This is a genomic window from Actinoallomurus sp. CA-150999, from assembly GCF_050942425.1.
GTDB lineage: Bacteria > Actinomycetota > Actinomycetes > Streptosporangiales > Streptosporangiaceae > Actinoallomurus.
Map to the genome: position 1 here is coordinate 4,399,440 of NZ_CP192063.1, position 57,671 is coordinate 4,457,110.

Annotated in this window: 45 protein-coding genes (2 of these 45 cut by a window edge); 23 read left to right on the forward strand and 22 right to left on the reverse strand. The window is 70.8% G+C overall.

The annotated features are described in order from the left end of the window. Positions 1-552 carry the 5' portion of a beta-galactosidase gene (locus tag ACQP2O_RS20590; RefSeq protein ID WP_433187428.1) on the reverse strand. The gene continues 483 nt to the left of window position 1, outside the view, so only the first 552 of its 1,035 coding nucleotides appear in the window; its start codon is at positions 550-552; its stop codon lies off the left edge, out of view. 202 nt (positions 553-754) lie between these two features. Next, positions 755-1,603: a helix-turn-helix domain-containing protein gene (locus ACQP2O_RS20595; protein WP_433187431.1), complete on the reverse strand. Its 849-nt coding sequence runs from the start codon at positions 1,601-1,603 to the stop codon at positions 755-757. A 437-nt stretch (positions 1,604-2,040) separates the two neighbouring features. On the opposite strand from ACQP2O_RS20595, the gene ACQP2O_RS20600 reads away from it, so the two are divergent. Together ACQP2O_RS20600 and ACQP2O_RS20605 are read left to right on the forward strand one after the other, a co-directional pair. Then, entirely contained in the window at positions 2,041-2,487 is a 447-nt protein-coding gene (locus ACQP2O_RS20600; protein WP_433187433.1) for a hypothetical protein, read from the forward strand. A 156-nt stretch (positions 2,488-2,643) separates the two neighbouring features. After that, the gene (locus ACQP2O_RS20605; RefSeq protein WP_433187436.1) at positions 2,644-3,384 is read left to right on the forward strand and encodes a PIG-L deacetylase family protein; all 741 of its coding nucleotides are present in this window, start codon (positions 2,644-2,646) and stop codon (positions 3,382-3,384) included. Between the two features lie 37 nt (positions 3,385-3,421). On the opposite strand, the gene ACQP2O_RS20610 is transcribed toward ACQP2O_RS20605, so the two are convergent. Beyond that, positions 3,422-4,405: an aldo/keto reductase gene (locus ACQP2O_RS20610; RefSeq protein WP_433187439.1), complete on the reverse strand. Its 984-nt coding sequence runs from the start codon at positions 4,403-4,405 to the stop codon at positions 3,422-3,424. Between the two features lie 91 nt (positions 4,406-4,496). Between ACQP2O_RS20610 and ACQP2O_RS20615 the strand changes: the two genes are divergently transcribed. The 3 genes from ACQP2O_RS20615 (at position 4,497) to ACQP2O_RS20625 (ending at position 10,071) form a co-directional block, all read left to right on the forward strand. After that, on the forward strand, positions 4,497-5,108 hold the full coding sequence (locus tag ACQP2O_RS20615; RefSeq protein ID WP_433187441.1) for a TetR family transcriptional regulator: 612 nt from the start codon (positions 4,497-4,499) through the stop codon (positions 5,106-5,108). Between the two features lie 155 nt (positions 5,109-5,263). Beyond that, on the forward strand, positions 5,264-5,590 hold the full coding sequence (locus ACQP2O_RS20620) for an effector-associated constant component EACC1 (protein WP_433187444.1): 327 nt from the start codon (positions 5,264-5,266) through the stop codon (positions 5,588-5,590). Beyond that, positions 5,587-10,071 (forward strand): caspase, EACC1-associated type, encoded by a 4,485-nt coding sequence (locus ACQP2O_RS20625; RefSeq protein ID WP_433187447.1) that lies wholly within the window; start codon positions 5,587-5,589, stop codon positions 10,069-10,071. Before ACQP2O_RS20620 ends, ACQP2O_RS20625 begins: the two co-directional genes overlap by 4 nt. Before the next feature lie 55 nt (positions 10,072-10,126). Here ACQP2O_RS20625 and pruA read toward each other — a convergent pair whose 3' ends face one another. Both pruA and ACQP2O_RS20635 read right to left on the reverse strand, forming a co-directional pair. Beyond that, positions 10,127-11,752, reverse strand: coding sequence for an L-glutamate gamma-semialdehyde dehydrogenase (pruA, locus tag ACQP2O_RS20630; protein ID WP_433187450.1), 1,626 nt, complete (start codon positions 11,750-11,752; stop codon positions 10,127-10,129). A 16-nt stretch (positions 11,753-11,768) separates the two neighbouring features. Beyond that, positions 11,769-12,695, reverse strand: coding sequence for a proline dehydrogenase family protein (locus ACQP2O_RS20635; protein ID WP_433187452.1), 927 nt, complete (start codon positions 12,693-12,695; stop codon positions 11,769-11,771). A 120-nt stretch (positions 12,696-12,815) separates the two neighbouring features. Here ACQP2O_RS20635 and ACQP2O_RS20640 point away from each other — a divergent pair, with 120 nt between their 5' ends. From ACQP2O_RS20640 to ACQP2O_RS20665, 6 genes are all read left to right on the forward strand, one after another. Continuing rightward, positions 12,816-13,964, forward strand: a complete 1,149-nt coding sequence (locus ACQP2O_RS20640; protein WP_433187458.1) for a PucR family transcriptional regulator — start codon at positions 12,816-12,818, stop codon at positions 13,962-13,964. Positions 13,965-14,182: 218 nt separating this feature from the next. Next, positions 14,183-15,415: a hypothetical protein gene (locus ACQP2O_RS20645; RefSeq protein ID WP_433187461.1), complete on the forward strand. Its 1,233-nt coding sequence runs from the start codon at positions 14,183-14,185 to the stop codon at positions 15,413-15,415. 107 nt (positions 15,416-15,522) lie between these two features. Continuing rightward, on the forward strand, positions 15,523-16,710 hold the full coding sequence (locus ACQP2O_RS20650) for a S53 family peptidase (protein ID WP_433187464.1): 1,188 nt from the start codon (positions 15,523-15,525) through the stop codon (positions 16,708-16,710). Between the two features lie 173 nt (positions 16,711-16,883). Beyond that, on the forward strand, positions 16,884-19,775 hold the full coding sequence (locus ACQP2O_RS20655) for a helix-turn-helix transcriptional regulator (protein ID WP_433187467.1): 2,892 nt from the start codon (positions 16,884-16,886) through the stop codon (positions 19,773-19,775). 254 nt (positions 19,776-20,029) lie between these two features. Further along, positions 20,030-20,470: a cupin domain-containing protein gene (locus ACQP2O_RS20660; RefSeq protein WP_433187470.1), complete on the forward strand. Its 441-nt coding sequence runs from the start codon at positions 20,030-20,032 to the stop codon at positions 20,468-20,470. 130 nt (positions 20,471-20,600) lie between these two features. Beyond that, positions 20,601-21,569 carry an RNA polymerase sigma-70 factor gene (locus ACQP2O_RS20665; RefSeq protein ID WP_433187473.1) on the forward strand — a complete coding sequence of 323 codons (969 nt, stop codon included), beginning with the start codon at positions 20,601-20,603 and terminating at the stop codon, positions 21,567-21,569. 42 nt (positions 21,570-21,611) lie between these two features. Here the strand turns inward: ACQP2O_RS20665 and ACQP2O_RS20670 are convergent, their stop codons facing one another. Next, entirely contained in the window at positions 21,612-22,802 is a 1,191-nt protein-coding gene (locus tag ACQP2O_RS20670; RefSeq protein ID WP_433187475.1) for a low temperature requirement protein A, read from the reverse strand. Positions 22,803-22,958: 156 nt separating this feature from the next. Here ACQP2O_RS20670 and ACQP2O_RS20675 point away from each other — a divergent pair, with 156 nt between their 5' ends. Then, positions 22,959-23,861: a carbamate kinase gene (locus ACQP2O_RS20675; RefSeq protein WP_433191088.1), complete on the forward strand. Its 903-nt coding sequence runs from the start codon at positions 22,959-22,961 to the stop codon at positions 23,859-23,861. A 204-nt stretch (positions 23,862-24,065) separates the two neighbouring features. On the opposite strand, the gene ACQP2O_RS20680 is transcribed toward ACQP2O_RS20675, so the two are convergent. Further along, a complete protein-coding gene (locus tag ACQP2O_RS20680) occupies positions 24,066-24,917 on the reverse strand; it encodes a sigma-70 family RNA polymerase sigma factor (RefSeq protein ID WP_433187478.1) in 852 nt (283 codons plus the stop codon). Between the two features lie 344 nt (positions 24,918-25,261). On the opposite strand from ACQP2O_RS20680, the gene ACQP2O_RS20685 reads away from it, so the two are divergent. Then, entirely contained in the window at positions 25,262-28,024 is a 2,763-nt protein-coding gene (locus ACQP2O_RS20685) for a helix-turn-helix transcriptional regulator (protein WP_433187481.1), read from the forward strand. Positions 28,025-28,045: 21 nt separating this feature from the next. Here the strand turns inward: ACQP2O_RS20685 and ACQP2O_RS20690 are convergent, their stop codons facing one another. Together ACQP2O_RS20690 and ACQP2O_RS20695 are read right to left on the reverse strand one after the other, a co-directional pair. After that, complete coding sequence (locus ACQP2O_RS20690) at positions 28,046-28,564, reverse strand: hypothetical protein (protein ID WP_433187484.1); 519 nt, start codon at positions 28,562-28,564, stop codon at positions 28,046-28,048. Beyond that, on the reverse strand, positions 28,561-28,725 hold the full coding sequence (locus ACQP2O_RS20695) for a hypothetical protein (RefSeq protein WP_433187487.1): 165 nt from the start codon (positions 28,723-28,725) through the stop codon (positions 28,561-28,563). The genes ACQP2O_RS20690 and ACQP2O_RS20695 overlap by 4 nt, the downstream gene beginning before the upstream one ends. 201 nt (positions 28,726-28,926) lie before the next feature. Between ACQP2O_RS20695 and ACQP2O_RS20700 the strand changes: the two genes are divergently transcribed. The 3 genes from ACQP2O_RS20700 to ACQP2O_RS20710 all read left to right on the forward strand — a co-directional run bounded on the left by ACQP2O_RS20700 (position 28,927) and on the right by ACQP2O_RS20710 (position 32,665). After that, positions 28,927-31,749 (forward strand): ATP-binding protein, encoded by a 2,823-nt coding sequence (locus ACQP2O_RS20700; protein ID WP_433187490.1) that lies wholly within the window; start codon positions 28,927-28,929, stop codon positions 31,747-31,749. Positions 31,750-31,940: 191 nt separating this feature from the next. Further along, positions 31,941-32,318 carry an STAS domain-containing protein gene (locus ACQP2O_RS20705; RefSeq protein WP_433187493.1) on the forward strand — a complete coding sequence of 126 codons (378 nt, stop codon included), beginning with the start codon at positions 31,941-31,943 and terminating at the stop codon, positions 32,316-32,318. A 38-nt stretch (positions 32,319-32,356) separates the two neighbouring features. Then, on the forward strand, positions 32,357-32,665 hold the full coding sequence (locus ACQP2O_RS20710; RefSeq protein ID WP_433191090.1) for a WhiB family transcriptional regulator: 309 nt from the start codon (positions 32,357-32,359) through the stop codon (positions 32,663-32,665). 61 nt (positions 32,666-32,726) lie between these two features. Here ACQP2O_RS20710 and ACQP2O_RS20715 read toward each other — a convergent pair whose 3' ends face one another. Further along, on the reverse strand, positions 32,727-33,320 hold the full coding sequence (locus ACQP2O_RS20715) for a TetR/AcrR family transcriptional regulator (RefSeq protein ID WP_433187496.1): 594 nt from the start codon (positions 33,318-33,320) through the stop codon (positions 32,727-32,729). 112 nt (positions 33,321-33,432) lie between these two features. Here ACQP2O_RS20715 and ACQP2O_RS20720 point away from each other — a divergent pair, with 112 nt between their 5' ends. Both ACQP2O_RS20720 and ACQP2O_RS20725 read left to right on the forward strand, forming a co-directional pair. Continuing rightward, a complete protein-coding gene (locus ACQP2O_RS20720; protein WP_433187499.1) occupies positions 33,433-34,185 on the forward strand; it encodes an NADPH-dependent F420 reductase in 753 nt (250 codons plus the stop codon). Between the two features lie 8 nt (positions 34,186-34,193). Beyond that, complete coding sequence (locus ACQP2O_RS20725; RefSeq protein ID WP_433187502.1) at positions 34,194-34,952, forward strand: dienelactone hydrolase family protein; 759 nt, start codon at positions 34,194-34,196, stop codon at positions 34,950-34,952. Positions 34,953-34,992: 40 nt separating this feature from the next. On the opposite strand, the gene ACQP2O_RS20730 is transcribed toward ACQP2O_RS20725, so the two are convergent. Continuing rightward, on the reverse strand, positions 34,993-37,698 hold the full coding sequence (locus ACQP2O_RS20730) for a bifunctional 3-(3-hydroxy-phenyl)propionate/3-hydroxycinnamic acid hydroxylase (protein ID WP_433187505.1): 2,706 nt from the start codon (positions 37,696-37,698) through the stop codon (positions 34,993-34,995). Between the two features lie 90 nt (positions 37,699-37,788). Continuing rightward, positions 37,789-38,460 (reverse strand): TetR/AcrR family transcriptional regulator, encoded by a 672-nt coding sequence (locus ACQP2O_RS20735; protein WP_433187508.1) that lies wholly within the window; start codon positions 38,458-38,460, stop codon positions 37,789-37,791. A 109-nt stretch (positions 38,461-38,569) separates the two neighbouring features. Here ACQP2O_RS20735 and ACQP2O_RS20740 point away from each other — a divergent pair, with 109 nt between their 5' ends. Together ACQP2O_RS20740 and ACQP2O_RS20745 are read left to right on the forward strand one after the other, a co-directional pair. Then, entirely contained in the window at positions 38,570-39,625 is a 1,056-nt protein-coding gene (locus tag ACQP2O_RS20740) for a dioxygenase (RefSeq protein WP_433187511.1), read from the forward strand. After that, entirely contained in the window at positions 39,622-40,695 is a 1,074-nt protein-coding gene (locus tag ACQP2O_RS20745; RefSeq protein WP_433187514.1) for a maleylacetate reductase, read from the forward strand. Before ACQP2O_RS20740 ends, ACQP2O_RS20745 begins: the two co-directional genes overlap by 4 nt. Before the next feature lie 31 nt (positions 40,696-40,726). Here the strand turns inward: ACQP2O_RS20745 and ACQP2O_RS20750 are convergent, their stop codons facing one another. The 4 genes from ACQP2O_RS20750 to ACQP2O_RS20765 form a co-directional block, all read right to left on the reverse strand. Then, on the reverse strand, positions 40,727-43,054 hold the full coding sequence (locus ACQP2O_RS20750) for a beta-glucosidase family protein (RefSeq protein WP_433187517.1): 2,328 nt from the start codon (positions 43,052-43,054) through the stop codon (positions 40,727-40,729). 101 nt (positions 43,055-43,155) lie between these two features. After that, entirely contained in the window at positions 43,156-43,974 is an 819-nt protein-coding gene (locus ACQP2O_RS20755) for a carbohydrate ABC transporter permease (protein WP_433187520.1), read from the reverse strand. Then, a complete protein-coding gene (locus ACQP2O_RS20760; protein WP_433187522.1) occupies positions 43,971-44,903 on the reverse strand; it encodes a carbohydrate ABC transporter permease in 933 nt (310 codons plus the stop codon). The genes ACQP2O_RS20755 and ACQP2O_RS20760 overlap by 4 nt, the downstream gene beginning before the upstream one ends. Positions 44,904-44,916: 13 nt before the next feature. Beyond that, positions 44,917-46,164, reverse strand: coding sequence for an ABC transporter substrate-binding protein (locus tag ACQP2O_RS20765; RefSeq protein WP_433191092.1), 1,248 nt, complete (start codon positions 46,162-46,164; stop codon positions 44,917-44,919). A 410-nt stretch (positions 46,165-46,574) separates the two neighbouring features. On the opposite strand from ACQP2O_RS20765, the gene ACQP2O_RS20770 reads away from it, so the two are divergent. Then, positions 46,575-48,863: a glycosyl hydrolase family 95 catalytic domain-containing protein gene (locus tag ACQP2O_RS20770; protein ID WP_433187525.1), complete on the forward strand. Its 2,289-nt coding sequence runs from the start codon at positions 46,575-46,577 to the stop codon at positions 48,861-48,863. 40 nt (positions 48,864-48,903) lie between these two features. Here ACQP2O_RS20770 and ACQP2O_RS20775 read toward each other — a convergent pair whose 3' ends face one another. Next, the gene (locus ACQP2O_RS20775) at positions 48,904-49,941 is read right to left on the reverse strand and encodes a LacI family DNA-binding transcriptional regulator (protein ID WP_433187527.1); all 1,038 of its coding nucleotides are present in this window, start codon (positions 49,939-49,941) and stop codon (positions 48,904-48,906) included. 240 nt (positions 49,942-50,181) lie between these two features. On the opposite strand from ACQP2O_RS20775, the gene ACQP2O_RS20780 reads away from it, so the two are divergent. Continuing rightward, entirely contained in the window at positions 50,182-50,799 is a 618-nt protein-coding gene (locus ACQP2O_RS20780; RefSeq protein ID WP_433187530.1) for a DUF4126 domain-containing protein, read from the forward strand. 184 nt (positions 50,800-50,983) lie between these two features. Here ACQP2O_RS20780 and ACQP2O_RS20785 read toward each other — a convergent pair whose 3' ends face one another. Together ACQP2O_RS20785 and ACQP2O_RS20790 are read right to left on the reverse strand one after the other, a co-directional pair. Then, positions 50,984-52,375 carry a cytochrome P450 gene (locus ACQP2O_RS20785; protein ID WP_433187533.1) on the reverse strand — a complete coding sequence of 464 codons (1,392 nt, stop codon included), beginning with the start codon at positions 52,373-52,375 and terminating at the stop codon, positions 50,984-50,986. 418 nt (positions 52,376-52,793) lie between these two features. Further along, positions 52,794-53,786 (reverse strand): helix-turn-helix transcriptional regulator, encoded by a 993-nt coding sequence (locus tag ACQP2O_RS20790; RefSeq protein ID WP_433187536.1) that lies wholly within the window; start codon positions 53,784-53,786, stop codon positions 52,794-52,796. 158 nt (positions 53,787-53,944) lie between these two features. On the opposite strand from ACQP2O_RS20790, the gene ACQP2O_RS20795 reads away from it, so the two are divergent. Further along, a complete protein-coding gene (locus tag ACQP2O_RS20795; protein WP_433187539.1) occupies positions 53,945-54,367 on the forward strand; it encodes a VOC family protein in 423 nt (140 codons plus the stop codon). A 187-nt stretch (positions 54,368-54,554) separates the two neighbouring features. On the opposite strand, the gene gap is transcribed toward ACQP2O_RS20795, so the two are convergent. The 3 genes from gap to ACQP2O_RS20810 form a co-directional block, all read right to left on the reverse strand. Then, entirely contained in the window at positions 54,555-55,553 is a 999-nt protein-coding gene (gene gap / locus ACQP2O_RS20800; protein ID WP_433187542.1) for a type I glyceraldehyde-3-phosphate dehydrogenase, read from the reverse strand. A 100-nt stretch (positions 55,554-55,653) separates the two neighbouring features. After that, positions 55,654-56,625: a GlxA family transcriptional regulator gene (locus tag ACQP2O_RS20805; protein WP_433187545.1), complete on the reverse strand. Its 972-nt coding sequence runs from the start codon at positions 56,623-56,625 to the stop codon at positions 55,654-55,656. 94 nt (positions 56,626-56,719) lie between these two features. Next, positions 56,720-57,671, reverse strand: partial view of a helix-turn-helix domain-containing protein gene (locus ACQP2O_RS20810; protein ID WP_433187548.1) — the 3' portion only. 17 nt of this gene lie beyond the right edge of the window; only the last 952 of its 969 coding nucleotides appear in the window; the start codon falls outside the window, past its right edge; the stop codon is at positions 56,720-56,722.

The window sequence follows — 57,671 nt, forward strand, 5'->3', positions numbered from 1 at the left end:
ACCGCCGACACCGACGCCCGCGTCGATGAACGCGACGCTCGCATTCCCGTCGTAGCGGGCCGCGAACGCCTTGATGAAGTCGTCGTAGTCCTTTTCGAAGGTGGAGCTCCAGTACTGCGGGAACACCGCCTTGTCCTGCTCGGTGACTGATTTGACGCCCTCGTCGTAGACCCACTGCGGGGTGCCGTGCGCGGAGTCGGCGTCCTTGTCCCACTTGGCCCAGCCGGCCGCGGAGACGCGCAGGACGACCTTCTTGCCCGCGTCGACCCAGGGCTTCATGTCGTTGTCGATGACGCTCCAGTTGTACTGCCCCTTCTTGGGCTCCAGCTGGGCCCAGTAGTAAGCGAGCGAGCGGCCCGCGATGTCCGGGTTGCTCGCCAGGTCGGAGGTATGGCCTCCGCTGAACGCGATGATGCCCTTGAAGGCGGCGTCCTGGCTGCTCGTCGCGAGTCTCTTGGGCCTGGCGGAGACCGCCGCGTCGGCGGCTGATGCGCCGCCGGCGGTGAGCACTACCGCGGTCAGCGCTGCCAGCAGTTTCCTTGGTCTGTTCACTGCCCTGCCTCGGGGTGGGGCGGGCGGCCGGAGCGTACCGGCCGGGGCCGCCGGGATCCCGCGTCACCGCCGAGCCGGCCGGGGTGACGCCTTGCGGTTCCAGGGAAGATGACCTTGGAATTGATGACCAGCCGTGCCCCCGGTTAACAATCAATCCGGTACATCGGTCCCGGCGCCTCTTGCCGCCCCGTGCGGGGTCGGTTCACGTCTTGTGCAGCGGTACCCACACGGTGACGTCGAAGGTGACGCGGTTCGGCAGGCCGGACGGGTCGTGCTGGACACCGGTCACGCGGAGCTGGGCGACCCGGTTCGCGGCGGTGATGCCGCACAGGATCCGTCCGGGACGGATGTCGGGCGCGGCCACGGTCACGCCGTAGTTCTGTTCGAGCGCGCACGGCCAAAAGCCCCCGCCGTTGCCCGCGGGGAGTACGGCGATGTCGTTGTCGTCCACACCGTGCAGCGCATGGTCGTGGGCGTCGAACCAGATGTTCGCGCCGCTCGGTCCGGGATCGGGTTGTTCGTCCCAGCCGGCGGACTCGGAGTCCAGGTCGGCGACGCGGCCCGGGATCATCACCAGCGTGTCGTGGCGGCGTACGGGGACCGGGGCGTCCCGGCCGGCCGCGGCCGCCGACCGCGACGTGACGCGCGAGCCGGGCACCGCATGCGCCTTCGTGGACCGGCCCGGGCCGAAGGACACCGCCCCGATGGTGGCCAGGAGTACGGAGCCGACGCCGACCGCCCAGGCCAGCCGGCGAACGCGCCGCTGCCCGCCCTCCGGAGGAGCGGCGCCGTCTTCGGCGGGTGCGTCGTGGCGTACGGCGGAAGACGCTTCGACGGAACGCTCTGGGGAGAGCGCGGTATTGATCGCCTCCCAGCGGCGCGTCCACTCCTCTTGCTCGGCCTCGTCCGCTCCGCACGCACGAACGTAGGCCAAGGTGGCCGCGAGGGTCGGCAGTTTTCTGCCGGACGAGGCCGTGGACAGCGTGCTCGGTGCGCATCCGACGCGCCGGGCCATCGAGCGGTAATCCGGGTTTCCGGCATGGGTCCGCAACAGCAGAAGGTCAAAGGCGAATTGCTGGATCGGGCCTTGACTCGGGTCGGGATGATGGCGTTTACCCGGCAATTTCGCACCCCTTGTAGGCGGTATCGACTACGTGCGCGGCTCGTACGGGAGCATGGCACGCGGCCGTGCGATGGGGCAAGGTGGCGGCACCGGTGGGCGGACGACTCGTTCGACGGACGCTCCGGCACTGCGAAATGTTCGACCACGCGTTTGTTCGCCCAGTTCAGGCGGGTGATGACGGTCGAACAACGTTCGATGTTCGCCGGCGCTGACGAACACCGTCCGAGCTGATCTAATCACTCCGGGTCTCTGGTCCCGACCGACAATTAGCGGGAGAACATGCCGGGCCCGAATCCCGAAAGCTGAAGAACCGGAGGAGACGACACATGGCACGGAAATCCCGGGCGGCCCTGGAAGGCGATCGAATGAGGATATCGATCTCGAAGGCCACCGCGAAGGTGGCGGTCGCGGCGCTGGCGGCGGCCGGTGCGTCCTTCGCCATCACCCCCGCCGCGAACGCCGCCGGGAGCTGCACGAACTACGGGTTCAACAAGACCACGATCGGAGTCTGCGTCAACGATCACAACACCCAGGCCTACGCTTATTCAGACTTCTACGTGAACGGCCCGTTCCCCGGCAACTGCCTCATCAACATGGAGCTGTGGGACACCAGCGGTACGAAATACAACGAGGTCGACAACCTTCCGTGTCACACCGGCCACTCCGACGTGGTCATGGAGACCGCCGCCAACTGGAAGCACTACTCGGGTGTCTGCGACTACGTTCACACCTACGTCCGGATATTCGTGAACGGCAAGCAGGCCAACTCCAACAGCTTCAACAGCCCGGACATCCGCGTCTGCCCCACCTGATCAGGCCCGGGCCGGAGGCCTGACCCCGAGCGCTGATGGCCGGAGGGGCCGACCGCGACCCCTCCGGCCCTGGCTACGGAGCTCACCAGCGCGGCTCCGTAGCCATGGGAATCAGGGTCGTAGGCTGCCTTCATACCGGGAACGAAGGAGACTGAGATGGCTGGCGCGCCCGCGCACCTGGCCGAGATGCCCGCCGACTGGCAGCGCGCCCTCGCGATCGTCGCCCACCCCGACGACCTCGAATACGGGGCGTCGGCCGCCATCGCCACCTGGACCGACGCGGGTCGCGACGTCGTCTACGTGCTCGCCACCCTCGGCGAAGCCGGCATCGACGGCATCGAGCCCGCCGAGGCCGGCCCCCTGCGCGAGCAGGAGCAGCGGGCCAGTGCCGCCGCCGTGGGCGTGTCCACCGTCGAGTTCCTTCGCCACCCCGACGGCGTCATCGAGTACGGCACGGCGCTGCGCCGCGACTTCGCCGCCTCCATCCGGCTCCACCGCCCCGAACTCGTGCTGACCCTCAACCACCACGACACCTGGGGCGGCACCGCCTGGAACACGCCTGACCACCGGGCCGTCGGCCGCGCCGTCCTCGACGCCGTCGCCGACGCCGGCAACCGCTGGATCTTCCCCGAGCTCGCCGAGGACGGCCTCGAACCGTGGAACGGCGTGCGGTACGTGGCCGTGGCCGGCTCGCCACAGGCCACGCACGCCGTCGACGCGAGCGCCGGATTCGAGCGGGCCGTCCGGTCGCTGCTGGCCCACCGCACCTACATCGAGGCGCTCACCGACCAGGATCCCGAGCAGTACTCCCGGTCGTTCCTGGAGAGCGAGATGAAGGCCGCGTCCGCCCGGTTCGGTGGCCGTCCCGCCGTGTCCTTCGAGCTGTTCACCCGCTGACGCCGCGTACGGAGGCGGATCCCGGCCGCTGACAGCCTCAGACCCAGGTTGGCACGTAACCCTCGGCGTAGCGGGCCCCGAAGCCGCCGTGGGGCAGGATCTCGCGGACGGCGGCGAGGTCGGCCTCGGTCAGGGTGACGTCGGCGGCGGCGGTGTTCTCCTCGATCCGGGCGGCGCTGCGGGTCCCGGGGATGGGCACGAGGTGCTCGCCGCGGCTGAGCAGCCAGGCCAGGGCCAGCTGGGAGATGGTGATGCCCTTGGCCTTGGCGAGGTCGCCGAGCCGGTCGACGGCCTCGACGTTCTTCTCGAAGTTGCCGGGCTGCCAGCGCGGGTCGATGTTGCGCATGTCGGTGGCGTCGTACTGGCCGGCGGGCTTGGCGGTGCCGGTGATGAAGCCGCGGCCCAGCGGCGAGTAGGCGACCAAGCCGATGGCGAGTTCCTCCAGGATGGGGAAGAGCTGCTCGACATCGCGCTCGAACAGGGAGTACTCGGTCTGCAGGACGGAGACCGGCTGCACGGCATGCGCGCGACGGATGGTCTGCGGCCCGGCCTCGCTCAGGCCGAAGTATTTCACCTTGCCCGCATCGGTCAGCTCCTTGACGGCGCCGGCCACCTCCTCGATCGGCACGTCCGGGTCGACGCGGTGCTGATACAGGACGTCGATGTGGTCGACGCCGAGGTAGCGCAGGCTGTTGTCGGCGACCTTGCGGATGTTCTCGGGCCGGCTGTTCAGGACGCTGCCGCGCGGTTCGGCGGTCATGTCGAAGCCGAACTTGGTGGCCAGGACCACCTCGTCGCGGAAGTCCCTGACCGCCTTGCCGAGAAGGGTCTCGTTGGAGCCGGTGCCCCAGCCGTAGAGCTCGGCGGTATCGAAGAAGGTGACCCCGAGGTCGTGAGCGCGCCGGATGGCGGCGACGCCCTCCCGCTCGTCGGTGGGGCCGTAGGCCATCGTGAGGCCCATCGCGCCGTAGCCGATCGCCGAGACGGTCAGGCCCTGGCTGCCGAGTGTCCTGTGCTGCATGAGGTCTCCCATGATCAAACCAAACCGTTTGGTTTGAGACTACGATGGTCCATCTCAACGGTCAAACCGAACGGTTTGGTACGCTCGCGGCGTGACTCCTCAGCCCGGTGCCGACTCCACCCGCGACCGCATCGTCACCGCGGCCACGGTCGAGTTCTCCCGGTACGGGATCGCCGGCGCGCGGATCGACCGCATCGCCAAAGCGGCGAAGACCAGCAAGGAGCGCGTCTACGCCTACTTCGGCGGCAAGGAGGACCTGTACCGGTTCGTCTCCGCCCGGGAGCTCGCCGCCGTCGCCGAGGCGACCCGAATGGACCCCACCGACCTGCCCGGCTACGCGGGCCGCATCCACGACTACTTCGCCGCCCACCCCGAACGCTTCCGGCTGATGGCCTGGGGTCGGCTGGAGCTGGGCGACACCGGCTGGTCGGCCGACGACCCGATCCGGCAGACCATCGCCCACAAGGCCGAGCAACTGCGCAAGGCGCAGGAGGCCGGGCACCTCGACGCCGCCTGGGACCCGCTCGACGTCCTCGTCCTGATCAACCAGATCGCCGTCGCCTGGGCCGACCAGCCCGACCTTGCCGCCGCGGTCCCCGCACACGAGCGGGCCGAGTACCTGGCCGCTCGCCGCGCGGCCATCGTCGCCGCCGTCCAGCGCCTCTTTCCCCCGGTTCAGGCACCATCCGACAAGGCACGCTGACCCATGACGGCAGCGCCGAACCACTTCGGCAGTCGGCTGAGCAGATCCGTCTGATCTTCGCCGACACAGGCCACTTTGTGGATATGTGTTGACATGATCGCGCACAGTGGCGAACGCTTTGTACGGTGCTCTCGGCGCGAAGGGGCGGGGTGGGAATGCCGGGTACTCATGGCGTCGAACTCGCATTTTCCGATCCAGCGGAATTCCTGGCATTACGCAGGTGGCTGGAGCGGGCTCCGGGGGTCCGAGTCGAGCAGCGGGCGGGGACGCCTCTTCTCGGCGAGCAAGGGGCCTGGGACGTCCTCATCGTGCTGGCCAGTGGGAGTGGCGTGCTGGCGGCGGCGTTGCAGACTCTTCCCGAGTTCATCCGGTCCCGCAGGGCCAATCTGATCGTCACCCTCAAGACCGAGGGCAAGGAGCTGACGCTCGAAGCGACCAACATCGCCCAGGCGGAGTCTCTCATCGAGAGTTTCCTGAAGTGACCGATCTGGCGCGGTCTCGGGCCGTCCTTGTCGGCACTGGAACCTATCGGTATCTGCCCGAGATTCGGCCTGCGGGCAACAGCCTGGCCCGGATGAAGTCGCTGCTCACCGGAGACCTCTGCGGCTGGCCGCCCACACGGGTGACGCCCCTGCTGGACCGGCGGCTGCCGGAGCAACTGCCCGACCAGCTCGTCGAGCTCTTCCAGGAGGCCGATGACGTCGCGTTGTTCTACTACGTCGGGCACGGGCAGGTCGATCCATCAGGCATGCTCTGCCTGGGCTTGACGGAGTCGCGGGGAGAGGCGGCACGGAGGCGGACCACGAGTCTGCCGTTCGACGCGGTACGCAACGCGCTGACGCTCAGCCCGGCGGCCACGAAGATCGTGATCCTGGACTGCTGCTACGCCGGGTTAGCGGCAACGGGCCTGCAGGCCGCCGACGACATAATGGACCGCATCCGCGGAACCGGCGCCTACACGATCGCGGCGGCCGGGGAGTTCTCGCCCGCCTGGTTCGAGACGGATCCGGGTCTGGCCGCACCGCAGACCTACTTCACCAGGTATCTCGCCGACGTCGTCGAGAACGGCATCCCCGGACAGGGCACCGACCTGCGCCTGGACGCGATCTTCCACGAGGTCGTGGAGGCTTTGGCCCGGGACGGCAAACCGATCCCGACCAGCGCTTCCACCGGCCATGTCACCCGGCTGGCATTCGCCCGCAACGCCGCCGCCCGCCCGGAGGACGAGACCGCCGACGCCGCCCGGTGGGAACGCGTGGGGCCCTATCGGGGCCTGGCGGTGTTCGAGCCCGACCAGGCCGAGGTCTTCTACGGCCGCGAGCAACTGACCGCGCGGCTCGTGCAGTCCCTGGCGGGCCGCCTGAATCATCCGGGCGTGCAGATCGTCGCCGGTCCGTCCGGTGCCGGTAAGTCCTCCCTTGTCAGAGCCGGCCTGCTGCCCGCGCTCGCGTCGGGAGCGCTGGCCGCCAGGGCCGCCGACTGGCCGGTGCGGGTGATGGTGCCGGGCGCCGACCCCTGCCGCGACCTGGCCGGCGCGCTCGGCGACCCGGACGGCGACCTCGCCGAAGCGCCGCTGCTCGCCCGCCGGCTGGCCGGGCCCGACCGGCGGCTGGTTCTCGTCGTGGACCAGTTCGAGCGCGTCTTCACTCTTCCCGAGGACGCGGGCGACCTGCGGCAGGCGTTCGTCACCGCGCTGCACTCGATCGCGACCGTCCCCTGCGGACCGTCCGCCGAGCCCGCGGCGCTCGTCGTGATCGTCGTACGCAGTGACTTCCTGACCGCGTGCTCGGCCCATCCGGAGCTCACCGAGGCGGCGGACGACGGACTGGTCCTGGTGGGGCCGATGAGCGAATCGGACCTGCGCCGTACCATCACGGGCCCGGCGCAGAAGGCCGGCTTGCGCCTGGAACCCGGTCTGGTGGACGCCATCCTCGCCGAACTTCCCCGCGCACCCGACGGCGGTTTCGAGGCAGGGGCCCTGCCGCTGCTCTCCCAGGCGATGCGAATCACCTGGGAGAACCGTGAGGGCATCTGGCTGACCAGCCGCGGATACGGTCTGTCGGGCGGGGTCCGGAAGGCCGTGCAGACCACCGCCGAGGCGACCTTCCAGTCCCTCTCCGAGGAGCAGCGGGCCACGGTCCGGCAGGTCTTCTACGCGATGACGAAGATCACCAGGGACGGGCAGGTGGTGCGGCGCCCGATGCCGTACCCCCATGGCGATTCCGGTCAGGAGCGGATGGCGGAGGTCGTGGAGGCGTTCGCCGCGCAGCGGCTCGTCGTCGTCCAACGCGAGACGGCCGAGATCGCCCATGACTTCCTGCTGACGGGCTGGTCCCGGCTCCACGACTGGCTCGCGGACGACCAGGTCAACCAGGCCCGGTACACCGAACTGACGGATGCCGCGCAGGAGTGGGCCGACCATGACCGCGATCCGTCATTCCTCGTCGGCGGGACCAGGCTCACCGCCCTGCGCACCGCCGAAGAACACGCGCGGCAGAACCCGGACCGTTACCCCGAGCTCGGCGACACCGCGCGAGCCTTCCTGGACAGCGGTATCCGCGCGCAGACCCGCAGCACCCGGGTGCGGCAGGCCGCCATCGGCGCCCTCGCGACCCTGATGCTCCTCGTCCTCGTCGCCGGCACTCTGGCGGTCATCTCGGCCAGGAACGCAGACCGGCAACGAACCCTCGCCGTCTCACGCGCCCTCGTCGCCCAGACCGACGCGGTCCGCGGCAGCGATCCGCAGCTGGCCCTGAAACTGGGGATCGCCGCCGCGCGGATCCACAGCAGTGACCAGACCTCCTCCAGCCTCGTCAACACCCTGCTCACCGACCGGTACGCGGGAATCATCACCGGGTTCCCGTACACCGTGCACTCGCTGGCGTTCTCACCGGTCCACCGGATTCTGGCCACCGCGGGTACCACGGGAGCCGGCGAAGGCCACGTCACTCTGTGGGACCTCAAAGAGCCCGGCAGGCCCCGCCGGCTCTCGACGATTGCGGGCAGGCCGCAGGTCTCCGGGAGCACCATCGTGCTCTCCCCGGACGGCCGCATGCTGGCCACGGAATCCGGCTCGGGCTACACGGTCGGCCTGTGGGACGTCCCGACGCTGAAACGCGTCGCGGAGACCCCGGCGACCGGTCCCTTCTTCGGTCGCGTCGGCTCGACGCTCGCATCATCGGTGACATCCTTCGCCTTCGCCCCGGACGGCCGGACGCTGGCCGCCGCGTACGAGAACGGCAGCATCGTCCTGTGGGACCTGTCGGGTCAGGCTCCGGCCAAACTCGCGAGCACACCGCAGGGCCACGGCGGCAGCGCGAATTCGGTCGCCTTCTCGCCCGACGGACAGGTGCTCGCCACGGGCAACGACGGCACTCCGGGAAACGGCTGGGTCCGGCTGTGGAACGTCACCGATCGCAGGCATCCCGCCCTCCTCGGAAGGGAACTGGCCGGCAGGTCCCCGGTCGCGTTCTCCGCCCGCGGCCACCTGATGGCCACACACGACAAGGCCAAGACGAACAACAACGAGTTCGTCCTGTGGGACGTCTCCAATCCGGCCCGCCCGGTCAGGATCGGTTCGCCACTGACGGGCAACGACACCTCAATCGCCTTCTCGCCCGACGCCGACACGGCGGTCACCGCGAACTTTGACGGAACCGCCGTCGTATGGGATCTCACCGACCCGTCCCATCCGACCCAGGTGGGCGCACCGCTGACCGGCCACACCGGGTGGGTGTTCTCGGTATCCGTTTCGGCGGACGGCGGGCTCCTGGCCACCGGCGGCGATGACCGTACGGTCAGGCTGTGGGACGTCCCCGGCACCGCGCAGCCGGTCAAGCGCGCACCGCCCCTCACCGGCGCGGCCTCCGCGGTGTTCCCACGCGCCGGCCGGATCCTGACCACCGGTGAGAAGGCCGGAGCGATATCGCTGTGGGATGCCTCGAACCCCGCCCGGCCCGTCCGGCACGGGCCGTCCCTGCCGGGCTCTTACTCGAAACTGTCGCCCGACGGCCGGACGATGGCCGTGTACGCGGCCGACAACAGCATCACCCTGTGGGACGTCTCCGACGTCGACCACCCAGGGCGGCGCGGACCACCGCTGAAGGACAGCGGTCTGCCCGTCGCTTTCTCCTCGGACACGCGGGTGCTCTTCACGGCCGACCCCACGTCCCGGACCACCAACTCCAAGGCCACGGTCTGGGACATCTCCCGGCCCACCGCCCCGATCCAGCGCCGACCCACCATGACGCCCCTGACCTTCGGCTCCATGGCCTCGGCCTTGGCACCCGACGGACGTACGCTGCTGACCACCGACGTGTTCGGCGTCGGTGCGACCGTCACGCAGTGGGACCTCACTCCGGTGGCCCCGCGTCCGCTCGGTAAGCGGGCGGCCATCGCCACGAAGGACTCCACTTTCATCGCCTCCATGGCCTTCTCCGCCGACAGCCGCATGCTGGCCGTCGGCCGTGGTGACGGCTCGATCGTGCTGTGGGACTTCAGCGACCCGCGCCGGCCCGTTCGGCTGGACCAGACCCTGATCGGTCCCTCAGAGCCGGGCGGCATTCCCGGAAGCTGGATGGACAGCACCGTGGCCGTGCTCGCAGTGGCGTTCTCCGCCGACAGGCGCACCCTCGCCGCCGCGTACAAGAATCAGACGGTCCTCCTATGGGACCTCACCGACCTTTCCGCGCCACACCGCCTCGGCCAGCCTCTGATCACCCAAGGCCATGTGGCCCTCGAGGCGGCGTTCTCCCCTGACGGGAACACACTGGAGGCCAACGGCTACAGCGTCACCAAGGCCAACGACACGATCGTCACGATGTGGAACCTCGCCGACCTGAACGCACTCCGCCGGCGGCCGCTGGACCGGGCGTGCGCCGTCACCGGCCGAGGGCTCGATCGCGCCGAATGGGCCAGGTACGTCCCAGGGCTCGCCTACCGGGACACCTGCGGACATCGATGAGAGCCCCGAACAGGCCCCGCACGCCTTTGTGCGGGACCTGTGGCTGATGGGGCGGTCAGCCCATGTGCGGGTAGCGGTGGCCGGTCGGCGGGACGAAGGTCTCCTTGATGGTCCGGGTGGACGTCCAGCGCAGGAGGTTCTGGGCGGAGCCGGCCTTGTCGTTGGTGCCCGAGGCGCGTCCACCGCCGAAGGGCTGCTGGCCGACGACCGCGCCGGTGGGCTTGTCGTTGATGTAGAAGTTGCCGGCGGCGAACCGCAGCACCTCGGTGGCGCGGGCGATGGCGGCCCGGTCACGGGCGAAGATCGCTCCGGTCAGCGCGTACGGGCTGACCGACTCCATCTGGGCGAGCATCGGCTCGTAGTCGGCGTCGTCGTAGACGTGGACGGCCAGGATGGGGCCGAAGAACTCGCTGCGGAACACCTCGTGCCCCGGCTCGTCGCAGGCCAGGACCGTCGGGCGGACGAAGTAGCCCTCACCGTCATCGCAGGCGCCGCCCGCCAGGACGTCGATGGCCGGATCCTTGGCGGCGCGCTCCAGGACGTCCCGGAGCCGGCCGAAGGACCTGTCGTCGATCACCGCACCGCCGAAGTTGCGCAGGTCGCGCACGTCCCCCATGGTCAGCGCCTCGGTCTCGGCGACCAGTTCGTCCTTGATCCGCCCCCACAGGGATCGCGGCACGTAGGCGCGGGAGGCGGCCGAGCACTTCTGCCCCTGGTACTCGAACGCGCCGCGGATCATCGCGGTGACCAGCGACGCCGGGTCCGCCGAGGAGTGCGCGACGATGAAGTCCTTGCCGCCGGTCTCGCCGACCAGGCGCGGGTAGGAGCGGTAGCCGGTGAGGTTCTCCCCGACGGTGCGCCACAGGTGCTGGAAGGTCGCGGTCGAGCCGGTGAAGTGCACGCCCGCCAGGTCGGGGTCGGCGAGCACGACGTCGGATACGGCGCGGCCGTCCCCGGTGACCATGTTGATCACGCCGGGCGGCAGCCCGGCCTCCTCCAGCAGCCGCATGGTGAAGTGCGCGGCGAACTGCTGGGTGGGTGACGGCTTCCAGATCACCGTGTTGCCCATGAGGGCGGGCGCGGTCGGCAGGTTCGCGGCGATCGCGGTGAAGTTGAACGGGGTGACCGCGTAGACGAAGCCCTCCAGGGGCCGGTGGTCGGCGCGGTTCCACACGCCGGGCGACGAGACGGGCTGCTCGGCCAGGATCTCGCGGGCGAACCGCACATTGAACCGCCAGAAGTCGGCCAGCTCGCAGGGTGCGTCGATCTCGGCCTGCTGGGCGGTCTTGGACTGGCCCAGCATGGTGGCGGCGGCGATCGTCTCCCGCCAGGGCCCCGACAGCAGGTCGGCGGCGCGCAGCAGGATCGCCGCCCGGTCGTCGAAGCCGAGGGCCCGCCAGCCGGGGGCCGCGCGGTGGGCGGCGTCCAGGGCGGCCCGCGCGTCGGCGTGGTCGGCGTTGGCGGTGGTGCCCAGCACCTCCCGGTGACTGTGCGGCTGGACGACCGGGATCCGCTCGCCGCCGCCCATCCGCTCCTGGCCGTCGATCGTGCAGGTCAGCTCGGTGCCGCCGGCCGACAGCGCGGCCAGCTCGGCCTCCAGCCGGGCGCGCTCGGGGCTGCCGGGCCGGTAGTCGTGCACCGGCTCGTTGGCCGGTGCGGGCACGCGGGTGATGGCGTCCATGGGAACCTCCTCGGGGTCAGTGGCGAGTGGTGAACGAGCGCAGGAAGAAGGCGAGGTTCGCCGGCCGCTCGGCCAGGCGGCGCATGAAGTAGCCGTACCAGTCGGCGCCGTACGGAACGTACGCGCGGATCCGTTGTCCCCCGGCGGCCAGCCGGCGCTGCTCGGCGTCGCGGATGCCGTAGAGCATCTGGAACTCGTAGCCGCCGGGGGAGCGGCCGTACCTCTCGGCGAGCCGGACGGCCAGTTCGATCACCCGGGGGTCGTGCGAGCCGATCATCGGGTAGCCGTCTCCGGCCATGAGGATCCGCAGGCAGCGCGCGTAGGCCAGGTCCACGTCCCGTTTGCTCTGGTAGGCCACGGAGGCGGGTTCCTTGTAGGCGCCCTTGACCAGGCGCACCCGCGACCCTTCGACGGCCAGTCCCCGTACGTCGTCCTCGGTGCGCAGCAGGTACGCCTGCAGGACGGCGCCCGTCCGCGGGAAGTCGCGGCGCAGCTCGGTGAGGATCGCCAGGGTGGAGTCGACGGTGGTGTGGTCCTCCATGTCGAGCGTGACGGTGGTGCCGATCGCCGCGGCGGCCTCGCAGACCCGGCGGGCGCCCGCCAGGGCGAGGTCGTGGCCGCCGGGCAGGCTCTGGCCGAACGCCGACAGCTTCACCGAGACCTCGGCGCGCCCGCCCAGCCCCTTGGGGCCGAGCGCTTCCAGCAGCGTGAGGTAGGCGTCACGGTTGCGGCGGGCCTGGTCGGCGTCGGTGATGTCCTCGCCCAGGTGGTCGAGGGTGACCTCGATGCCGCGGGCGGCGAGCGCGTCGACGGCCTTCAGCGCCTCGGGCAGCGTGTCCCCGGCGATGAAACGGTCGACGACGGGCCGGGTCACGGGGGTCCGGCTGACGAGCCGGTGTATCCGGTCACTGCGCGAGGCGGCGAGCAAGACAGGGCCGAGCACTGGCAATCTCCCAGGTCAAGCAGGGGATCTTCGATGTCCTCGAAGGTACGAGCCGGGCGGTGCGGCCGCCATCGACAGCGGTCACGACCCTGGTGACCTCGCCTTGTACATTTGTATGAAATGAGTGACTACCAGAGCCTGGTGGACGAGGTGTCGGCGCTTCTCCAAGCGCCGGTGACCCTGGAGGACCGGGAGTTCACGCTCATCGCCTTCAGCTCCCACGACGACGACCTCGACCCGGTACGCACCCGCTCGATCCTGCGCCGCCGCTCCTCTCCGGAGGTACGCGCCTGGTTCGAGGGCTTCGGGATCGCCCACGCGACCGGTCCGACCCGAACCCCCGCCGACCCCGCGGCGGGGATCCGCGCCCGGCTGTGCCTGCCCGCCCGGTACGAGGGCGCCGTCTACGGCTACCTGTGGCTGCTGGACGACGGCACCATCGACCCCGCCGATCCCCGGATGACCCGGGTGATGACCCTGGCGACCCGGGCCGGACGGCTGCTGGCCGCCGACACCTGGCAGGGCGAGGCGGCGCCGCGGGCATTCGAGCAACTGCTGTCGAGCTCGGCCGCCGACCGCGCCGAGGCCGCCCGGACCCTGGGCGCGCTGCAGCATCCGGCATCGGCGTCCGCGTCCGTCATCGTCGTCTGGGTGAGCCCCGCCCCGCGATTCGCTCCCGCCCGGCTCCCGCACGGCGTGCTGGCCCATCGGAGTACGGGTGGCCTGGCGCTTCTCGTGCCGCTGCCGGACCCCGCCGACGCCGCTCCCGCTGCGGCGATCGCCGCCGGACTGCTCGATTCGGTCACCGGCTCCCCTCGGACGGTCGCGGGCGTGGGCGGCGCCAGGACGGACCTGCTCGACGTGCCTCACTCATGGCGGGAGGCCCGGCTGGCCGCACGGGCGGCGCGCGCCGAACCCCGGCTGGGACCGGTGGCCCGATGGGACGAGCTGGGCGCCTACCGGCTGATCGCCGCGCCTCCGATGGCGACACCCGCGGCGCCGCCCGCCGACCCGGCCCTGCTCCCGCTCCTGGACCCCGCACGCGCCGACCTCCTGCGTACGGTCGAGACCTACCTGGACCACGCCGGTCATGCCCAGCGCACCGCCGAGGCCCTGTCGGTGCACCGGCAGACCCTGTACTACCGGCTGTCGAGGATCAAGGCACTGACCGGCCTCGACCTGGACTCCGGAGCAGACCGCCTCCTGCTGCACCTGGCCATCAAGACCTTCCGCCTGGCCACCACGCCCGAAGGCCCGACCAGCGCCTGATGGCCGTCCCCGCGTCCCGGTGTCGGCTGCGGGGCCGAAAGTCCTGTCCACGACGAGACCGGACCGGTCGTCGGGCAGGTAATTAATTCACCCCTGATCGCCTGATCATTCACCCGGCGGCCGTGTCCCACGGCGCGGTGGGCGCTGCGAAGCTTGCGGCGCATCCCCGAGACGAAGGGTCATGTGCAATGCGAACAAGACCGGTACACCGTACCGCCGTGCTCGCGATCAGCGCGGTGATGACGCTGGGTTTCGGCGGCGTAGCCCACGCCGGAACCGCCACACCTCCGCCGGCCGCGGCGGCCGGGGCCAAGGCGTCGACGCTCTGGAACCGCAGCGTTTACCGCGGCATCCTCACCCCCGAGGACAAGACCCCCGGTCAGACGCTCGGTTACTCGACCGCGCTGTCGGCCGACGGCTCCACGGCCGTGCTCGGCACGCCGAGCGCGAAAGGCTACTACGGTGTCGCCTACGTCTTCGAGAAGGCCGGATCCACGTGGCGGCAGTCCGCCGTGCTCGCGCCCGCTACGGATTACGAGGAAGTCGGATTCGCGGTGGCCGTGTCCGGCGACGGAAGGACCATCGCGGCCGCGGCTCCCATGCGCGCCGGCGGCAAGGTGTACGTCTTCGGCAAGTCTGGTGCGAAGTGGCGACAGTCCACCGTGCTCACGGCGCCCAACGCGGACAAATTCGACGACTTCGGGGAGTCGGTCGCGTTGTCCGGCGACGGCTCGACCCTGGTCGCCGGCAACAATTTCCACAACGGGTTCGAGGGCTCCGCGTACGTCTTCACCAGGACCGGCGGCGGCTGGTCGAATCCCCGTGAGCTGACGGCCACCGATGCGGTCGCTCGCGACCAGTTCGGAAACGCCGTGGCCGTGTCGAAGAACGGCACGAAAATCGCCGTCGGTGCCCGCGGCAAGAACGGAGAGAAGGGCGCGGTCTACACCTTCGCCGTGAAGAACGGCGCATGGGTTCAGGAGGCGGAACTCGCCGCGTCCGACGGTGCCGCCGGGGAACGGCTGGGCGAGAGCGTGGCGCTCTCCGGGAGCGGCGACGTCGTCGCGGCCGGTGCGCCTTACCACAAGACGGGTGTCGCCTACACCTTCGGCAGGTCGCAGAAGTGGTCGCAGACCGCGGAGCTGGTTCCGGGCGGACTGCCCACATACCCCTCGGACGCCTACTCGGTGAGCGTCTCCGGTGACGGAACGGTCGTCGGCGTCGGCCTGCCGCCCCGCAACGGCCTCTCAGGCGCCGCGGCGATCTTCGTACGCGGCGGCTCCGGCTACACGCAGAAGGCGACGCTCGTGCCGTCGGAGTTCGTCGGACCGACCGGAGGGGCCGGCAGCTCCCTCTCCGTCTCCGCGGACGGGCACACCGCGCTGATCGCGGCTCCGTACACGTCGTCATCGTTCGATTCGGGCACGGCCTTCATCTACCGCGATCGCTGATCGCCACGCCACCGCACCGCCTCCTCAGTTCCCGGTCGCTCCGCTCCGCTCCCCGCCGGCGCGGCGTCGGCGACCGGTTCGCCCCCGAAAGCACGGACAGGAGTGCAATGTTTCCCCGATTCCCCCGCCGGGCCGCGCGGATCCTCGCCGCTGTCTCCGCCGTCGCGTCCATCGGAGCGACCGCAGCCCCCGCTTCAGCCCAGAGCGCCGGTGGTGAGCACCGTATTCTCGGCAAGGCTCACCGCAGCGTCGCGCTGTGCAAGGCTCCCAGCGCCCACCGGGCGAGCTGCCTTGCCGAGGTAGTGACAGACCTCAAAATGCACCGGTTCACCACCGGCGACTACGCCGACGGGTACACACCCGGCCAGTTGCAGACCGCGTACGGCCTCACGGGTTCGTCCGCGAACACCCTCGTCGCGGTCGTCGACGCCTACGCCAACCCGACCGCGCTGGAGTCCCTCAACACCTATCGCAGCCGGTTCGGACTGAGCCGCGCCGACCTGACGCAGGTCAACGAGGACGGCGGAACCGACCTGCCCGGAGCGGACGCCGGATGGGGAACGGAGGAGATGCTCGACCTGGAGATGGTCTCCGCCGCCTGCCCGCAGTGCCGCATCCTCTACGTCGCCGCGAACTCGCCCACCTTCGACGACCTGGGCAAGGCCGTCAACACGGCGGTGCGGCTGGGCGCCAAGGTCGTCTCCAACTCCTACGGGGGATCCGAGTCCGCGGACGAAGCCGGCATCCAGTCCAAGTACTACGAGCACCCCGGTGTCGCGATCACCGCCAGCAGCGGTGACTCGGGTTACGGCGTCTCGGTCCCCGCGGCGTTCGGCTCCGTGGTGGCCGTGGGCGGTACCCGGCTCGACCTGACGGCATCGGGCACCCGCCGGTCCGAGACCGTATGGACCGATGCCGGCAGCGGATGCTCCCGCTTCGTCGCGAAGCCGAAGTGGCAGCGGGACAAGGGCTGCACGCACCGTACGGTCGCGGACGTGTCCGCGGTCGCCGACCCCGACACCGGTGTCGCCGTCTACGACGGCTTCCAGTCGGCCGGCTGGCTCGTCGTCGGCGGGACGAGTGTCAGCGCGCCGATCATCGCCGGGATCTACGGCCGGACCGGCCACACCTCGGGCACGCCCGCCAAGCGGCTGTACTCGGCGCCCAAGGGTTCGCTGTACGACATCACGTCCGGCATGAACGGCACCTGCTCCTCGCCCTACCTGTGCGCCGGAACGGCGGGTTACGACGGACCGACGGGCATGGGCTCGCCCATCGGCGAGGCGGCGTTCTAACACGGCGTCGCGCGCAGTGCGGCCGGTGGCGGGCTCACCGGCGGCGCGGACGGCGACCCCGGTGCCGGGGTCGCCGTCCGCGCTGATCGAAGTCCCGGGCTATGGCCAGACGAGGGGTGAGGAGCGAAGATGATCTCGAATCCCTGGTCGGCGGAAGCGCTCGGGAGCACGCCTTGGAACTACTGGACTCTCCCGTCCTGGTCGGACGAGGCGAGGAACTCGGTCGGCTCGTGGCGGCCCTCAGGCGAGCGGACCGGCGGGTGGTCATCATCGAAGGGGACGCGGGGATCGGCAAGACCCGGCTGATCACCGAGGCGTTGAACGCACCCGACGTGGACGCCGGCCGAGTGCTGTGCACCAGGTGCCCGCCCGTACATACTCCGTTCACGCTGGGCGCGCTCGTGGAGGGGATCAGCCGGCGAGGCATCGACGGCGTCGCCCTGGGGGCTCTCTCGGGGGCACTGCGTCCCCTTTTCCCTGAATGGGGCGACCGGCTGCCGCCCGCGCCGGGTCCGGCGGAGCACAGCGCCATGGACCGCCACCGGCTGTTCCGGGCACTCGCCGACCTCCTTCTGCGCCTGGATCTCACGACCGTCGTCGTCGACGACCTGCACTGGGCGGACGAGACGACGTTCGACTTCCTGATCCATCTCGCGACGATGGACGATCCCGGGATCGGCGTCGTGGTGGGCTGGCGTCCGGACGAGATACCCGATCGCGACCTGGCGGCCCGGCTCTCCCGGATCGCGGCGGGCGGCGGCGGATACCGGTTGCGCCTCGGACCGCTCGACGCCGGCGCCACCGACGAGTTCATCACGTCCATGCTCCGACGCCGCGACGTGCCCCGCTCGCTGGCCGTCCACCTGCACTCGCGTACTCAGGGGGTGCCACTGCTGATCGAGGAGATGGTGCAGACGCTGTACGACCGGGCGGGCGCGGCCGGCTTCGCCGGTGAGTGGACCGCCGCACGCGTACGAGCACTCGCGCCACCGCCGAGCCTGCGCGACTCCGTGCTGGCTCGGCTGGACGGGATATCGGACGCCGCCGTCCTCGCCGTCCAGGCACTCGCCATTGTCGCCGTGCCGACGGAGGAGGCGCTGGTCGCACGGGTCACCGACCTCGGATTCGAGACGGCCCGCGCGGCGCTCTCCGAGGCGACGGCCGCGAATCTCCTGGTGGTCGGTCCGGACCGCGCCCTTTCGTTCCGGCACGCCCTCGTGCTCGACGCCGTCGACGAACAGATCTCCCCGCTGCTGCGGCCCCTGCTCCACGAACGTGTCGCGGCGGCGCTGGCCGAGTCGGCGCAGCCGCCGATCGGACGCCTGGCGCGGCATCTGAAGGAGGCCGGAGACACCGCCGGCTGGGCCCGGTACGCCGAGCGGATCGCCGACCTCGCGCTGGCCCAGGGAGACGACGTCACAGCCAAGGACGTCCTGTTCGAACTCGTCACCAGGACCGAGCAGTCTCCGCGAGCGCTGACGCGGCTCGCGGCGAAGATCCCGCTGCCGGCGCTGAACCGTGCCAGCGACTACGAGCGGCTCGCCGAGGTCCTGCGCGCGGCGGCCGACCGTGGCGAACTCGCCGCCCTCGAGGAGGGAAAGGCGCGGTGGCACCGGGCACGCGTTCTCATGTACGCGGATGACGTCGCCGGCGCACGCGAGGAGACGGAGCGGGCGATCCCGCTGCTCGCCGAAGACCCCTCCCTCGCCGGGGAAGCGATGATCAGTCTGGTTCACCTCTCGTGGTCGAACTGGTCGCCTGGGACACGACGAGACTGGCTGCGGCGGGCCGCGCGACCGGTGGCACGCCGCAACTCCCACGGGGGACTGGTCCTGGTCGTCGACCTCACGACGGTCCTGCTCCGGTTCGGATCGGCGGACGGCTGGGCCGAGGCCGCGAAGATCCCGATGCGCGACGTGGACGTGTCGGACCGGCTGCTGGCGGCACGGGGCCTGGCCAATGTCGGCTGCTGCGCCATGATCTGGGGACGGCACGAGCAGGCGGAGACGTACCTGTCGGCGGCGCTCGACCTCGCGCGCACGTACGAGTACCCGCATCTGCAGATGGGTCTCGCGGTCATCCACGGGCATCTCGACTACTTCCGGGGACGGTGGGCGGGGCTCGCGGACCGTCTTCGCGATCTCTCCGCGTGTGAGTCCCTGCAGGCGGGCCGGCGGCTGGAGGCCGACCTGGTGATCAGCCGGCTGCTCACCGCCGAGGGCCGGACACGGGAGGCCCGCGACATTCTGCGATCCGTGCTGGCCCACCCGTCGGGCCAGTTCGTACCGGAACTCGTCATGGAGGCCTCGGCGGCGCTCGCCGAGGCCGCCCTGGTCGAGGGCCGTGTCGAGGAGGCCCTGGAGGCGACCGAGCGGCCGTTCCGGCTGCTGCGCAGGACCGAGGTGTGGATCTGGGGCGTCGACCTCGTGCCCGTCCGCGTCCGGACCCTGCTGGCCGCCGGCCGGCCGGAGGAGGCGAGCGACGCCGTGTCATGCCTCGCCGGCGGACTCGTCGGCCAGGACGCGCCGGCGTGCCACGCGTCGCTGCTCTCGTGCCAGGCGGTGGTGGCGGAGGCGAGGTCGGACTTCGCGACGGCGGCCACTCTCTTCGAGCAGGCCGCCGCTGCCTGGGACACGCTGCCCCGTCCGTACGAGTCCCTCCGGGCGCAGGAGGGCGCGGCGAGGTGCGAGGTCCGGCGGGCCCGGCCGGACCTCGCGGCAGGCCGATTCGTCACCGTGCTGCGTGAGTACTCCCGGCTGGGGGCGTTCGCCGACGGCGAGCGGATCGTCCTCCAGCTGCGCGACCTCGGCGTCCGGTCCCGCCGGCCGGGCCGGCGCGGCGGCCGGACCGGCTACGGCGAGCAGTTGTCACCACGGGAGCGAGAGGTGATCGAACTGGTCGCCGCGGGACGCACCGACACGGAGATAGCGTCGATCCTGTTCAAGTCGGTCAACACCATCAGGTCCCAGGTGAAGTCCGCCAAGCGCAAGCTCGGCGTGTCCTCACGCATGGACCTCGCCGGATACGCCGCCGCGGGGCGCGGCCGGTCCAACGACGGGCGGTAGCGGCCCGTGGTGGTAGCGCCGGGACAGACCACGCCCGGTGCGCGGCGGTCGCGTACCGGCATGGGCGGTCTCCGGACTCTCTGCGCGAGGCACGTACGGCGCACGGCCTGTCACAGATGCGGGCCGTACTCGGTCTTCACTGCAAAGCAAGTGTGAGCCCGGACGAACATGGTCACCGCCGTACGAGAGGTCGGTACAGCGCGGTGGCCGATGCGTGATCGTCGGTTCCGGGCGGACCTACGGAGGTGTGTTCAGTGTCGGAGAAGGACTCAGCGGGCGGGATCGCCGGGCAGGAGAGCCAGGAGAAGTTCGGGCCCAAAATGCTGGCGGATGTCAAGCCGCCCTTCATCCCCGAGGGCGCTTCGGGGATGACCGTCCTCGTCGAGTGGCCTCCCGGTGACCCCGGGACTCCTCCGCATCGCCACTCGGGCCCGTGCTTCGGCTACGTGATCGAGGGCGCGATCCGGTTCGAGCTCGAAGGTGAGCCGGAGCGCGTGATCAAGGCCGGTGAGACGTTGTACGAGCCGGGCGGTGATGTGATCCATTACCAGAACGGCAACGCCCTGTCGGACGCGCCGTCCACGTTCGTCGTGACCATGCTGTGCGCGCCGGGCCAGCCGATGCTCACGCTGGTCGAGGAGGAGGAACTGGAGAAGCGGGCCCACCTGCGCGCCCCGCGTCCCTCCGCAGGCTGACTCGCGCGTTCGGTACGGGGATGCGGAGCCCGGGACCTTGAAGGTCCCGAGCTTCGCCGTCTGGCCGCCACACCACTAACCGACGGCCGCCGGGCCGTGCGACCAGCGGTTTTTATACGCTGAGCGAACGGTGGAGCCGCGGAGCTGGGAGGTGATCGCGGTCATGCAGCCGGGGGACTTGGGGGCGGCGGGCGCGTTCGATGAGGCTGCTTCGGTCTTCGTCGGTTTGCGGCCGCGTTTGTTCGGGATCGCGTATCGGGTGCTCGGTAGTTCGGCCGAGGCCGAGGATGTGGTGCAGGAGGCGTGGGTGCGGTGGCAGACCACCGACCATGCGGCGGTGGTGGATCCGGGGGCGTTCCTGGCGACGGTCACGACGCGGCTTGCGATCAATGTCGCGCAGTCGGCGCGTAAGCGGCGGGAAACTTATGTGGGTCCGTGGCTTCCTGAGCCGGTGGACACCGGCGCGGATCCGCAGGTCGGTGCGGAGCGGGGTGAGGCGCTGGAGTTGGCGGTGCTGTTTCTGCTGGAGAAGCTGTCGCCCACCGAGCGTGCGGCGTATGTGCTGCGGGAGTCTTTCGATTATCCCTACGGTCAGATCGCGGAGATTCTTCAGCTGAGTGAGGCGAACACCCGCCAGTTGGTGAGCCGTGCGCGCAGGCATCTGTCGGCCGGGCGCCGCAGGCCGGTGAGTTCCTCGGCGCACCGGAGGCTGCTGACGACCTTCCTGGCCGCGGCCCGGACCGGTGACCTGGCCGCGTTGGAGGAGCTGTTCGCCGCCGACGTCGTCAGCTACTCCGACGGCGGAGGAACACGCGGTGCCGCGCGGATACCCGTGGTCGGCCGTACGCGTGTCGTGAAGTTCGTCGGCGCGCTCGCAGTCGGGTTCTGGCCTGGTACGGCGACCGCGTGGGTCGAGGCGAACGGACGACCCGGCGTGCTGATCTCCCGCGATGACACCGTCATCGCACTGCTCACGGTCAGCGCTTCAGACCAGGGCATCGACCAGATCATGTGGGTCATGAACCCGGCCAAACTCGCGGGAATCTCCCGCGCACGGCCAGAACCACCGAGCCCCGAGCCCGGCTCCGAACGTGACTGATCGCCGTCGACAAGGCCATCGATGGGGACGTGAACGTGGGGCTCAGCGTTTCCGGGTGGCGATGGTGATGGCGGTGATCAGGACGTTGACGGCCGCGATCGCCGCGACGACGGTGGCCACTCCGATCCGCGGTGCCGCGAGCGGCACGACGAGGATGACGCCGGTGCCGCCGAGAACCGCAGCGGGCTTGACCACGGGCTCGGCCACGATGGGCGCGTGGACGAGCCACAGCGACGTCAGGAACACCGCGGCCGGGATCGCGACGGCATAGCAGATGGCGAGGGGTGAGGCATTGAGCTCATGTCCCGTCTGCTCGACCGCGATCTTGAGGCCGGCGCCGAGGGCCGCGAGGGCCGCGAAGATGCCGTAGTGGCCGTATCCCCATCGGTAGGACCGATGGCGGCGCTCGCCCAGACCCGCGCCGGCCGGCACGAGGAAGTAGAGCCACCAGATGGCGAACAGCAGCACGAGACCGGAGAGGGCGCTGACGACGAGCCGGCCATTGATCTCGGCTGTTTCGAGCGCTCCCGCGACTCCGTCGCTCACCGGGAGGAGGCTCTCGCCGAGCAGGATGATCGTGAATAGGCCGTAGCGTTCGGCGATGTGGTGCGGGTGCCAGCTGGTGGCCGTGATCCGTTCTGCCCAGCGGGGCACCATGAGCTCCAGGACGTCCAGGCCGATGAAGAACGGCAGCTGGGCGGACGATGGCAGGGTGCCGGTCGCTGAGAGGACGAGGCGGAGTATCCAGCCCGCCTGCACAAGCGTGATACCGGTGGCGTACCGCAGCGCCGTACGGCGGCCGGCCGGGTCTTCGACGGCGGCCCGCAGCCATTGGGACACGAGGCCGACCCTCATGATGAAGTAGCCGAGTGTGACGGCCCGGTAGTCGGCGTGGCCGGCCGCGGCGGGCACGCCGGCGGCGAGGACCAGCACACCGGCCATCTGCACCATGGTCAGCAGCCGGTAGGCGACGTCATCGGTGTCGTACGACGAGGCGAACCAGGTGAAGTTCATCCAGGCCCACCACACCGCGAAGAAGACCTGAAGGAACGGGAGGAGCCCAGTCAGGCCATGGCCGTCGGCGATGCTGTGCGCGAGCTGGGTGGTGACGGCCGCGACCGCGACCACGAAGGTCAGGTCGAACAGCAGCTCCAGCTGACTGGAGACGCGGTGCGGCTCGTCGATCGGCCGCGCACGCATCCGGACCCGTATCCCCTTGGTCGCCGTTGGCACGTTCTGGCTCCTGTCCCGCGAGAGGTTCGTCTTCGTGGATAAAGACCGGACGACATTCCGGTCTGTGACGAGCGCGGGGTGCCGCGCGGCGGCACCCGGGAGCCCGGCGTACGGTCGAGGTGCGGCCGGGTCGGCCGCACTGAGGAGACGGCTTTGATGATCGTTGTGGCGCTCGGCGGCAACGCGCTGCTGGAGCGGGGCGAGAAGCCCGATGCCGACATCCAGGAATCGCATATCCAGCAGGCGGTGGAGGCGCTCGCACCGCTCGCCCGAGCGCATGACCTCGTTGTGACCCACGGCAACGGGCCGCAGGTGGGCATGCTGGCCTTGGAAAGCGTGCGTGACCCCGCGCTGACCCGCCCGTACTCGCTGGACGTACTCGGCGCGCAGACCCAGGGGATGATCGGGTACTGGCTCGCCCAGGCGCTGCGCGGTGCCGCCCCCGGCAGGTCCGTCGGATGCCTGGTCTGCCAGACGAAGGTCGACCCGGACGATCCCGCCTTCGCCGATCCCACGAAGTTCGTCGGCCCCGTCTACCAGGAGAAGGAAGCGCTGGATCTGGCCGCCGAGCGCGGCTGGGTGGTGCGCCGCGACGGCGCCGCATGGCGCCGGGTCGTGCCCTCCCCGGAGCCGCTTGAGCTGGTGGAATTGCCGCTCATCCGGGTGCTGCTGGACAGCGGCGCGGTGGTGGTGTGCGCAGGTGGCGGCGGCATCCCCGTGGTGGGGGAGGCCTCGGGCGCGTTGCGCGGCGTCGAGGCCGTGGTGGACAAGGACCTGACCGCGGCCATGCTGGCCCGCGCCGTGGACGCCGATGCCCTGCTGCTGCTGACCGACGTCGATGCCGTGACCGATGGCTTCGGCACCCCGGACGCCCGTCCCATCCGTCAGGCCACGCCCGGTGAGCTGCGGGCCCGCTCGTTCGCGGCCGGCTCGATGGGCCCGAAAGTGGAGGCGGCGTGCCGGTTCGTGGAGGCGACCGGCCGCATGGCGGCGATCGGCCGCCTCGACGCCGCCGTGGCGCTGCTGCACCGCGCGGCCGGCACCATAGTCTCCCCGTAACCGCCGAAGCGAGACATGCGCGACCGCTCGCGCGCAGACCTTGGTGTCACCGGTTACGGGCTCCCTCCCCGACGGCTGATCAGCTCGTCTTTGGTGATGCCGTGCTGGGCGAGAACGCGCTCCGCATGTTCGTACTCGATGGGGTCGGGTAGCGTCCGGTGGAGCTCCTCGGCCACTTCCGACAGCCCCGCCGCCCGCAGTATTTCAACCACGTGTCGCCGTGCGACCTGCATCGCTCACCGGCCCTTCCCCTTGGTCTTGATCCGAACCCGTCGGGCACATGCTCGCACCACCGATCGACATGGCCTGCCCTCGACCCGGGGCGTACTTCATCGAGTGCCCGGTCCAGGGACCCCGCACTCCACATGTCGGCTGCCCCTTGCCGGCTCGCTTGAGGTCGGCGACGAGGAGAGCCTCCAGGCCGGTCAGTTCGCCGACGAGCGACGCCGCCGCGAACGCGCGCACGAAACGCCGATGGGCGGCCGAGTCGCACGCATGGCGCCTGCCGGCCGCGATACGTGTCCGGGCGCGCTTCACCAGTTGCCTGGCATTGGCCGGACGGATCTGCAAAGTCCTCGCGATCTGCTGGTACGGGTAGTCGAAGCCCTCTCGCAGCACGTAGGCGGCCCGTTCCGATGGTGGAAAATGTTCGACCAGCAGTCGGGCGGCCAGCTCGATCGTCTCGCGTCGTTCGATCTCCGTGAGCGGGTCGGCGCCGGGGGCCGCTGCTTCTTCATTCGGCCCGAGGGCGACGTAGGTCTCGTGCCGACGACGGGCGGACTGGACGAGGTTGATCGCCAGCCGGGTGGTCGCGGTCACCAAGAACGCCTCGACGTTGATCACCGTTGTGCGGTCCACGCGCTGCCAGCGGACCCAGGCCTCCTGCACGACGTCCTCGGCTTCGTGCACGTTGCCGACGATCTGGTGGGCGATCGCGAACAGACGCGGGCGCGCACGGACGAAGCTTTCCAGATCGTCGCATGACCCGGCGTTCGAGAAGTCGGGCGCGGGGCCCGATGCGACCTGGTCCTCCAAAGACAGCGTGTGCTCGGTCATGGGGACTCCGTTCGGGGTGGCTCACCACGGAGCGTCCCTCCCGCTGAGGGGCACCCGCATCCGTGAAAGTCCCCAGCACGGATCCCCAGTCGGTGCTCGTCCCCGGCGATGTCCTCAGGGGGTACGCCGTCCGGGCTGCGCCAGGCGGTGCAGGGCGCCGCGTCGGGCAGGCGCATCCCACTGTTTCCAATCCGGTAACCGGTCGTTCATCGGGCGGGGTGACGGCCTGTGACCTGTGCGATGTCACAGGATCCGAAAATTTCGGACCATCCGTTGACACCGGTCGGATGGTGCTGAAATCTCGGCCGAGACGGTCTGGTGCTGGAGTGCGGGCGGAGACGGGCATGCGGACACGATTTGAGTCGGCGCCAGCGCTGTTGAACCGGCATCGAGAGCGCGTGGCGCTCGATGGCCTGCTGGCAGATCTGCGGTCGGGACGCGGGCGGGTGCTGGTGGTACGCGGTGAGGCGGGGATCGGCAAGTCCGCGCTGCTGGAGTATGTGGTGGGGGCGGCACCGGACATGCGGGTCGCCCGTGCGGTGGGGATGGAATCGGAGATGGAGCTGGCGTACGCCAGCCTGCATCTGCTGTGCCTGCCGCTGCTGGACCGGCTGGAGGGCCTGCCGGGTCCGCAGCGCGACGCGCTGGGAGTCGCGTTCGGCCTGCGGGAGGGGGGCGCGCCGGACCGGTTCCTGGTCGGGCTGGCGGTGCTGACCCTGCTGTCGAAAATGGCGGAGGAGCGGCCGCTGCTGTGCGTGGTCGATGACGCGCATTGGCTGGACCGGGCGTCGGCGCAGGTGCTGGCGTTCGCGGCGCGGCGGCTGCTGGCCGAGCCGGTGGGGCTGGTCTTCGCCGCGCGGGAGCCGAGCGAGCAGTTCCGGGGGCTTGCGGACCTGGAGGTGCGGGGCCTGCCGGACCAGGATGCCCGGGCGCTGTTGCGATCGGTGGTGGGGTTCCAGCTCGATGAGCGGGTCCGGGACCAGCTCCTGGCCGAGACGAACGGCAATCCGCTGGCGCTGCTGGAGTTGCCGCGCGGGCTTGGCCCGGCGCAGCTGGCGGGCGGGTTCGGGCTGGCCGGGGTCCAGGTCCCGGCACGGATCGAGCAGGTCTTCCGCCGCCGACTGGAGGCGCTTCCGGCCGACACGCGGTCGCTGATGCTGGTCGCGGCGGCCGAGCCGGTCGGCGACCCGGTGCTGGTCTGGAGGGCCGCCGGACGACTTGGGATCCCGGCCTCGGCCGCGGAGGCCTCTCAGATCGACGGGTTGCTGCAGATCGGCGCGCGGGTGCGGTTCCGGCATCCGCTGGTGCGGTCCGCGGTGTACTCGGCGGCGTCGTTGCCGCAGCGGCGCGCGGCGCACCAGGCGCTGGCCGAGGTGACCGACCGCGACCGTGACCCGGATCGGCGGGCGTGGCATCTGGCGGCGGCGGCGCCGGGACCCGATGAGGAGGTCGCCGCGGAGCTGGAGCGGTCGGCGGGCCGGGCACAGGCCCGCGGCGGCATGGCCGCGGCGGCGGCGTTCTTGCAGCGCGCGGTCGAGCTGACGGGCGCACCCGCACCGCGATCCGAGCGCGCCCTCACGGCCGCGCAGGCCTGTCTCCAGGCCGGCGCGCTGGATCTGGTGGCCGGGCTGCTCGCCATAGCGGCGGCGGGGCCGCTGGATGAACTCCAGCAGGCCCGCGCCGCCCTGACCAGCGGGCAGCTCGCTTTCGCCTCCAGCATGGGCGGCGACGCTCCGGCGCTGCTGCTGAAGGCGGCCAAGCAACTGGAGCCGCTGGACGCCGCGCTCGCGCGCCAGACCTACCTGGACGCCTGGTATGCCGCGATGTTCGCCGGGCCGTTCGCGGGCGCCGGCGACCTGCGGGAGGTCTCCCGCGCCGCCCGGTCAGCCCCGCCGGCCGCGGGCGCGCCCAGCCCGTCCGATCAGCTGCTGGACGGGCTGGCCGTCATGATCACCGAGGGACGCGCCCAGGCGGCACCCCTGCTGAGAGAGGCAGCGCGGGTCTTCGCCGACGAAGAGATCACCACGGCAGAGCGTCGGCGATGGAGCCCGGTGGCCGTGTTCGCCGCGTCCTTGCTGTGGGACGAGCAGTGCTGGCATGCGATTCAGGCCCGCGAGCTCAAGTCCTGCCGCGAGGCGGGCCTGCTCGCCCAGCTGTCGATCTGGGCGGGCGCGTCGGCCATGCTCGCGACCTGGCGCGGCGATTTCACCGCAGCCGCCTCGCTGATCGCGGAGGCTGAGGCCATCACAGCGGCAACAGGCACCAACGCTCCCATCGTGGCCGCGCTGCTCGCCGGATTCCGGGGGGACGAAGCCGAGGCCGCCCCGCTGATCGAGGCGATGATCACGGCCGCCCGGGCTGCGGAACAAGGTATGACCATCCAGTTTTCGCAGTGGGCATCCGCCATTCTCTACAACGGGCTCGGCCGCCACGACAGAGCGCTGGCCGAGGCGCAAGCCGCGGAGCAGATGCATGAGATGACGGTCTCCACGTGGGCGCTTCCCGAGTTGATCGAGGCGGCCGGCAGGACAGGGCAGACCCGGCTGGCCGCGGACGCGCTCGGCCGACTGGCCGAGGCCACCAGCGTCGGCCGGACCGACTGGGGGCAGGGGATCTACGCGCGTTCCCGGGCGCTGCTCAGCGAGGGTGAGGACGCCGAACGCTGGTATCGCGAGGCGGTCGACCGGCTGAGCCGCACCGGCTTTCGGCCCGAACTCGCCCGCGCGCACCTGCTCTACGGCGAGTGGCTGCGCCGTGAGAACCGGCGGGCCGACGCGCGGGCGCAGCTGCGCACCGCGCACGACATGTTCGCCGCGATCGGCATGCAGGCATTCGCCGAGAGGACCCGCCGCGAGCTGCTGGCCACCGGCGAGGCCGTCCGCAAGCGCGTCGCCACCGCGAACGACCAGCTCACCCCCCAAGAGGCCCAGATCGCCCACCTGGCCCGGGCGGGCTTGTCCAACCCGGAGATCGCCGCCCAGCTGTTCCTCAGCCCGCGCACCATCGAGTACCACCTGGCCAAGGTCTTCACCAAGCTCGACATCACCTCCCGCCGCCAACTCCGGCAGGCGCTGCCCGAGAACGGCCACCACGGGCCGACGGCCTGACCGGCGTCCGTATGGGCACGGTCAGCGGATCACCTGTGCGGCGGTCGCATCGACCAGCAGGTGAATCATGCGGGTGCCCTGTTTCACCACGTTCGGCGGCCGGCCCGCCTGCGCATCGGAGAGGCCGAACACCGCGCCGGGCGCCGCCGCGGTGATGAGCACGTGCATGCCGTCCCCGGCGGGATCGGGACGGGGGGTCAGGGCAACGTGCGCCATGACCAGGTCCGTCACTTCACCGAGGCTGAGCAGGACGCGGTAACGGCCGTGGAACGGCGGAGTGGGAAGGTCGAGCACACGGAGCCGGAGCGACCGGCCGGGCAGCCGGTCGGCGACCAGGGCGTTCGCCGGGGCTGCGACATGCACGATGAGCTGCGCCTGACGGTACACGTCCACAACGATCGAGCGAACCGCCGCCGGCGCCTCGTACCGATTTCCCCATCGTGACCGCACCGCCACCGACGCAGTGGCGTCATCCGGCGGACGCCAGAGATAGAAGCCATCCGCGTGCGCCCTGGATTGCGCGCCGGGCCCGGCAGTCATCTCTCTGCCCACCCGGTCGGCGCCGGCTTGGCGATCGGCGTGGCCTGGGCGTCGTCCAGCACCTTCCGGGCGCCGTCCGGGCCGAGTTCGTACGGGAACGGGGGCTTCGTTGTGGTGTCGGCGATCCCTTGTGCCGCCGGCTCCAGCGTGTGCTCGGTCATGGGGGCTCCGTTCGGGGTGGGTCACCACGCAGGGTCCCTCTCGTTGAGGGGTGCTTGCGTCCGTGGAAGTCCCCAGCGCGGGTCCCCAGTCGGTCCTCGTCGTCCCCGGCGATGTCCTCAGGCGGTGCGCCGTCCGGGTCGTGCCCGGTGGTACCGAAGTTGCCGCAGGTCGGGCACGGAACGGCCTGCTACGCTGCCCCCGTGGGCGTGGGGTGGCCGGTGTCCGATAGTCATCCTGCACCTGGATTGCGTGGCCGACGGACCGAGCAGGCGGCGCTGGACGGGTTGCTGACCGAGGTACGGGCGAGCCGGAGCCAGGTGCTGGTCCTGTGTGGTGAGGCGGGAGTCGGCAAGACCGTCCTGCTGGATCACGTGCACGAGCGCGCATCGGAATGTCGCGTTGTGCGGGCGGCCGGTGTCGAGTCCGAGATGGAGCTGGCGTTCGCCGTCCTGCATCAACTGTGCGCACCCGTACTGAGCAGCCTGGCGCGCCTGCCGGGTCCGCAGCGGGACGCGCTGAGCACGGCATTCGGCCTGGGCGCCGGGGCGGCGCCGGATCGCTTCATGGTCGGCCTCGCGGTGCTCGGACTGCTCTCCGCGGCGGCCGAGGAACGGCCTCTCGTCTGCCTGGTCGACGACGCACAGTGGCTCGACCAGGCTTCCGCGCAGGTTCTCGCGTTCGTCGCGCGCCGCCTCTTGGCGGAATCGGTCGCCATGGTCTTCGCGATCCGTGAACCCAACGAAGACCGGGAGCTGGCGGGACTCCCGGAGCTCGTGGTCATGGGTTTGAGCGACGCCGACGCCCGCGCGCTGCTGGAGTCGGCGGTCCCCGGGCGGCTGGATGAACTCGTGCGGGACAGGATCGTCGCCGAGACCCGAGGGAACCCGCTCGCCCTGCTGGAGTTGCCTCGCGGACTGACCGCGGCGGAGCTCGCCGGTGGGTTCGGTCTTCCCGATACCCAGCCGCTCGCGAATCGCATCGAACAGAGCTTCCACCGGCGACTTCGGTCGCTTCCCGCCGAGACGCAGCGGCTGCTCCTGACGGCGGCGGCCGAACCGGTCGGCGACGCCGCCTTGTTGTGGCGCGCGTCCGAGCGGCTCGGGGTCTCCGTCGATGCCGCGCTGCCGGCCAAGGCCTCGGGGTTGATCGAGTTCGGAGCCCAAGTGCGTTTTCGTCATCCCCTCGTGCGCGCCGCTGCCTACCGGGTGGCATCAGCGCATGACCAACGGCGAGTACATCGCGCACTGGCGGAGGTGACAGATCCGGACGCCGATCCCGATCGTCGAGCGTGGCATCGAGCCCAGGCGGCCACGGGACTGGACGAGACGGTGGCCGACGACCTGGAACGGTCCGCGGACCGCGCCCGGGACCGAGGGGGCGTCGCCGCGGCGGCTGCGTTTCTTGAGCGGGCAACGGAGCTGACACCGGATCCGGCCCGGCGCGCCGCGAGGGCGCTGGCCGCCGCGCAGGCCAAGTACGAGGCGGCCGCGCCCGACACCGCCGGCGAACTGCTCTCCATAGCGGAGCTGGGTCCGTTGGGTGACCTGGAGCGGGCCCGGGCGGCACGTCTCCGGGCCCGGATCGCCTTCGCCCGCAGCCGCGGGAGTGACGCGCCGGCGTTGCTCCTCGAGGCGGCCAAAGCGTTCGAAGGTCTCGATGACGGGTCGGCCCGGGAGACCTACCTCGAAGCCTTCGGCGCGGCGATGTTCGCAGGCCGGCACGGACTCCGGGAGGTGGCCGAAGCCGCTCGGACGGCGCCGCCGGGGCCACCATCGATACGGCCGAGCGACCTCCTCCTGGACGGGATGGCGGCGCGCCATTTGGAACATCAGACGGTGGACGCTCCGCACGGCGAAGGCACCCGGGCGGGTGTGACGATCCTCCAGCGCGCCCTGGAGGCGCTGCTGCAGGAGAATCCACGCACCAAGGACGACATCATGCAGCTGCTTCGGCTGTCGCCGATGGCGCAGTCGATGGCCGTCCACGAACTGTGGGAATACCAGGGGTGGCGCGAGCTCTCCACCCGCTCCGTCCGGCTGGCTCGCGAAGTCGGCGCGCTCGCCGCCCTGCCCGTGCTGCTCGTCTACCTCGCCGGCGTTCACACCTATGCCGGAGAGTTCGCCGCCGCCGCGATGCTCATCGAAGAGGCCGACGCCATCACCGCGGCGACCGGCAACGCCCCCATGCCGTACGCCGCGCTTTTCCTGGCCGCCTGGCGGGGCGAGAAGTCCACGGCGGTGCGGCTGATCGAAGCGGCCACCAAGGACGCCACGGCCCGGGGCGAGGGAAGGGTCCTGGGCATGGCCGGGTACGCCACCGCCGTCCTGAACAACGGTCTCGGCCGCTACGCCGCAGCCCTCGCCGGCGCCCGCCAGGCCTGCGAGCACGGCGACCTGGGTTACTTCAACTGGTCACTGGCCGAACTCGTCGAGGCCGGCTTGCGAAGCGGCGCCGTCGAGGAGGCCGCGGCCGCTCTCCGGCAACTCGAGGGACGAACCCTGGCCAGCGGCACGGACTGGGCCCTCGGCGTCCTGGCGCGGTCGAAGGCGCTGCTGAGCGACGGCCACACCGCCGAGTCGCTCTACCACGAAGCGATCGAGCGCCTTGAGCGCGGCGGGATCGTCATCCATCTCGCCCGCGCCCACCTGCTCTACGGCGAGTGGCTGCGCCGGGCGAACCGGCGCCATGACGGGCGCGACCACCTGCGCGTCGCCTACCGGACGTTCAGCGCCATCGGGGCCGAAGCGTTCGCCGAGCGCGCCCGCGGCGAGCTGCTGGCGACCGGAGAGATGGTGCGCAACCGTACGGGTGAGACCCGCGGCGTTCTCACCGCCCAGGAGAGCCAGATCGTACGGCTGGCCGCCGAGGGACAGACGAACCCGGAGATCGCAAGTCAGCTCTTCATCAGCCCTAGAACCGTCGAGTATCACCTGCACAAGGTGTTCACGAAGCTCGGCGTGACCTCCCGCCGCGAACTCCCTGCCGCCCTGCGGGAGTTGGACCGGCCACTGTCCTCGCCGTAGTCCTTAGGGCCTGTCGTACGAGCCGTGCATGGGCGCCGCCTGGCGCGACCGGACCGCGCACCGCCTCAGGACGTCACCGGGGACGGCGAGCCCCTGGCCGGGGATCCGCACTGGGGACTTCCACAGACGCCAGAACCCCTCGGCGAGAGCGAGGCTGCGTCCGACAGCACCTGCACGACGAGGGACTGATAATGCACCTGGCCCGCTCGCCGGCATGGCCGCCGGCCTCCGCCTCCATCGACACACTCGATCTGCGCGTGGCGATCCATCCGGGCGTCCCGGTGGTCGCCGTGATCAGCGGGGAGATCGACATCGTGTCCGCTCCATGCCTGCGCGAGACCCTGCTGCTGGCCATCCGGCGCCATGGATCGGCGATCTCCGTGGATCTTCAGGGAGTGACGTTCCTGGACTGCTCAGGTGTCAGCGTGCTCCTCGCGACGGCGCGCAGGGCCCGACTCGAGGGTGGATGGATGCGGGTGGTCCGTCCGTCGGCAAGGGCCTGGCGAGTCATCACGATTCTGGGCCTCCAGCACCTGCTGACGAGAGACCACGACTGGGCGGAAGAATGAACCACTTCCAGACGGCGACGATGGACGGCCACGCCGGCATGCCGGAACTCCCGGCCGGCCGGATAAGGGCGGACTGGCGTGATCATGCGGCGTGCCGCGGTATGGACACGGAACTCTTCTTCCCCATCGGGAGCTCCGGGCCGGCGCTGGCCCAGATCGGCCAGGCCAAACGGGTATGCGCGGGGTGTCCGGTCCGCATCCCCTGCCTGGGATCGGCCCTGGCGGGCGGGGACGTGGGCGTGTGGGGAGGCACCACAGAGGACGAGCGCCGCGCCCTCCGGCACACGCGCCGCGCCGTAGCCGGTCTCGACGCTGTGGTCGGTCTCACCTCGTTATCAGCTCGGTGAGCGCTGCGGGACCGCTGCACGCGCCGGCCGAACTCCGCAGCGGGTCCGGCCGGTGACGAGGTCAGCGTGGTGCGAGTGCGGCGAAGGCCTCGTCGAGGAGGGTGACGAGGTCGAGTCGGCCGTCGGAGTCGGTCCAGTGTTCGACGGCGGCGTTGAGGCAGTCCAGGGCGGCGGCCGCGCGTACCCAGTCGCCGAGTGCCGGGGGCTCGGTGGAGCCGCCGCGTTCGGCGAGGGCCCGAGCGAGGGCGGGGCGCCAGCCGTGCTGCTTTTCCAGTTGCCGTGCGCACAGTGCCGGGGTGTCCCGGACCAGGCGGGTCATGGCCAGGGAGTCGTCCGGGTCCTGGTGGTAGGGCTCGATGGCCGTGTCCAGGGCGCGCCGCAACGCCGTCCAGTCGTCCTCCTCGGCCGGGCGGGCGCGCAAGGCGTCGGCGACCCGCTCGCCCTTGGCGTCGAAGGTGCTGAGGACCGCGTCCTCCTTGGTGCCGAAGTAACGGAGGAAGGTGCTTCGGGACACCCCGGCGGCCTTGGCGAGGTCGTCGATGGTCACCTTCTCGAAGCCCTCGCGGCGGAACAACTCGAAGGCCACCTGGCCCAGTTCGGCCCGTACGGCGGCCCGCGCGATGTCCCTGGTGTTCGTACGCCCTGCTGCGCTCACACGGCGATCGTAGCTCCAGCGAGATCCCCACTTGCAGGATTGATACGTGATGGCTAACTTGACACTCAGTTTCATCTGGGAATTTTAGTTTCACGACTGAGGGCGGGACACCGTGACCACTCGAACTCTTGGACTCATCGGCAGCGGCATGATCGGCAGCGCGCTCGCCGGCTTGGCGGTGGCCTCCGGGCTGAACGTCGTCGTCAGCAACTCCCGCGCCCCCGAGACCCTCGCCGAACTCGTCGCCGGGCTCGGCGACGGCGCCCGTGCCGCCACGCCGGAGGAGGCGGCCCGGTCGGGCGACCTGGTGGTCGCGACCATTCCGCTCAAGAACTACGCGCGGCTGCCGGCCGAGGCCCTGGCCGGCAAGATCGTGATCGACACCATGAACTACTACCCGGAGCGCGACGGTCGCCTCGCCTCGCTGGACGCGGGGGAGACGACCTCCACCGAACTGGTCCAGCGGCACCTGGCCGACTCCCGGGTGGTCAAGGCGTTCAACAACATCGACTTCCGTCGCCTGGCCACCAGCGCCCGGCCCGCCGGCGCCGCCGACCGCAGCGCCCTGCCGATCGCGGGTGACGACCCGGCGGCCAAGGAGGAGGTGGCCCGGCTGCTGGATGTCCTCGGTTACGGCGCCGTCGACATCGGCACCCTGGCCGACAGCTGGCGCAGCGAGCCCGACACACCGGTCTACGTCCAGCCCTACCTGGCCGAGCGGCCCGAGGGGCTGAGCCAGGACGAGACGCATCGCTGGTTCTTTGAGACACCGGGTGTCCCGGTGTCCGCGGCCCAGGTCAAGGAACTGGCGGATCAGGCCGTACGGCGACCCGCGGGCTCCGCCGCGAACCTGTCCCGGGACTGAGCGCCGCCATGACCACTGCCGTGCACGGAGCGTCCGTCGACATCCCGACCCGCGACGGAATCGCCGACGCCTACCTGTCGCACCCCGATACGCGCGCTCCGCATCCCGCCGTCCTGCTCTACATGGACGCCTTCGGTCTCCGCCCGCACCTGAAGGCCATGGCGGACCGCCTCGCGGCGGCCGGATACGTCGTCCTGGTGCCCAACGTCTTCTATCGCCACGGCCGGGCGCCCGTGGTGGAACTGCCCGAGTTCATCAACCCGGCCGAGCGCCCGGAGATCATCGGGAGCCTGCAGCCGGCCGCGCGGACACTGACCCCCGAAGGCGCCATGCGGGACGCCACCGCCTACCTCGACTGGCTGGTCGCATCGCCGCTGACCACCGGCGGCCCCGCAGGCGTCACCGGTTACTGCATGGGCGCCGGCCTCGCCCTGCGCACCGCGGGCACTCACCCCGACCGGGTCGCCGCCGCGGCCGGCTTCCACGGCGCGTACCTCGCGAGCGACGCCCCGGACAGCCCCCACCTGCTGGCCGACCGCATCACCGCCGAACTGTACTTCGGCCACGCCGACCAGGACGCCACGAACCCCGCCGAGCAGATCGACCGCCTCGACACGGCCCTCACCGCGGCGGGCGTCCGCCACCGCGGCGAGGTCTACGCCGGCGCGCGTCACGGCTTCACCCAGGCCGACACCGCGATGTACAGCGCGGAGGCGACGGAACGTCACTGGACGGCGCTGCTGGACCTGTTCGGCCGCAGGCTCTGACCGCGACGCGCGGTATCGCCGAAGGTGCCCCGGGCATGGGCTAGTGCGGTGCGAGGCGGTCGGCGAACCAGTCGGCGACCAGCGCGTCGCGCTCGGCGGCGTGGTTGTAGAGCGTGTGCTCGCCGTCGGGCCAGGTGCGCAGCTCGCCGCCGGGACCGGCCGCCCGGGCGAAGGGGGCCAGGGCCGCGGGGTCGGGGGCGAACGGGTCGGCCCCTCCGTGCAGGGCCAGGACGGGGCAGCCGATCCGATGACGGGCCGGGTCGAACCGCAACGCGCCCAGAACGGCGGCCATCCGCTCGCCGCTGTCGGTGCCGATCGCGGCGGCCATCTGCTTGATGGCGGGTGACCCGGGCTGTGCCGTCGGCGGCTGCGCCGGGCGGGCTCCGGCGGGTGTGCAGTTGACCACGCAGGCGCCGACCCGTGAGTCGCGCGCCGCGAGGTGCGCGGCGAACAGTCCGCCGAAGCTGTTGCCCTGCACACCGATGGCGTCGCCGAGCCTGGGGTCGGCGGCGACGGCGTCGAGGAACCGGGCGAAGCCGTCCACGGCGTCCTCGTCGATGTAGAGCCGGTGCTCCAGCCGCGGTTCGCCCTGGCCGGGCCCCTCGGCCAGCAGGCAGGCCAGGCCACGTGCGGTGAGGGCGTCGGCGGCACCGAGGTAGTTCGCGCCCCAGCCGCTCAGCCCGCCCCACAGGACGACCGTCGCGGTGGCCGTCCCGGACGGCGGCAGGCAGAGCCAGCCGACCAGCCGGCCGTCGCGGTACGGCACCTCGACGCGCTCGATCGCCGGTTCACTGAGCTCGGCGACCGCGCCGACCAGCCGTGTGTATCGGCGGTAGAGGTCCTTCTTGAGGGGCGTGTCGGCCTCTTCGGCCATCTGCGCGAACAGCGCGGCACCGACGGCCCACCGGGCGTGCTGGAGCGCGGTCAGGCGGTGCCCCGAGGTGTCGGCCGCACGGCTGTGGCGGGTGGCCAGCTCCTCGGCGACCGCGATCCAGGACCGGCCGTTCGCCGTGTCGGCCAGCAGTGTGCGGGCGTCGGCGGGGTTCATGCCGCAGTCGACCAGTCGGGTGTAGGGCATCGCCCGGTGCAGGGCGGCGACGGCCTGGTCCGGGGACCGCGGTGCGGGTTCCGGCTGGGCGGGAGACTGCGGTGCGGGTTCCGGCCGGGTGGGGGACTGCGGTGCGGGTTCCGGCTGGGTGGGGGACCAGGCCAGGGCGGTGCGCAGTTCGTCGACGAGTCCGGGGATCTCCTTCTCGTCGGCCGCGGTGCCGAAGAGCACGAAGTCCGGGCGTGCGAGGTAGGCGACGGCGCCGAGGTCGCGCAGGTACGCCGTGTGCACGCCGTCCTCGTCGATCGCGTCGAGGCCGAGTCGTACGACGCGACAGCCGAGTCGGTCGAGGAAGGCCAGCCGCTCCGGTGCCAAGGACTTCGGGACGTCGGTGTCGCAGACCAGAGTGAATCCGCGTCCGACGACGTCGTCGAACCGCCCGGTCAGACCGCCGACGGTGACGCGGCCCTGCGGGACGAGGTCGCCGACGGGCCGTTGGACGGTGCCGTCCGGCCCGTGATGGAGCACGCCGTCGGTCACCATGGGCCCGCGCTCGAGCGGCGGCGGACCGCCCTTCTTGAACATCTCGTCGCGTTCCGCGGCGGCCACCGGGTCGTGCATGTTGGCGACCGCGCCCATCATCAACGACACCTGCGTGATGCCATTGGTGTGGGGCCGGCGCTCCTGCTCGTAGGTGTCCAGGAGGGAGTCGTCGGCCAGCCCGCGCAGGACGAGGTCGAGCTTCCAGCTGAGGTTGACCGCGTCGCGGATGCCGGAGCACGCTCCCTGGCCCGCGTACGGGGGCATCGTGTGGGCGGCGTCGCCGGTGAGGAAGACCCGGCCCTCGCGCCAGCGCCGGGCTTCGCGTGCTTCGAAGGTGTAGACGATCTGCCGCATGATCCGGACGTCCTCGGGCCCGAGCCCGTGCTTGTCCTCCAGCAGGCGCCAGGCGGTCTCCGGCCGCTCGAACTCCTCCTGAGACTCGCCGTCCAGCAGGGCGAACTCGAAGCGCTGCCTGCGCTCGCCGATGTTGATGTACATGTGCCCACGGGCCGGGTCGCAGTACTGCTTGGCCATGGCGAACTCCTCCGGCGCGCGGCGCAGCCACTCGACGTCGACGTTGAGCCACCGCTCGTTGAAACCGAAGTCGTCGCGCTCGATGCCCAGGATCCGCCGGATGTCGCTCTTGCTCCCGTCGGCGGCGATGACGTAGCGGGCGCGCACCCGCTGCTCCGCGCCGTCGTCATCGGCGGCCCGCCACGGCGTGAGCGTCAGCTCGACGCCCTCGGTATCGGCGGCCAGCCCGGTGACGGCCCGGCCCTGCCGGACCTCGACGTTGGACAGGGTCCGGACGCGGTGGTCGATCGCGTCCTCCACATCGGGCTGATAGAACGAGATCTGGTTGTAGAAACCCATCGGCCCGATCTCGGGCTCCGGGCTCTGCATCAGCTGCTCGTCGCGGCCGTTGACCCATTTGTACGTGGTGGGCGACGCGTCGCGCAGCGCCTCGTCCACGTCGCCCGCGGCCTGCACCGCCCGCGCGGTGCCGTCATCGATGTGCGTCGCCCGGGGCAGCCCGTACAGCGAGGACCACCGCTCGCACACCACGACCTCATGGCCCAGCTGCCCGAGCAGGGAGGCCGCGACCATGCCGGTAGGGCCGTAACCCGCGATAGCGACGTCGAAGATCTTGTCCACGCTCCGCGCCTCTCATGCCAGCAATGTAAACCTAAGTTCGCGTTAGATGTGAACTTAGGTTCACACTAGGGCCCTGTCAACGCGGTCTGCTCAGCGATCGTCGGCCGGCGGCTCCACCGTGGGGCCCAGCAGGTAGGCCGTCACGGCTCGCCGCAACTGGTCGACCAGTTCGGGCCACGGCAGGGGGCGGCGTGACTCCAGGTGCTCGCCGTGGATGATCCGGTGGGCGCAGGTCGCGTAGATCAGCCGATAGGCGAAGTCGATCGCCGCCTCGACGTCCGCGTGATGCCGCAGCGCCGGTGCCGCCAGCATGACGATGTCGCGAAAGACCTGGCCGCCCCCGACGCTGACGGCCGAACCGTGTTCGAACACCGCCGGGTTGTGGGTGCCCAGCAGCATGAACACCCGCATCAGGGCGGCATGGGAGTGCAACGACTCGGTCGCGCCCTCGACCGCCGTGGCGATCACCGCGGCGGGAGGCGTGGCCGCCGAGAGGTCGAGGTCGACCAGGCGCCGGAGGAACTCCGCGGCCAATTCATCCGTGAACCGGGCCTGGATGGCCAGCAGCAGTCCTTCCTTGTCCCCGAATCGCCGGTACACGCTGCCCACCGAGACCCCTGCGGCGTCGGCGACCGTGCTGACGGTCAGCGCCTCCGGTCCGCCCTCCTCAAGGAGGCGGACGCCGGCGGCGAAGATGCGGTTCTGGGTCTCCCGGCTGCGCGCCTGATGGGCGACCGGCACCGGGGATGCGTCGCTGCTCACCGCAAAAGTGTAACGATGAGGTTGACAGTCTCACGAGAGTAACGGGAATAATGGTTCACGTTCTCCGTCTGGAGTCGCTCCCTCCGCACCTCACGTAAGGGCCCATCCCATGGCAGCGGACACCTCCGCCAAGACCGCATCCGTGGCGCGCTTCAGCGAGGAGCTCTCCGCCGAGGTCGTGGCCGCGACCTTCGCCGACACCTCGGATCCGCGCCTGCGCGACATCATGACCTCGCTCGTGCGGCACCTGCACGCGTTCGTCAAGGACGTCGAGCCCACGGTCGAGGAGTGGGCGGCGGCGATCGGTTTCCTCACCGACGTCGGCGCGACCTGCACGCCGGTCCGGCAGGAGTTCATCCTGCTCTCCGACATCCTCGGTGTGTCCATGCTGGTGGAGACCGTGAACAACCGGGCGGGCGAGGCCACGGAGTCGACCGTGGAGGGGCCGTTCCACGTGGTCGAGTCGCCGCCACGCGAGCTCGGCGCCGACATCGCCCTGGACGGAAAGGGTGAGCCGTGCCTGGTCACCGGCACGGTCAGGGGACCGGACGGCACTCCGGTCGCCGGTGCCGCCGTGGACGTGTGGCAGGCCAACGCGGACGGTTTCTACGACGTGCAGCAGCCGGAGCTGCAACCCGAGCGTAACCTTCGCGGCCTGTTCACCACCGACGACGAGGGGCGGTTCCGATTCCGGTCGATCGTGCCGCGGTACTACCCGATCCCGACCGACGGGCCCGTCGGCCGGCTCCTCGAGGCGACCGGGCGGCACCCGAACCGGCCCGCGCATGTGCACTTCGACGTCCGGGCCACCGGCTTCCGGCCTCTGGTCACCCACCTGTTCGTCGCGGACACGCCCTACATCGACTCGGACGCGGTCTTCGGCGTCAAGGACAGCCTCGTACGAGAGTTCCCTGCGGTCGACGACCCCGCCCGCGCGGCCGAGGCCGGCCTGCCCAACCCGTTCCGTACCGTCCACTTCGACGTGGTGCTTCGTCCCGAGGAGCCCGCGGCCGACGAACCAGCGGCCGACGAACCGGCGGTCGGCGAACCGGCGGTCGGCGAACCGGCGGTCGGCGAACCGGCGGTCGGCGAACCGGCGGTCGGCGAACCGGCGGCCGACGGGCCACTCGCGGACGACGAACCAGGAGAGCGGGCGCGGCCGTGACCGCCCTTCAGCCGTTCACGTACCAGGCCCTGCCGATGCGGGTGGTCTTCGGCGTCGGAGCCGTGACGTCGCTGCCCCAGGAGATCGAGCGCCTGGGATACGAGCGGGCGCTGGTCCTCTGCGGCCCCGAGCAGGAGTCCACCGGCCGGACGATCGCCGACGCGCTCGGACGTCGTTCGGCGGGTGTCCTGGCCGAGGCGCGCATGCACGTCCCCCTGGAGGTCGCCGACCTCGCCCGGGACCGAGCCCGCGCCCTCGGGGCCGACTGCTGCGTCGCCGTCGGCGGCGGCTCGGCGATCGGCCTGGGCAAGGCGGTCGCCCTGGCCCACGGCCTGCCGGTCCTCGCCGTCCCCACCACCTACGCCGGCTCGGAGATGACGCCCATCTGGGGGCTGACCGAGGGCGGACGCAAACGCACCGGCCGGGACCCGCGCGTCCTGCCGGTCAGCGTGCTCTACGACCCCGAACTCACCCTCACCCTGCCCACCGACCTCTCGGTGACCAGCGGGATCAACGCCGCCGCGCACGCCGTGGAAGCCCTCTACGCGCCCGACACCAGCCCGATCATCTCGCTGATGGCCGAGGAAGGCGTCCGAGCCCTCACCGGCGCGCTGCCCGCCCTCGTGCGCGACAACGGCGACCTCGAAGCCCGGGAGCAGGCCCTGTACGGAGCCTGGCTGAGCGGTGCCTGCCTCGGCGCCACGACGATGTCGCTCCATCACAAGCTGTGCCACAGCCTCGGCGGGACTCTGGGCCTGCCCCACGCCGCCACTCACACGGTCGTCCTCCCACACGCTCTCGCCTACAACCAGCCCGGCGCACCACAGGCCGTGGCCGCGCTGCGCCGCGCGCTCGGCGGCACCCCGGACCCGGCGCGCCGCTTCTGGGAACTCGCCGGTGAGCTCGGGGCCCCGCGGTCGCTGCGCCGGCTGGGAATGGCCGAGACCGACATCCCCCGGATCGTCGACGAGGTGCTCGCCAATCCGTACGCCAACCCGGTCGACGTCACCGCGGACGGTCTGAGCGGCCTCTTGCACGCCGCATGGGCCGGTGAGCCTCCGAGCGGCTGACGCCGATCAGTGACGACGACAGGTCGACGGGTCAGTCCGGGAGCACATCGCCGGGCACGCTCATGGTCCGGGTGTGGTCGACGACACGTGCGTCCCCGATCAGTGTCACCTGGACCGATGAGCCGGGATCGCCGGCCGACCGCGCGATGGTGAGAATGATGTGGCCGGGTTCGACGCGCCTGCGCAGGTCTCTCCCGGTGAAGCCGGTCATGTCCGCGTGGACCGTGAACCGTACCGTACGGGTCTGCCCGGGGGCGAGGTCGACCCGGGTGAATCCGATCAGTTGCCGGACGGGGCGGGTGACCGATGCGACCGGGTCGGTGAGGTAGAGCTGCGGGACGTGGGTCCCGGCCCGGTCGCCCGTATTGGTCACCGTCGCCCGTACCGTGATCAGCCCGTCGACGGCGACGACGTCCTCGTCGGCGCGCACGTCCTGGATCCGGAAGGAGCTGTAGGACGTCCCGTGCCCGAACGGGAAGGCGGGGGTGGGATCGATGTTGCTCACCCCGTCGCTCCTCAGCGCCAGCGGAGGTGCGAGGTAGGTGCCCGGCTGGGCGGCCGTGTCGCCCGGGATCTGGACCGGTAGCCGTCCGGACGGGTTGATCCGTCCGGACAGGACGCCGGCGATCGCCGCCGCGCCCTCCTGTCCCGGGAAGAACGCCTGGAGCGTCGCGTCCGCCGCCCGGGCATGCCGGCCGATCGCGTACGGGCGGCCGGAGACGACGATGAGGACGGCCTGCCGTGCCGCGCCCAGCACGGCCTCTGCCAGGTCGTCCTGGACTCCGGGGAGGTTCAGGTCGGGGACGTCGCATCCTTCGCCCGAGGTCCCGTGTCCGAACATCCCCGAACGGTCGCCGACGACGAGGATCGTCAGGTCGGCCGCCGCCGCAGCAACCACGGCCGCGCCGATCCCGCTCCTGTCGTCGCCGGTGATCGGGCAGCCGATCTCGTGGTGCACCGCGGAGCCGGGGAACTCCCGCCGGACGGCGTCGAGCACCGTCGGAGCCTCGACGCCGAGCGGGAGCTCGGGGTGGTGGGGGAGGACGTGGTTGGGGAAGGAGTAGCAGCCGAACAGGCATCTGGCCTCGTCGGCCACCGGGCCGATGACGGCGATGGACGGCTGACCGGCGAGCGGCAGGACGTCCGAGCCGTTGTCGAGCAGCACGATGGACTCCTCGGCCAGGCGGCGGGCGATGTCGCGGTTGCGGGGCGAGTCCAGATCCGGGGGAGCGGTGTACCGCCCGGGATCCCATCCGGGGTCGAGCAGTCCCAGCTCGGCCTTCTGCGTCAGGACGCGCAGCACCGCCCGGTCGAGCAACTCGGGAGCGACGCGACCGTCCCGCACCATCGCCAGCAGGGGCTCCCCGTAACCGGACCGGTGGGGGAGCTCCACGTCGATACCGGCGCGCAGCGCGGCGTGCGCCGCGCTCGGGACGTCGGCGGCGACGCGGTGCAGGGTGGCGAGGAACGCGATCGACCAGTAGTCGGAGACCACCGTGCCCTCGAACCCCCATGAGTCCCGCAGCAGGTCCGTGAGCAGTGTCTCGTCCGCTCCGCAGGGTACGCCGTCGACGTCGTTGTAGGCGTTCATCACCGAGCCGACGCGGCCGGCGACCACCGCCTTCTCGAAGGGCACGAGGATGACGTCGGCGAACTCGCGTGGACCGAGGACCGCCGGGGCGTGGTTGCGCGCCGCCCGCGAGGTGGAGTAGCCCGCGAAGTGCTTCACCGTCGCGACCACACCGGCCGACTGCAGGCCCCGTACATAGGCCAGTCCCAGTTCCGAGACGAGGTAGGGATCCTCGCCGAGGGTCTCCTCCACCCGGCCCCAGCGGTAGTCGCGCACCACGTCCAGGACGGGCGCCAGACCCTGATGGACGCCGACGGCCGCCATGTCCGACCCGATGGCCGCAGCCATCCGGTGGACGAGCCCGGGATCCCAGGTGGCCGCCAAGGCCAGCGGCGTCGGATACACCGTGGCCTGCCAGGTGGTGAACCCGGTCAGGCACTCCTCGTGGGCGATGGCGGGGATTCCGAAGCGGTTCGCCGACACCACCCGCGCCTGTGCGGCCGCCAGGCGCTCGCGGCCGGCCTCCGGGTCGATCGGGGCCGTCCCGAACACCCGGGTCAGGTGCCCGAGCCCGCCGACGACGGCCTCGTCGAACGTCTCGGCGTCACGGAAGGTCTCCTGCATCGGCGCCACGTCGCCGACGGCGTCGTGACCCGGCCAGGAACTGCCGAGCTGCCGCACCTTCTCGGCGTCCGTCATGGCGTCCAGCAGGGCCCGCGCGCGGACGGAGGCGGGAAGGGCGGGGTCGTTCCAGCGGCCGGTCGCCCGGCGCTCGTTGCTGATCGTCACGGTGTGATCTGTTTCTTTCCAGGCGCCACGGACGGCGCTGTTGAGCGAGGAGTGGCCGGACCGAGCCGATCGGCGGGCGCCTTGGACGGTCGCCCTCTCTGTCACTTTCCGCCGGTGCCCATCAGCCCCATCACGAGGGCACGCCGGGCGAAGAGGTAGACGATGAGGATCGGGACGGCGGACATCAGTACGGCGGCCAGCAGGGCCGGGACGTCGGCTCCGTACTGCGAGACGAAGTTGTACAGGCCGAGGGGAACCAGCTTCGTGTCGTTCGACTGGGTCATGACCAGGGGGAACAGGAAGCCGTTCCACGCCTGCAACGCCGTGAAGACGCACGTCGTCGTGATGCTGGAGCGCGACAGCGGGATGACCAGTTTGACCAGGATCCGGGCCGGGCGGGCGCCGTCCAGGGCCATGGCCTCGAAGAGCGAGGCGGAGATGTCGCGCATCCCGCCGCTGAGGACCAGCACGCTCACCGGCAGCGCGAACGCCGCGGTGGGCAGGGCGATCCCCCAGAGGCTGTCGTAGAGGCCGAGCCGGTTGATGAGCAGGAACAGCGGGATGAGGACCGCCTGGGAGGGGATCGCCAGGCCCAGGAGGAACAGCCGGAACACCCCTCTGGTCAGCCAGCCGTCTCCCCGGACGACGGTGTAGCCGATGGGTATACCGAGGAGAAGCACGATGGCGACCGTGAGCCCTGCGACGAGGACGGTGTTCCAGACATAGTGCAGGAAGCCGCTGTGCACCACGGTGCGGAAGTTGTCGAGGGTCACCGTGGAGGGAATCGAGACGGGCCCGCCGTCGGTGTACTTCGACTCCGGCTGGATCGCCGTGTTCACCAGCGCGTACAGCGGAACACCGATGATCAAGAGCCAGGCGAACGCCGCGAAGCCCGCGACGACGTTGGGGCGCTTTCTCACAGGCCCTCCATCGTGCTCGTCATCTTGTCGTACCCGCTGATCTTCACGAGGAGGAGAGAGGCGCCCGTGGCGAGCAGCAGCAGGAAGCTCGCGATGACACTGGCGTATCCGTAGTCATAGGTACGGAACGCGGTCTGGTACATCGCGAACGGCAGGATCGACGTGTCGGTGCCCGGACCCCCGTTGGTCAGCAGCAGGACGATGTCGAACGCCGTGAGACCGCCGACCACCATGAAGGTGGTCGAGGTGATGACGCTGTTGCGCAACTGCGGAAGGGTGATGTGGAAGAACTGCCGCACCCTCCCCGCGCCGTCGATCGCGGCCGCCTGGTACAGCGTGAGCGGGATGGCGCGGGCGGCGCCCTGGTAGATCAGCGTGTGAAACGGGATGAACTGCCAGCTGGTGACGACGATCAGGCAGGCGATCGCGCCCTTCTGACCGCCCAGCAGATCGGCGTCGCCTCCGAGGAGACCGCTGAGCTTTGCCGGGATACCGAAGTTCGGGTCGAGCAGTTGCCGCCACATGATGGCGGTGGCCGCCGTGGACAGCAGTAGCGGCAGGAAGAAGATGGTCGACAATACGGCGCGGTTCCGCTGGTAGCCGGCCGACCAGACGCCCAGCAGGATGCTGATCGGTGCCTGGAGCAGGATGTTGCCGACCAGCAGGACCGCTGTGACCAGGGTCGACTGGAGGATCTGACCGTCGCCGAGGAATCGCCACCAGTTGTGCAGCCCGGTGAACCGCGGCGCGCTGAGGCCGTCCCAGCGGGTGAGGGACAGGTAGACGACGCCGATCATCGGCGCGACGGCGAAGATACCGAAGAACACCAGCCCGGGGACCGCCCAGGCCACGCCGGGCCGCTCCAGTGCGGGAGCGGACCGGCGTGCCTCGCGGTCCCGCACGAGCCGTGAGCCCGTGATGGAGACCATTTGATCTGCCTTCCTACTTCTTCAGGGCGAGAACCGCGCTGACGAACCGCTCCGGCGTGTCCTGTCCGTTGAAGAGCTTCTGGATCTCGGTGATCAACGGGGTGCCCAGGGTCAGGCCGAGCGCCTGATCCCAGGACTGGGTGAAGTACGGCGCCTTCCGCACGAGGTCGTACTGGAACCGGGCGTACGCGGGATCGGGCGCCTTGGCCAGCATCTGCCCGGCGTTCACCGTGACGGGCACTTCGCCCTTCTGGACGAGCCCCTGGACATAGCTGTCGCTGTAGGTGGTCGGCAGGAAGTCCTTCGCGGTCTGCCGAGTGGCGGCGGTGGTCACCGAGATGTAGTTGGTGGGGTTCCCGACCACGTCGGCGGGGTCGCCCTTGCCTCCCTCGACGGTCGGGAACGGCACGTATCCCAGGCCCTGCTTGGCGAACGTCGGATCCGTACTCTGCTGGGTGGCGTACTCCCACGAGCCCATCAGGACCATCGCCGCCTTGCCCTTGGCCAGCAGCGTCGAGGTGCCGCCCGCGCCGTAGCCGACGGAGCCGAATTTCGTGCCGAACGCGCCGCCGTCGACGAGTTGCTTGACCATCTGCGCGGTCTTGAGCACCGCGGGGTCCTTCCACTGCGACCAGTCGCCGGCCTCGATCTTCTTGAACACGTCGGGACCGGCGAGGCGATCGACGAGGTACTCGATCCACATCAGCTCGCCCCATGAGTCGGTGCCGTTGCCGGCGACCGCGAAGGGGGTGACGCCCTTGCCCTTGAACACCTGGACGAGGTTCGTCAGGTCACTCCAGGTCTTCGGCGGCTGCACGCCCGCGTCGGTGAAGACCTTCTTGTTGTAGAACAGGAACACCGGCTGGGTGCCCCGGCACGGGATCCCGACCAGCTTGCCGTCCACCTTGCCGGCCTCCAGCGCGGAGGGGAGGAAGTGCGACTCCAGGCTCGGATCGAGTTGCACCAGCTTGCCGGCGCGCACGTAGTCGTTGAGGCTGCCGCCGCCCCAGTTGAAGAACATCCCGGGCATCTGCGAGGAACCCATCGCCGTCCGCAGCTTGTCCTTGTAGCCGTCGGTGGCGATCACGGACATGGTGACCTTGCCATGGCCGGCGCCGTTGAACGAGTCCACCGCGGCCTGCTGCACCGTGTTGGTCGGATCCTGCAGCGTCCAGAACTTAACGCTGCCGCCGGCGGTGCTCGCCGAACCGCCGGCCGACCCGCAGCCGGCCACACCCATGACCAGCGCGGCGCTTGTCACCAACGTGGCGACTGCCCATTTTCGAGATCTGCGGTTCCTCATCTGGTGCCTTTCGACTCGGCAAGGTGGCCACGACAGTGGCCGTACCTGACAGGTGGCTTGAGCCCCCTTGGCGCCGAGGGGACGGATCGAGAGGCCGGGCGATCAGGAACGTTTCCGCAACCCTTGCGTAACGCGCTCCTTGATGCCTGGCGGGTACCGGGCACGCTAGCTGGGGCGATGTGACGGCGACAAGAAACGAGAGCCGTGACCTTCGAAAGACTTTCGGGGCCTGACCACTGCCGCCCCGCGCGCCCTCCCCACGGCGCGAAATGCTTTCGGGCCGGTGGCAGAGGACTCCGATACGCTCCGGTCTCCGTACGAACGGCCCGAGCCGGGTCGCCAGGTGCGTGAGGAACGGAGGAAGACCGGTGCACGGCATTCATGACATCGAGCCGGCCGGTCGCTGGGAGGACGCGTTCCTGTCCGGCAACGGCGAGTACGGGATCATGGTGTACGGCCACCCGCACCGGGAGCGGATCGTTCACGACCACCACCGCTACGTGCTTCCCAACGGGTCCCGCGAGATGCGCCCACCGGCCGTCGCCGAGCGGCTCGAGCACGTCCGCGACCTGATCCTGGCCGGGGAACGCGAGCAGGCGCAGCGGGAGTTCTCCGACGGCAGGCCGCTGGCCTGGACGCAGGCGTTCCACCCCGGCCACGTGCTCCACGTGGACTCCGCCGTTCCGGCCGGCCGAGCGGATCACTACCGCCGGGCCACCGACTTCACGACGGGGGAGGTGCGGGTCACCTGGTCCGACGAAGACGGCGACCGGGTACGCCGTGCCTTCGTGTCACGCCCCGACGCCGTCGCGGTCGTCGAGATCGCCGGGCCCCGGCTCGACCTGACGGTACGGCTCTCCGGCGAGGTGCCCGGCCACCCGCCGGAGGTCACCGTCACGACGTCCGCACGGGTCACCGGGAGCGGCGAGGCGTCGCTCGCCGTCCTGGGGACGTATCCCGCCGGGCCTGGTGCGGCGGGATACCTCGGCGTGACCCGGCTCGTGGCCACCGGCGGCCAGGTCACGGTCGACGGTGACGTGGCCGCCGTCCACGGGGCGTCGCGCGTGGTGCTGCTGACGCGGATGGACCGGTCGGCGCCCCTGCCCCGGGCCGGGGCGCTGGAGGAGATTCTGGCCGAGCTGCCCGCCGACTACGACCGGCTGCTCGCTCGCCACGTCGCCGTCCACGGCGAGCTCTACGCCCGCGCCGGGCTCGACCTCGGGGTACCCGAGAACGACCGCCGGCTCCCCGTGGGAGAGCTCCTCGCACGAGCCGCCGCCGGCCGGCTGGACCCCGCGCTGGTCGAGGCGATGTTCCACTCCGGCCGGTACCTGCTGCTGAGCTCCTGCGGCGTGCTCCCGCCACGGCTCACCGGACTGTGGCTGGGGGCCTGGGGCGCCGCCTGGTCCGGCGACCACACGACCGACGCGAACCTCAACCTGCAGATGGCGGGGGCGGTGAGCACCGGGATGCCCGAGCTCATCGCCGGCTACGCCGCGCTGATCGCCGGCCAGATCGGGGACTGGCGTGCCAACGCCCGTGCGATCTACGGCGCCCGGGGGGTGCTCGCGCCGAGCCGGACCGACGGGGAGCACGGGCTGCTGTTCCACCTCGACGACGAGTGGCCGTGGCAGATGTGGCTCGCCGGCGCGGACTGGCTGCTGTTCCCGCTGCACGAGTACTGGCAGCTGACCGGCGACGACGCCTTCCTCGCCGGCACGCTCGCCCCGTGGCTCATCGAGGCCGCCGTCTTCTTCGAGGACGTCCTGACCCGTGCGGACGACGACGGACACATCGTGATCGTCCCGTCCTACTCGCCGGAGGTCGGCCCGCGAGGCGCGAGGGGAGTGGCCGGAGTGAACGCCACCATGGACGTCGCGGCGGCCCGGCACGCGCTGATCACCGCCGCCGACGTCTGCTCGTACCTGGGCATCGAGCAGGCCGCGGCCGGCCGCTGGCGCGCTCTCGCCGTCCGGCTGCCGCCCTACCGCGTCGACGACCATGGGGCGCTCGCCGAGTGGGTGTGGCCGGGGCTGGAGACCGCCGACGACCACCGGCACGTCAGCCACCTCTACCCGGTGTGGCCGCTGCACGACATCACCCCGGACGACACTCCCGACCTGGCCGCGGCGGCCCGCACCGCCCTGCTGCGGCGCGGCGACGAGAACCTCTCCGCGCACGGCAGCCTGCATCGCGCCCTGTGCGCCGCGCGGCTGAAGGACGGCGACGCGGCCCGCGCGAACCTGCTGAAGATCCTCGGCCGGAACATGGTCTTCCGGTCGCTGATGACGTCCCACAATCCCGACCTGGAGATCTACAACGCCGACGCCGCGCACTGCCTGCCCGCCGTCGTCGTCGAGATGCTGGTGGACAGCCGCCCGGGGATCGTGGAACTGCTGCCGGCCCTGCCCCCGGAGTGGCGCAGCGGCAGCCTGCGGGGCATCACCACCCGCGCCCGCGTGACCCTCGAAGAGCTCCGATGGGACCTGCGGGCGGGAACGGTGAGCGCCGTCCTCACCTCCGCCCAGGAACGGTCCATCACGCTCGTGTGCCGCGACGCCCGGGAGGGCGCCGACCGGAGGAAACGCGTCGACCTCCCGCCACACACCCCCGTCACCGTCACCGTCCGGCTGACACCCGGATCCCCGTCGAATTGACACGCCCTCGCGGACGCTGCCGGATGCGCCGAAGGGTTCGCTACCCGGCGCCGGCTCTGGGCGAGGACGTCGAGCTGCGCAGCACGAGCTCCGTCGCCAGCTCGATCCGGGGGGACGCCGGTGGCCGGCCTTCGGCCAGCTGCATGAGCACGCGTGTCGCCTCGTGGCCCAGCTTGTCGAACGGCTGGCGCACCGCGCTCAGCGGCGGGCAGGCCATGGAAGCCACCAGAGTGTCGTCGAAGGACATGACCGCCAGATCGCGCGGAACACTGAGGCCCTGCTGGCGGGCCGCTTCCAGGACCCCGAGCGCCTGCGCGTCGCTGGCCGCGAAGAGCGCCGTGGGCGGCGCGTCCGAACGGAGGATCTGCAGGCTGGCGGCCAGTGAGTCCTCGAAGTCGAAGTCGGTCGAGCGGACGATCGCGGGGTCGTAGGCGATCCCGGCCTCCGCGAGTGCGGCCCGGTAGCCGTGCAGCCGTGCGGCGCCGGCCATCGAGTGCGATCGCCCTGCGACCATGCCGATCCGGGTGTGCCCGAGCTGCAGGAGATGCTGCACCGCGTCCCTGGCGCCGTTCCAGTTCGTCACACCGACGCTCGGGATGTCCGGTGACGGTGCGCTGAGCGGATCGATCAGCACCACCGGAAGCCGCCGTTCGACGATGCGGCGCTGATCCTCCTCGGTCAGCATCGAGATCACGATGATCAGTCCCGCCGCGCCGAGCGTGACACACTCCTCGAGCCACTGAGAGATCGAACGCCGGCTCGTCGTGCCGGTCACCACGTCGACGCCGAAGTCGCCCGCCGCGTCCACGATCCCGCGGGCGACCTCCAGCGTGTAGGCGCTGAACAGGTCGCGGAACACGGCGACGATCTGACGCGGAACGGCGGGATCCCGCTCCCAGGGCCGTACGTAGCCATGCCGCGCGAGCAGCTCCTCGACACGGGTACGCGTCGCCGCACCGACGTCGCGACGCCGGTGCACGACCTTGGACACCGTGCTGAGCGACACACCCGCCTCGTCGGCGATGCTGGTCAACAGACCGTACTGCGCATCGCGGCGCGCCTTACTCTGAGCTGTCACTCGACACCTGACCTACTCGCCGATCCCAGTGCGCTTCTGGTGCGGCGACCTCCGGGGGTCGCCCCGGTTGTGCGGACAGGTCGGGGCTTGCGGTTACGCCGCAGCATAGCCGGGGTCACCGGGCGTTTCTCCTCGTCAGTCCGACGAGCGGCGGCAGCTACGACCCCGGGTCGCCGCGAGCCTCACAGGACGGCGGCTCCCGGAGGAACCTTCCTTCACGTCGAGGACGTCTTACCTGGCATGTTCGCGACATTGACCGGGCTCGGCCTGTCCGCATCAGCCGGTCTGAACGCCTATATCCCGATCCTGGTGGTCGGCCTGCTCGCCCGCTTCACCGACGTGATCGCGCTGCCGCACCAGTTCGCGTGGATGGGCAACGGATGGGCGCTCACGGCCGTGGCGGTCCTGCTCGCGGTGGAAGTCGTTCTCGACAAGGTCGCCGTCGTCGATCATGTCAACGACGCGATACAGACATTCGTACGGCCGGCGGCCGGCGGTGCCGTCTTCGCCGCCTCGGACGCGGCCGCGCGGATCGACCACTCCGGATGGATGACCGACCACCCCTGGGTGGGCTGGGCGCTGGGCATCGTCGTCGCGCTGTGCGTGCACGTCACCAAGGCCGGCGTGCGTCCCGTCGTCAACGTCGGCACGGTCGGCCTCGGAACGCCCTTCGTGAGTGCTGCGGAAGACGCGATGTCACTGGTGATGAGCCTCGTCGCGCTCCTGATCCCAGCGCTCGTCATCCTGTTCCTGATCGTGCTCGTCCTGATCGGATGGCGGTTGACACGAAGGATTCGCAAGCGGCGTAAGTCGGCGAAGCCGATGAGTGAAACGCCCAGTGGAGCCGGCGACAGCTGATCCATGAGGACCGCCGTCGGCCGGGAGGCGGGCGGCGTGCGACACAGGCCGCGCCCGCCGGCGCACGACCTTCGGCGTGATCAACCCCTGATCACGCCGAAGGTCGTGGCCGGTGCCTGCGTCGCCGGGCTGGGCGAACACGGGCTTACGCGGGCCACGCAGCGTGGTCGCCCATCGGGCGGAGTCAGTCCGCGTTACCGGCCCACCAGTTCGCCAGGCGGCGCCACCAGCGGGCCGGCGCATGGGGCATCGACGCCTGGCGTGCCGGTGCCTCCCTGGTGGTGGAGGGGGCCTGCGGGGCGTTGCCGCCACCCGGTCCGGTCACCGGGTACGGCGCTCCCGGCCGAGCCTGCGCGGGTTCGGGAGGGGCCGAGAAGCGTATGGGCAGCGAGGACAGGGCGCGCTGGATCCAACCGGGTCGCCACGTGAGCTCCTCGGCGCGGACGGCCAACTCCATGTCCGGCAGCCCGTCGAGGAGCTTCTCGATGGCGACCGTCGCGATGATGCGTGCCTGCCCCTGAGCCGGGCAGACGTGCGGCCCGATGCCCCACGCCAGGTGGGCGCGGTTGCCCACCCGATCCTCGGCCCGGGTCGACGGGTCGTTGTTGGCCGCCGCGAAGCTGATGATGACCGGCTGGTCGGCCGGCAGCCGTACGCCGTGGAAGTCGAACGACTCGGTCGGGTAGGTGGCCCCGAAGTTGGCGAGCGGCGGGTCCGTCCACAGGACCTCCTCGAGGGCGTCCTCGACGAGCAGATGCCCGCGGGACAGATCACCCGCGAACCGCTCGTCGGACAGCAGCAACCGCGTCGTGTTGATGATCAGATTCTGCACGAGTTCGCTGCCCGCGCCGACGAGCATCACGATCTGGTGCGCGACCTCCTCGTCCGTGAGCTCGGCCGGATGGTCCATCAGCCACGTCGTCATGTCCTGGCCGGGGTTCTCGCGCTTGAGCGCCATGAGCTCCAGGACGCACAGGGCGAGCGTCATGTTCGCCTCTTCGGAGTTCTCCCACTTGAGGACCTCCTGAATGGCGTCGACCATCCGGTCGCCGAGCTCGGCCGGGCAGCCGAACAGTTCGTTGAACACCAGCAGCGGCAGGATGAGGGAGTAATCGGTGCGGAGGTCCGCCTCACTCCAGGGCCCCATCCGGTCGATGAGCCTGTCCGCGCTGCGCTCGACGAAGGTGCGCAGCGCGTTCGGGTCGACACGGTCCAAGGTGTCGGTCACGGCCTTGCGCAGCCGCGATCGGAGGGGGTCGTCGGTCAGGTTGCACGTCGGCCGGTACGCCATGATCGGCAGAATCGGGCATTCGTGTGGAATCCCCTCTTGCCAGCGGCGGGCGTCGCGGGGAAATCTCACCTGGTCGCGCATGATTTCGAGCGCGACGTCGTAGTCCGTGACGAGCATTCCGGGCACGCCCGGGTCCAGTTCGACCGGGGCGATGGGGCCGTACGCGCGGAGCCTGCGGTACACCCTTTCGGGGTCGGCGGCGAACTCCGGGCCGTACAGCATGGGGAGCTCGGCGGTCCTTGAGCCGTCCGGTGATGGTGCCGGATTGAAATCGGGTGAGCTCATATGCGCTCCTAACGAGTGTCGGCGAGCGGGGGGCCGAACAAAAACGCGGTGGGCGCCCGATATTTCGTGCGGGTCAGAAATCCACATTGATAACCGGGCCGCGCGACCGAAGTCGGCAACGCTACACTCGGCGATCTTGTCGTTGCAAATGGCCACGTAATCGCCAGAGTGCCCGCCGTAACGGGCCGGACGGCACGTCATCCGCGGTGTCGGGCCGTGCTCACGCAGGACACCCAGCACCTTTTCGGCGCTTTGTATTTTGCAATCCTCTCGATTCTGTGGTGTCCGATCACCCGGCCTGAGGGTGCCGAATAATGTGTTATCTCACAGGGTCTCGAACGCGGCGTCAGGCCGCGCGGGCGAGACGCCGAATACCATCAGGTGACCACGCCGCGAGCAAGCGAAGTCACACCCGAGGTCAGGGCGAGCCGGTGTTGCGGGTGGCGTTGGCGTAGCGCGTGGCGAGCTGCGCGAATGCGTCGCTGAGTTCGCGTGGGCCGATGACCTCGATGTCGGTGTCGAAACGGCCTAGGGTGGCGGCCAGCCCGGTCCATGACCAGGAGCCGAGGGTGAGGCGGCATCGGCCGGGGCCGAGTGGTTCGACGATGCCGTCCTGGGCGAAGGGGACGACGGCGGTGGCGGGGAGGTCGAGGATGACTTCGCCTTGGCAGGGCCAGTCGGTGCGGGTGCCGTCGTTGCCGCGGAATCGGCTGGTGATGAAGGCGGAGACGTCACCTCCGGGGATATCGCGCGGGGTGAAACGAGGGCCGGTGGGGGTGCGGGGGCGGATCCGGTCGACGCGGAAGACCCGCCAGTCCTCGCGGTCCAGGTCCCAGGCCAGGAGGTACCAGTGGCCGCGCCACGTGATCAGGTGGTGGGGCTGCGTACGGCGGGGGTGCTCGGCGGTGGCGGCGCGGTCGGGCCCGTAGTCGAAGCGGAGCTCCGCACGGGCGTGGATGACGTCGCCCAGCTCCACGAGGGTCCGGGAGTCGACCGGCGCGGCGCCGTCGTTCTCGGGCGGTCGCGCGGCGGTGACGCGCAGCAGGTCGATCCGGTGGCGCAGGCGCGAAGGCATGACCTGGCGGATGGTGGCCAGGGCACGTTCCGCGTCCTCGCCGATCGTGGTGCTGGTGGCGGCGGTCTGCAGGGCGAGGGCCAGCGCGACGGCCTGGCCGTCGTCGAACAGCAGTGGCGGCAGCTGGGAGCCCGCGTCCAGACGGTAGCCGCCGGCGGGTCCTTTGAAGGTCAGGATCGGGTACCCGAGCTCCCGCAGCCGGTCGATGTCGCGGCGCACCGTGCGCGGGGTGACGTCGAGGCGCTCGGCGAGGTCGTCGCCGGACCAGTCACGGCGCGTCTGGAGCAGCGAGAGCAGCGCGAGCAGCCGCGAAGACGTTTTCTGCACACCCGCCATCCTGCCGAAAGTACAGGACACACCCTGTCCGCTACCTCTGTGATGGTTGGTCCCAAGCCACCGGGGGAGCGTCGCTCCAGGTCACGGTGGCCGCGCCGCGCTCCGGATACCCCCGGCGGCGGTGCACACTCGAACGGACTGAAGGCAAGGAGCAGCCCATGGCTGTCACGACCACCACCCACCTGAACTTCCGGGGCGCCGCGCGTGAGGCGCTGGACTTCTACCAGTCGGTGTTCGGCGGGCGCACCGTCGCCGTCACCTACAAGGACGCCGGCAACGTGCAGAACGAGAGCGAGGCGGACTGGGTGATGTGGGGCGAGGTCGTCGCGGACGACGGCTTCCACATCATGGCCTACGACGTGCCCTCCCAGCTGGCCTGGAACCAGGGAGACAACCCGTTCTTCGTGTCCGTGCGCGGCGACGACGCCGACGAGATCAGCGCCCTGTGGCAGAGGCTGTCGGAAGGCTCGACGGTGGTGCGCCCCCTGGAAGCCGCACCGTGGGCGCCGCTGTACGGCATGCTCACCGACCGCTTCGGCGTGACCTGGGTCCTGGACGTCACCGCTCCCTACAACGGCTGACCGCCGTGGGTCGCGGCCGCCGCGGGAGACTTCCGGCGTGCGGCCGTGGCTCGCCACACGACACGGAGGGTCCGCCGCGTTCTCGCGGCGGACCGGTCGGCGAAGGCGAAAGAGAGCAGGGCCGCGGTATTCCTGTGCAGGGTCGGCCCGCGCCGGGAGCGGTTTCCGAGGGCGGCTCGGGGACCGGTCAGCGTGTGGCGAGGAGTTCCAGCGTGTCGATCACGCGGTTGGCGAAGCCCCACTCGTTGTCGTACCAGGCGACCACCTTGACGTGGCGGCCGTCGACGCGGGTGAGGGCCGAGTCGAAGATCGACGAGGCGGGGTTGCCGACGATGTCGGACGACACGAGCGGGTCGTCGGAGTACTCGAGGACGCCGGCGAGCGGGCCCTGCGCGGCGGCGCGGTAGGCGGCCAGCACGTCGTCGCGGGTCACGTCGCGGGCGACGGTGGTGTTGAGTTCGACGATCGAGCCGACCGGCACCGGCACGCGGATCGAGTCGCCCGACAGCTTGCCCTCGAGGCTGGGCAGCACGAGGCCGATCGCCTTGGCGGCGCCCGTCGTGGTCGGCACGATGTTGACGGCGGCGGCACGGGCGCGGCGGGCGTCGCGGTGCGGACCGTCCTGCAGGTTCTGCTCCTGGGTGTAGGCGTGCACCGTGGTCATGAAGCCGTGCTCGATGCCGGCGAGTTCGTCGAGCACGGCGGCCAGCGGCGCCAGCGCGTTGGTCGTGCACGAGGCATTCGAGACGATCGTGTGCATGACCGGGTCGTACGCCTCCGTGTTGACCCCGTACGCGAGCGTGACGTCGGCGCCGTCCGACGGCGCGCTGACGAGGACCTTCTTCGCTCCCGCGTCCAGGTGGGCGCGGGCGGCCTTGGCCGAGGTGAAGCGGCCCGTCGCCTCCAGCACGATGTCGACGCCGAGCTCGGCCCACGGCAGCCGCGCCGGCTCCCGCTCGGCGAGCACCGTGATGCGTCGGCCGTCGACGACAAGGGCGTCCCCGTCGACGGTCACCGGACGGCCGAGCCGTCCAGCCGCGGTGTCGAAGGCGAGGAGCCGGGCGAGGGCGACGGGCTCCGTGAGATCGTTGACGGCGACGATCTCGAGCTTGCTGTCGCGTTCGAGCACGGCGCGCAGCACGTTGCGTCCGATGCGGCCGAATCCGTTGATGGCGATGCGAGTCATCTGTGGTGTCCCTTCGGTTCGTCACCAGTCTCGCGTGCGGGATCCGGCCATGGCCGTGGCGTGAGCGCCATGGTTCGAAAGGATCGCGCCAGACGCCGGGCTACTCGCCGCGGGTGAAGGTACGCCGGTACTCGCTGGGCGTGGTGCCGAGGATGCGCTGGAAGTGCCTCCGCAGATTCGCGCCGGTGCCGAGACCGACGTCGTTCGCGATCTGCTCGACGCTGCGCTTCGAACGCTCGAGCAGCTCACGGGCCAGGTCGATGCGGGCGCGCATGACCCACTGCATCGGCGTGTACCCGGTGTCCTCGGCGAAGCGCCGCGAGAACGTGCGCGGTGAGACCGCCGCGTGCTGGGCGAGGGATTCGAGGTTGAGGGGTTCGTCGAGCCGGTGCAGGGCCCATTCGCGGGTCGCGGCGAACCGTTCACCGAGCGGCTCGGGCACGCTGCGCGGCACGTACTGCGCCTGGCCGCCGCTGCGGTAGGGGGCCGCGACCAGGCGCCGGGCCGCGTGGTTCGACACGGCCACTCCGAGATCGCCGCGCAGGATGTGCAGGCACAGGTCGATGCCCGAGGCGGCGCCGGCCGACGTCAGCACGCTGCCCTCGTCGACGAACAGGACGTTCTCGTCGACCCGGACGAGCGGATGCTTCTGCGTGAGCGCCCGCGTGTAGTGCCAGTGCGTCGTGGCGCGCTTGCCGTCGAGCAGGCCCGTGGCGGCGAGCGCGAAGGCACCCGTCGAGATGGCGGCAAGCCGCGCACCTCGGTCGTGTGCGGTGATCAGCGCATCGACGACGGCCGGCGGCGGGTCGTCGCGGTCCGGGAGCCGATAGCCGGGGACGAAGACGATGTCGGCCCACGCGAGCGCGTCGAGACCGTGGGCGACGTGGTAGGCCAGGCCATCGCCGCCGGTCACAAGCCCGGGTGCCGCGCCGCACACCCGCACCTCGTACGGCATGCTCACCCGGGTCGTGAACACCTGCGCGGGGATGCCGACGTCAAGCGGCTTCGCGCCCTCGAGCACCAGGACGGCGACGCGGCGCAGGCGGGAGGACGGCGCGGGAGGCAGTGTCATGAGTCCTCTGGGGCTGTTGTCCACGTCGTACCACTCTGCGTACGCACGCCGCGCCGGCGGGGCCAGAGGCCTTTTTCACCCGCTCGACCGGACGTCACGGGCGTGGGTGCGGGACGTGGCGGGTGAAGGCGCGCCGGTAGGCGGTCGGCGTGGTGTTGAGCGCGCGCCGGAAATGCAGTCGCAGGTTGGCGGCCGAGCCCAGGCCGGAGTCGTGCGCCACCAGGTCGATCGAGTGGTCGGTGGTCTCCAGGAGTTCGCGTGCCAGGCCGAGCCGGGCGCCCACCAGCCACTGCAGTGGCGTCGTGCCCGTCTCCTCGACGAACCGGCGCATGAAGGAGCGTTCGGACATGCCGGCGTGGCGGGCGAGTTGGGTCACGGTGAGCGGCTGCCCGAGGCGTTCCAGAGCCCAGGCCCGAGTGTCGGCCAGCGCCGTGTCGCCGGTGACCGCGACGGGCGCGGGTACGTACTGGGCCTGGCCGCCGTCGCGGTGGGGAGCGGCGACGATGCGCCGGGCGATCTGGTTGGCCACAACGGCGCCCAGGTCGCGGCGCAGGATGTGCAGGCACAGGTCGATGCCGCAGCACACCCCGGCCGAGGTGAGGATGTCGCCCTCGTCCACGTAGAGCACGTCACGATCCACGTGCACGGCGGGGTAATTCCGTTCGAGTTCGTCCGTGTACTGCCAGTGTGTGGTGGCGTGCAGCCCGTCGAGCAGGCCGGCCGCGGCCAGCGCGAACGCGCCGGTACAGATGGAGACCACCCGCCGGCCTCGGTCGCGGGCCATGGCCAGCGCGTCGAGCACCGACGGCGGCACCGGATCCGGCTGCGGCAGGAACTCCGGGCCGAACCCCGGCACGATCAGCGTGTCGGCCGCGCGCAGGACGTCCAGTCCGCTGGTGACGGCCAGCGCGAAGCCGCTGGTGGTGGAGACGGAACCGGCCGGTCCGCACACGGAGACCTCGTAGGGGGTCTCGGCGCGCGGGCCGAAGATCTGCAGCGGGATGGCCAGGTCGAGCGGGGCCATCCCGTCCAGCGCCAGCACAGCC

Bases quoted from the DNA above. Each gene is read 5' to 3' on its own strand.
- ACQP2O_RS20710 (WP_433191090.1), top strand. From the start codon at position 32,357: ATGCCGGAACTCCCGGCCGGCCGGATAAGGGCGGACTGGCGTGATCAT.
- ACQP2O_RS20805 (WP_433187545.1), bottom strand. From the start codon at position 56,625: ATGACACTGCCTCCCGCGCCGTCCTCCCGCCTGCGCCGCGTCGCCGTC.
- ACQP2O_RS20620 (WP_433187444.1), top strand. From the start codon at position 5,264: ATGCCGGGTACTCATGGCGTCGAACTCGCATTTTCCGATCCAGCGGAA.
- ACQP2O_RS20600 (WP_433187433.1), top strand. From the start codon at position 2,041: ATGAGGATATCGATCTCGAAGGCCACCGCGAAGGTGGCGGTCGCGGCG.
- ACQP2O_RS20760 (WP_433187522.1), bottom strand. From the start codon at position 44,903: ATGGTCTCCATCACGGGCTCACGGCTCGTGCGGGACCGCGAGGCACGC.
- ACQP2O_RS20650 (WP_433187464.1), top strand. From the start codon at position 15,523: ATGTTTCCCCGATTCCCCCGCCGGGCCGCGCGGATCCTCGCCGCTGTC.
- ACQP2O_RS20690 (WP_433187484.1), bottom strand. From the start codon at position 28,564: ATGACTGCCGGGCCCGGCGCGCAATCCAGGGCGCACGCGGATGGCTTC.
- ACQP2O_RS20785 (WP_433187533.1), bottom strand. From the start codon at position 52,375: ATGAGCTCACCCGATTTCAATCCGGCACCATCACCGGACGGCTCAAGG.
- ACQP2O_RS20790 (WP_433187536.1), bottom strand. From the start codon at position 53,786: ATGGCGGGTGTGCAGAAAACGTCTTCGCGGCTGCTCGCGCTGCTCTCG.
- ACQP2O_RS20695 (WP_433187487.1), bottom strand. From the start codon at position 28,725: ATGACCGAGCACACGCTGGAGCCGGCGGCACAAGGGATCGCCGACACC.
- ACQP2O_RS20680 (WP_433187478.1), bottom strand. From the start codon at position 24,917: ATGACCGAGCACACGCTGTCTTTGGAGGACCAGGTCGCATCGGGCCCC.
- ACQP2O_RS20795 (WP_433187539.1), top strand. From the start codon at position 53,945: ATGGCTGTCACGACCACCACCCACCTGAACTTCCGGGGCGCCGCGCGT.
- ACQP2O_RS20705 (WP_433187493.1), top strand. From the start codon at position 31,941: ATGCACCTGGCCCGCTCGCCGGCATGGCCGCCGGCCTCCGCCTCCATC.
- pruA (WP_433187450.1), bottom strand. From the start codon at position 11,752: ATGGACGCCATCACCCGCGTGCCCGCACCGGCCAACGAGCCGGTGCAC.
- ACQP2O_RS20725 (WP_433187502.1), top strand. From the start codon at position 34,194: ATGACCACTGCCGTGCACGGAGCGTCCGTCGACATCCCGACCCGCGAC.
- ACQP2O_RS20740 (WP_433187511.1), top strand. From the start codon at position 38,570: ATGGCAGCGGACACCTCCGCCAAGACCGCATCCGTGGCGCGCTTCAGC.
- ACQP2O_RS20685 (WP_433187481.1), top strand. From the start codon at position 25,262: ATGCGGACACGATTTGAGTCGGCGCCAGCGCTGTTGAACCGGCATCGA.
- ACQP2O_RS20675 (WP_433191088.1), top strand. From the start codon at position 22,959: ATGATCGTTGTGGCGCTCGGCGGCAACGCGCTGCTGGAGCGGGGCGAG.
- ACQP2O_RS20605 (WP_433187436.1), top strand. From the start codon at position 2,644: ATGGCTGGCGCGCCCGCGCACCTGGCCGAGATGCCCGCCGACTGGCAG.
- gap (WP_433187542.1), bottom strand. From the start codon at position 55,553: ATGACTCGCATCGCCATCAACGGATTCGGCCGCATCGGACGCAACGTG.
- ACQP2O_RS20640 (WP_433187458.1), top strand. From the start codon at position 12,816: ATGAGTGACTACCAGAGCCTGGTGGACGAGGTGTCGGCGCTTCTCCAA.
- ACQP2O_RS20780 (WP_433187530.1), top strand. From the start codon at position 50,182: ATGTTCGCGACATTGACCGGGCTCGGCCTGTCCGCATCAGCCGGTCTG.
- ACQP2O_RS20610 (WP_433187439.1), bottom strand. From the start codon at position 4,405: ATGCAGCACAGGACACTCGGCAGCCAGGGCCTGACCGTCTCGGCGATC.